The sequence below is a fragment of the Terrabacter sp. C0L_2 genome (genome assembly GCF_036352015.1).
In the GTDB taxonomy this organism is placed as follows: Bacteria; Actinomycetota; Actinomycetes; order Actinomycetales; family Dermatophilaceae; genus Terrabacter; species Terrabacter tumescens.
This window is the reverse complement of the sequence record NZ_CP143557.1, coordinates 3,361,027-3,416,291: the sequence shown is the minus strand read 5'-3', so window position 1 is coordinate 3,416,291 and position 55,265 is coordinate 3,361,027. Positions and strand designations below refer to the sequence as shown.

Here is a 55,265-nt window from a genome sequence, read left to right as displayed (position 1 = left end):
GGTTCGCTTGGGTATGAGTATACCCACCGGGGTATGCAACCTCGACACGGGGAAGATCATTCCCAGGCTCCGGCGCATACGGGCTGGGGTATGTGTGGGACAGCCCGTCGGTTCGACGGAATGCCGTGTCTCGGGTTACGGTTCTGTCTGTGCGATACCCCCCTGGGTATCAACTTTCTACCTCAGGAGTGTCACATGACCACCATTGCCACCATCGACGAGCTCGCGGCTGCAACTGCTGACGGCGCCGCCGTCGTCGACGTGCGTGAGCCCGGTGAGTACGTCGGCGGGCACGTGCCCGGCGCCGTGCTGATGCCGATGGGTCAGCTGCCGTCACGCGTTGGCGAGCTCGACCGTCACCGCCCCGTCTACGTCATCTGCGCGAGCGGCAACCGCAGCCGCGCCATGAGCGACTACCTCGCACGTTCCGGCTTCGATGCCCGGTCCGTCGACGGTGGGACGGCGGCCTGGGCCGCCGCAGGCCGCCCGGTGGTGGCCGGCGCGAAGCCCTCCGCCTGACCCGGCTTCTCACCCTGCCGCGCCGCCCCGGCCCCACAGCTGACCGTGTCCCGGTCCGTACCCGAAAGGACCCGCCCCATGGCGATCATCATCCCCATCGACACCCCGACCCTCGGTGACCGCAGCTACCTCGCCCATGACGGGCAGGTCGCGATCGTCATCGATCCCCAGCGCGACATCGACCGCGTGCTCGACCTTGCGAACGACGCCGGCGTCTCCATCACCCACGTCTTCGAGACACACATCCACAACGACTACGTCACCGGCGGCTACGCCCTGGCCCAGGCCACCGGCGCCGCGTACCACGTCAACGCTGCCGACGAGGTCTCCTACGAGCGCGTCCCGGTCGGCGACGGCGACCTCCTCGACGTCTCACCGCAGCTGCGCGTACGCGTCATCGCCACTCCCGGACACACGTACACCCATCTCTCGTACGCCCTCGACGCCTTGGACGACGAGACCGGCAAGCTCGAGCCGGTCGGCGTGTTCACCGGAGGCTCACTGCTCTTCGGGGCGACCGGTCGACCCGACCTGCTCGGGCACGAGCACACCCACGACCTCGTCCACCACCAGTACGCCTCGGCCCACCGGCTCGCCGACGAGCTGCCCGAGCACACCCACGTGCTGCCGACCCACGGCTTCGGCAGCTTCTGCTCCGCCGGCTCCACCGGCGACACGACCGCCTCCACGATCGGTCGCGAGAAGAAAGCCAACCCGGCCCTGACCCAGGACGAGGCGGGGTGGGTCGCCGACACGCTCGCCGGGCTCGACGCGTACCCCGCCTACTACGCCCACATGGGCGCGGCCAACAGCGCTGGCCCGCAGGCCGCCGACCTGTCGGCCCCGGAACGCGCCGACAAGTCCGTGCTCGCCCGGCGCATCACCGAGGGCGAGTGGGTCGTCGACCTGCGCAACAGGACCGCGTATGCCGCGGGCCACGTCACCGGCACGCTGAACTTCGGCGTCGACGGCCAGTTCGCCACCTACCTCGGCTGGCTCATCCCGTGGGGCACCCCCTTGACGCTGCTGGGCGACACCCCGGGGCAGGTCGCCGAGGCCCAGCGCGAGCTCGTCCGGATCGGCATCGACCACCTCGAGGGCGCCGCCACCGGCGCCCCCGAGGACTGGACCGACTCCCCCCTCGGCTCCTTCGAGTGCGCCACCTTCGCCGACCTCGCCCAGGTGCGACACCACCGCCGCGTCACCGTTCTCGACGTGCGCCGCGCCTCGGAGTTCACCGAGTCGCACATCGACGACGCCGTCAACATCCCCCTGCACGAGCTCCTCGAGCGCCTCGCCGAGGCTCCCAGCGGCGAGGTCTGGGTGCACTGCGCCGGCGGCTACCGCGCCTCCATCGCCGCATCCGTCCTCGCCGCCCACGGACACCACGTCGTCGCCGTCGACGACAGCTACGGGGAGCAAGCAGCCGCCGCCGGCCTTCCACTGACATCGGCCGCCTGACCCTGCCGCCCGAACGCCACAGCACTCACCACCACCACCACCACCCCCCACCGCCGACCATCGACGGCAAGACAAGGAGATCCATCATGTGTCGTCCCGCCACCTGCAAGACCTGCGGCAAGACCACCTGGGCCGGATGCGGCCAGCACGTCGACCAGGTCATGCGCAACGTCCCCACCGGCCAGCGCTGCCCCGGCCACGTCTCCGCCTCCACCGGTGGCACCGGCGGCAGCTTCCTCAGCCGCATCTTCGGCCGCTGACAACCTCGGCCGGGGCGGCGAGTGAACCTGCAGCCCGGCCCGTAGCCGCCCACCCGGTCTGTGCCCCGGGTGGGTACCGCCCGGGAGTCCGCCCCCCTCGGACCTCCCGGAACCGATCCCGAGCCCGGCGCGCCCTGTCCGCCGAGCCGTCGCCGTCTCACCTTCCCCCAGGAGAGGCCGACGCGCCCGAGACCGGGCTCGGACGGCGCCGTCGGGGGCCGGGACCATCCCCGTACCGGCCCCCGATGCAGCGCCAACACAGGACGTCCGACACCACCAGTAGCTTCGAAGGAGCTCTATCCCATGCCCCTGCTGGCCATACCGCTCGGCGTGCTGATCGGCCTCGCCCTCGGGGCTTTGGGAGGAGGCGGCTCCATCCTCACCGTCCCCGCCCTGGTCTACGTGCTCGGGCAGGACCCGCGCGACGCCACGACCAGCTCGCTCATCATCGTCGGGGTCACCTCGCTCATCGCACTCGTACCGCACGCCCGCGCCGGGCGCGTCAGGTTCGCTCAAGGGCTCCTCTTCGGCGCCCTCGGCACCGCAGGCTCGTTCGCCGGGACTGCCCTGTCACGTTCCGTCGCCCCGAACGCCCTGCTGCTTGCGTTCGCAGCCCTCATGCTTCTGGTCGCAGCGCTCATGCTGCGCCGCGTCCTCAACCCTGCTGAGCGCTCGACGTTGCTGGATCCGACGGTCGAGCCGATGATCACCCTGCACCCGTTCAGCTGCGCCTGCCCACGCGTCGCCAAGGTCGTCGTGACCGCCACCCTCGTCGGGCTGCTGACCGGGTTCTTCGGCGTCGGAGGGGGATTCGCCCTCGTGCCCGCCCTCGTCCTCGCCCTCGGCTTCCCGATGCCCACCGCGGTCGGGACATCCCTGCTCGTCATCGCCGTCAACAGCGCGACCGCGCTGACCGCGCGGATCACCCACACGAGCAGCAACCTCGACTGGGCGCTCATCGCGACCTTCGCGGCCGCCGCCGTCGTCGGCAGCCTCATCGGCGGGCGCATCGCCTCCGGTGCCAACCCGCGACACCTCACCCTCGCCTTCGCCGTCCTGCTCATCGGCGTCGCCCTGTACACCGCCGCGCGCAGCCTCTCCCTCCTCGGCTGACGCCGGTCACCTACCTCCGGCGCGGTGGCCGATCCGTCGCGCTTTCCCGCAGAACCCGCACGCCTCCCCGCGTGCGGAACCTGAAAGGAACCATGAGCACCAACCCCTCCGTCCACCTCGACCCGACCACCACCCGCGCCACGCCGCGCCGGCCCGCAGCGCTCGACCCTCTGGCCCTGCAGGAGTGGATGGCGGCCGACGACCGGCCCCGTCTGCTCGACGTGCGCACCCCCGCCGAGTTCACGACCGCCCACATCCCCGGGTCCTACAACGTGCCGCTGCCGCTGCTGCGCGAGCACCGCGACGAGCTGCGCACCCACCTCGACGACGACGTCGTCCTCGTCTGCCGCTCCGGCGCCCGGGCCACCCAGGCCGAGACGCTGCTCGGCTCGACGGGACTGGACAACCTCCACGTCCTCACCGGCGGAGTGTCCGCCTGGGAGGTCGCCGGCGGCCCGCTCAACCGCGGCGCCCAGACTTGGGAACTCGAGCGCCAGGTTCGGCTCGTGGCCGGCGGCATCGTCCTGGCCGGCGTGCTGGCCAGCACGAAGGTGCCCGCCCTCAAGTGGGTGTCGGCGGCGATCGGCGCCGGGCTGACGGGAGCCGCGATGACCAACAGTTGCGCCATGGGCAAGGCCCTGTCCATGCTGCCCTACAACCGCCGCACCGGACCCAGCCTCGATGCCGTGGTGCGTGAGCTGGGCGGGGCGGCAGCCTGAGTCGATCGGTGGACGAGGGCTCTGGACACCGCAGACGTGGTTTCCAGAGCCCTCGCCGATGAGGTGGTGTAGAGCAAGCACCTGCCCATGACTCACCCGTGCGTTCGGCCGGGCTCGGTCAGTTGGGTACGGCTACAGCCGCTGGTGGCGCAGAAGCAGGGCGCTGCTGATCTCGCTGGCCCGGTACATGGCTGCCTGCGGCTCATGCGAGGAACTGACGAATGTCCTCCAACGCGAGCGGCTCCAGGCGGAACCATGCCCAGCTCCCGCGACGCTCGCGGGTGAGGATTCCGGCGTCGACGAGGGTCTTGAGGTGGTGGCTGACGGTCGGCTGTGAGACCTGGACGGCCTCCGTCATGTCGCAGACGCACGACTCGCGATCCGGGGAGGCGCTGATGATGCTGAGCAGCTGCAGACGGACGGGATCAGCTAGCGCCTTGAGGAGCCCAGCCCGGCGCTCTGCCTCGGTGCGTTCAAGGACTGGCACCGGGGTTGAGCCGCACTCCGAGACGTGGGGAACCTGCTGCGGAGTGGCTGTCAGTGTCGTGATGCTCACTCGTTCACCTTCCGTTCGCCTTCATCGACCATGGTCAATGTTGACACATGTCGATGCGACTGCCAACGTTGGAGTATCGACCAGTGTCGATGTAGCAGTGCAGGATTTGAGACCAGCCTCGAAGGATCCCGGTGACCAACCCGCCCAGCCCCACCGCCCCCACGAAGAGCGCACCAGCACCCCATGACCCGGTGGTGGCGAAGCTCTCGACGCTCGACCGGTTCCTGCCCGTGTGGATCGGCCTGGCGATGGTGGCCGGCCTGCTCCTCGGGCGAGTGGTACCGGGACTCGGCGACGGCCTCGCGCGCGTCGAGGTCGACGGCGTCTCGCTCCCGATCGCGCTCGGTCTGCTCGTCATGATGTACCCCGTCCTGGCCAAGGTCCGATACGACCGGCTCGACTCGGTGACCGGCGACAAGCGCCTCTTGCTGAGCTCACTGTTCCTCAACTGGGTCCTCGGGCCGGCCCTGATGTTCGCCCTCGCGTGGATCTTCCTGCCGGACCTGCCGGCCTACCGCACCGGCTTGATCGTCGTCGGGCTGGCCCGCTGCATCGCCATGGTCATCATCTGGAACGACCTCGCGTGCGGTGACCGCGAGGCCGCCGCGGTGCTCGTCGCGCTCAACTCGGTCTTCCAGGTCGTCGCCTTCGCCGGGCTCGGCTGGTTCTACCTCTCCGTGCTGCCCGGGTGGCTCGGCCTCGAGCAGACTGGCATCGACGCCTCCACGTGGGACATCGCCCGATCGGTCCTCATCTTCCTCGGCATCCCGCTGCTGGCGGGCTTCCTGTCCCGCCGCATCGGCGAGAAGCGGCGCGGGCGGGACTGGTACGAGACGAAGTTCATCCCGAGGATCGGCCCGTGGGCGCTGTACGGCCTGCTGTTCACCATCGTCATCCTGTTCGCGCTCCAAGGTGAGGCCATCACGTCGCGCCCGCTCGACGTCGTGCGCATCGCACTGCCGCTGCTCGTCTACTTCGCCCTCATGTGGGGCGGCGGGTTCGGTCTCGGCGCGGGCCTCGGGCTCGGCTACGAGCGCACGACGACGCTCGCCTTCACCGCGGCGGGCAACAACTTCGAGCTCGCGATCGCCGTCGCCATCGCGACGTTCGGCGCGGCGTCGGGCCAGGCCCTCGCCGGCGTCGTCGGGCCCCTCATCGAGGTGCCGGCGCTCGTCGCCCTCGTCTACGTCAGCCTTGCCCTGCGCAAGCGCTTCACCGCCCGACCCGGCAGCCAGGGCGTGCCGCTCACGTCAGCTGGTGCGGTGTCCCGCAATGGCTGAGGTCCACGTCTACGAGCCGGCCCTCTGCTGCAACACCGGCGTGTGCGGCCCGGAGCTCGACGAGCGTCTGGTCGCGTTCACGGCGGACCTGGCCCACGTCAACGCCGCCGGCGGACACGTGCAGCGACACAACCTCGCCAATGACCCGGCAGCCTTCGTCGCCGAGGACACGGTGCGCTTCTTCATGCACCTGGCTGGTTCGGCAGGGCTGCCGCTGACCGTTGTCGACGGGGTCACCGTGCTCACCGGCGCGTACCCGAGCCGCGAGCAGCTGACGCGGTACGCCGCCCTCCCGGATGTTGCAGACTCCACCTCGGCGCGCCGTCCCGCACTGACCTTGACCCTCACCGCGACGGGCGCTGACTGCTGCCCCTCGGACAGCGCAGCCGCCCCTGCGGCCGATGCCCCGAAGGGCTGCTGCTGATGCTCACCCTGCCCTTCCTGGACGCCCTGCCGCGGTTCCTCTTCTTCACCGGCAAGGGCGGCGTCGGCAAGACCACGCTGGCCTGCGCGACCGCGGTACGCCTCGCGGGGCAGGGCAAGCGGATCCTGCTGACGAGCACCGACCCCGCCTCGAACGTCGGACAGGTCTTCGGCGTCACCGTCGGCAACACCATCACGCCGGTTCCGACCGTCCCCGGCCTCGACGCCCTCGAGATCGACCCGCAGCAGGCAGCTGACGCCTACCGCGCCACGATCATCGACCCCGTGCGGGACCTCCTCCCGGCGGCAGAGATCTCCGCGATGACCGAGCAGCTGTCCGGGGCGTGCACGACCGAGATCGCCTCCTTCAACGAGTTCACCTCGCTGCTGGCCGACGAGTCCGCGACCGCGGCCTACGACCACGTCCTGTTCGACACCGCACCCACGGGCCACACCGTGCGCCTGCTTCAGCTTCCGGGGGAGTGGACCTCCTACCTCTCCGACGGCAAGGGCGACGTGTCGTGCCTCGGACCGGTCGCGGGCCTCGACCGGCTGCGTCACGACTACGCCGGCGCCCTGGCCGCGCTGACCGACCCAACGCGCACCCGCCTCGTCCTGGTCACCCGTCCGCAGGGGTCCTCCCTCCGTGAGGCCGCGAGAACGTACGGCGAGCTGCACGAGCTGGGCATGACGAACGCCCACCTCGTCGTCAACGGCGTCATGCCGTCGTATGCCGTCACCAGCACTCCCAGGGACGAGCTGGCCCACGCGGTCCGCGCGCGCGAGGATGCCGCCCTCGACGCCGTCCCCGACGCCGTGGCCGGGCTGCCCCGCACCACCTTGCCGCTGCTCGCCGTCAACACCGTCGGCGTGCCTGCCCTCCGTGCCCTGCTCGAGCCCCAGGCCGCGTCCCCGCCCGAGGCCCCCGCTGAGATCGCCACCCTCCCGGACGGGCTCACGGATCTGCGTAGCCTCGTCGACGAGCTCGAGGCAGACGGGCACGGGCTCGTCATGTGCATGGGCAAGGGCGGGGTCGGCAAGACGACGGTCGCTGCCGCTGTCGCCCTGGAGCTCGCCTCGCGAGGTCATGAGGTGCTGCTGACGACGACCGACCCGGCGGCCCACCTGAACGAGACCCTGCAGGCAGAGACCCCGCACCTCACCGTCGAGCGGATCGACCCCCAGGTGGCGATCGAGGGGTACCGCGAGCGGGTCATGGCAGGCAAGGGGAAGGCCCTGGACGACGCCGGCCGCGCCGTTCTGGCCGAAGACCTCAAGTCGCCGTGCACCGACGAGGTTGCCGTCTTCCAGCAGTTCTCCCACGTCGTGTTCCGGGCCCGGAAGCAGTTCGTCGTGCTGGACACGGCGCCGACCGGGCACACCCTGCTCCTGCTCGACGCGACCGGCTCCTATCACCGTGAGATCACCCGACAGATGAGCGAGGGCGCACACTTCGTGACCCCGCTGATGCGGCTTCAGGACCCGGCCCAGACCAAGGTCGTCATCGTCACCCTCCCCGAGACGACCCCCGTGCTCGAGGCCCAGGAGCTGCAGAACGACCTCGCCCGGGCCAGCATCACGCCCTGGGCCTGGGTCGTCAACGGCAGCCTGACCGCAGCAGCCCCGATCTCGCCGTTCCTGCGCGCCCGCGCCCACGCCGAGGCTGAGCCGCTCACCAGCGTCCGGGGGCTGTGCCAGCGCGTGGCGGTCCTGCCGCTGCTGGCCCGCGAACCCGTCGGCGCCGCAGCGCTGTCCGAGCTCACCCGTCCCCTCACGGAAGGCACGTTGATCGATGCGCACTGACACGACCGCCGGTGGACCCGACTACGACCGGATCGTCGAGGACCTGACGTACACGTACGACGGGGTCTTCTCCAAGGAGTCGGTAGCGCAGGCCGTCGCCGACGCACGGGCCGCGCTCGAGCCGGTGTCCAGGATCCCCACCTACCTGCCGATCCTCACCGCGAGGTACGCGACCACCCAGCTGACGGCGGCCGCTCAGGCCGAGGGCCGGATCACCAAGCAGGTCCCCGAGTTGCTCTTCGTCTGCGTCCATAACGCCGGCCGGTCCCAGATCGCCGCGGCACTGGCCCAGCACCTGTCCGGCGGTCGCGTCCACGTCCGCTCGGCCGGCTCAGCCCCCGTCGGTGAGGTCAACGCCACCGCCATCGAGGTCCTCAAGGAGCGCGGGATCGACCTCACCGAGGCCTACCCGAAGCCGCTGACGGACGACGTCGTGCGCGCCGCCGACGTCGTCATCACCATGGGCTGCGGCGACGCCTGCCCGATCCTGCCCGGAAAGCGCTACGAGGACTGGGACGTCGCCGATCCCGCCGGGCAGCCACTCGAGACCGTCCGCGACATCCGGGACGACATCCAAGGCCGGATTACCCGGCTGCTGCGCGACCTCGGCATCTGATCCGCCCCAACCACCGACCCAGGAGTACCCATGACCGACAAGCCCTCCGTCCTCTTCGTCTGCATCCACAACGCCGGGCGCTCCCAGATGGCCGCCGCCTACCTCGCACACCTCTCCGGCGGCGCCGTCGAGGTCCGCTCTGCTGGATCCGCGCCCGCCGACCAGGTCAACCCCTCCGCCGTCGCCGCCATGGCCGAAGAGGGCATCGACATCACCGCCGAGACCCCCAAGATCCTCACGACCGAGGCGGTCAAGGAATCCGACGTCGTCATCACCATGGGCTGCGGCGACACGTGCCCGATCTTCCCCGGCAAGCGCTACGAGGACTGGGAGCTCGCAGACCCCGCCGGCAAGGGCGTCGAGGCCGTGCGACCCATCCGCGACGAGATCAAGCAGCGCATCCTGGGCCTGCTCGAGTCGCTCGACGTCACCCCCGTCACCGCCTGACGCTCCCCGCGACGCCCCTTCCGGGACGGCCAATGGGAGAGGGGACGCCTGGCTGCAGCAACCTCTCGCTCGTGGGGGCACCTTCACCGCGCCTGCACCGACGGCGGCGTGTCCGAACGTTCAGTCGGGGCGCGGGCCGTACATGATGATCGAAACCCCGAGCAGGCAGATGAGTGCACCGATGACGTCGTAGCGGTCCGGTTTGAAGCCGTCGGCCACCACGCCCCAGGCCAGTGAGCCGGCGACGAAGACACCCCCATAGGCGGCGAGGATGCGGCCGAAGTTGGCGTCCGGCTGCAGGGTGGCGACGAAGCCATAGATGCCGAGGGCGATGACGCCGGCGCCGATCCACGTCCATCCCCGATGCTCACGCACTCCCTGCCAGACCAGCCAGGCGCCGCCGATCTCGGCGATCGCCGCGGCGACGAAGAGCACGATGCTGCGCAGGGTGTCCATGGATGTGAAGGTAGTCGGCTACCGCGGCGGGCCGATGCTCACGTCCACGGGGCCGGCCGCGCCGCGAGGGCAGTGCTGCGCGCGTTCGGCGCGGCGGCGTGCAAGCGTGAGTGCGATCCCGGTGCCAGCGACGACGATCGCGAAGGTGAGGCCTGCGAGGGTGAAGGCGACGGCGGTGGCGGCTGCTCCTGCCAGTCCGAGCATGGCGACGAGGGGTGCGGCGCAGCAGAGGGTGCAGGCTGCGGCGCCCACGCCGTCCACGTGGCGGTCCTTCAGCGGCGTCTTCATCGGTGACTCACTTCGGGTCGGGTGGTGATCTGGACGAACGGGATCGGGCAGCACTCCGATCCGGCGCAGGTGACGAGGTCGTCGCAGCCAGCATCACGTGCCGCGACCAGGCTGTCTCGGATCACCTCGAGGTCGGCGATCTTGCGCTCGACCTCTGCGAGCTTCGCCTCGGTCTTGGACTGCAGTCCGCTGCCGTGCTGGTGCCGACCGGCCTCGAGCAGCTCGGCAACCTCGTCCAGGGTGAAGCCGAGGTTCTGCGCAGCCTTGATGACGCGCACGGTGGTGACGGTGTCTTCGGTGTACATCCGGTGGCCGCCGAGAGATCGGTCCGGTTCGGCGAGGATGCCGCGCCGCTCGTAGTAGCGCAGGGTCTCGACGCTGACGCCCACCAGGTCCGCCACCTGTCCGGACCGCAGGCCTGTCATCTCGTGGCTCCTGCAATCAGGCGCTCGGCTCGGGCGCCGAGCGCCGCGAGGACGGTTGCGTGGGTCTCTGCCGTGCTCACGACCAGGTCGACGGCGCCTGCGGAGATGGTCAGCGCGAACGTGAAGAACGAGCAGCACCCGGCCTCCCTGACGGCGAGGCTGGCCGCACGGCTGGCGGCGGCTGGATCAGCGCGGACGTCGATGCGCAGCTGATTGGGCGACACCCAGCTCAAGCTCACCGCGTCATGTGAGAAGAAACTGTCGAACTCGACGACACGCAGCGGCTGGTCTTCGGTCGGCAACGTGCAGGAGGAGGGCGCCCACGCGTTGCCGTCATCGATCAGGTTGATGCTCATGTGATGACGGTAAACCCGTACCTGAGTACGGGATGCAAGTGGCTGGTGGCGCATCCCTCTTCTCATCGGAGGAGTGCTCAGCTCCTGGCGCCTGAGGGTAGGCGGCCGAGTTCTGGGCGCCGACGATGCCTGTCCCGACCAGGGCGCGCAGCGACGCGGTTCGACCGCGTCGTCAACTCGTCAGCCACTCTCCATGGCCGCACGACCTGACGCGGCCGGATCATGCTGGCAGTCAGCTCCGAGAGATGATGGAGCCATGAGCGTGGACGTGACGGTGTTGTACTTCGACGGCTGCCCGAGCTGGCGGACGGCCCTTGAGCGCGTTGAGGTTGCCTCCGCCCGCGCCGGTGTGCCGGTCCGAGTGAGCACCGTGGACGTGACATCGGACGCGGACGCGGACCGGCTCGGGTTCACCGGATCCCCGACCATCCTGTTGGACGGGGCCGACCCGTTCGCGCAGCCCGGCGCGAGCCCGGCCTTGGCCTGCCGGCTCTATGCCACCCCAGGCGGCATGACTGGCTCACCCACGGTCGACCAGCTCGCCGCGGCGCTGACCAAGCAGGCGGACAGACCCGCTCACTGGCCTCTGGCCACCAGGGCAGCCGAAGGCGAGGATGGGTTCATGGCAGCCATTGCGCAGGAGCACGGGCAGATGCAGAGCCTGAGCTGCTGGTGTTGCGGGAACCCGTTCGACGAGAAGGACCTGACTCGACTCGGGTCGCACCCGGAGGTAGCCGTGTGCGCAGGGTGCGCCTCGTGGCTGTCCCGGCGCGCCAGATCCGCAGCAGAGGCGGGCCTCCGAACCCCGGGCGCCCAGCTGCGGCGGACGGTTGCTTCCACCAGAGATGCGGTCACGCGCGCGGGGCTACAGGACTGGCCAGTCCTTGGCCCACCGCTGCGACGGCTTGACCGTCACCTTCCCTGAAGCCCCCGAAGCCCGCGGCCATGGTCACCTCTGCACCCATCGACCGGCAACGCCTCCACGATGATCTGGAACGAGTCCGCTACGACCTTCACCAGATCGTCGCCGCTGCGGGCGCCCGGGAGCTCCGCCGGCGCAGCAACGGGACCCGCTGGACCAACGGGCAACTGTTGTGGCACATGGCCTTCGGCTTCCTCATCGTGTCTCGGCTGCTCCCGCTGGTCAGGATGTTCGGGCGGCTCCCGGACGCCTTCAGCCGCACCTTCGCAGCGGCGCTGGACGCTGGGACCCGCCCGTTCCACTACATCAACTACCTCGGGTCTGTCGGTGGCGCCCTCGTCTTCCACGGGCCACGGCTGACCCACCGACTCGACCACACCATCGCGCGGCTGCACCGCCGACTCGACGCCGAGTCAGCCGAAGCCCTGGGTAGGCGGATGCACTTCCCGCTCGGATGGGATCCCTTCTTCCGGGACACGATGACGCTGGCCGACGTGTACGCGTACGGCATGCAGCACTACGACTTCCACCGGAAGCAGCTCACGATCGAGGTGTAGCGGCAGCCCTCCATGTCCGAGCCCGACGGCGTCGTGAGCCGCCGCTGCGCGCCGGATCAGGTGCCGACCGGCGCGAGCAGCCCGGCCATGACGGCGAGCACGCCGGGATCAACCCGGTAGTACACCCAGCTGCCACGTCGTTCCGACTCGAGCAGGCCCACCTCACGCAGCTTCTTGAGGTGGTGGGAGACGGTCGGCTGGGAGACGCCGACGTCCTGGATGTCGCAGACGCAGGCCTCGCCGCCCTCGGCGGAGGCGATGTTGGAGAAGAGCCTCAGTCGCACTGGGTCACCCAGCGCCTTGAACATCGCGGCCACGCGCTCCGCATCCGTCTCGCCGATCGGGGAGCGGGTCAGCGGTGCGCAGCAGGGTGTCGCATTGACGTCGAGGAGCGGCAGCGGGTTTGACATGTGTCTATGTTGACATCTGTCTATGCCGGTTGCAAGATGGGTGATGTCGACATCGACAACCATCGAAACAGCGTGGGTTCCGCCGAGCCGGGACTCCACCGACCGAACCGGAGGCCGTCTCGTGACCAGCACGACCCACGCACTCACCGACACCACCACCGACACCGCCACGAGCGCGTCGCGACGGACCGGCGCGGCCGTTGCGGTCATCGGCGCCGGCCCGATCGGTCTGGCCGCCGCAGTGCACCTCCTCGAGCGGGGGCTCGAGCCGATCGTGCTCGAGCGCGGTGACCGCGCCGGCGTCTCCGTGGCGTCATGGGGTCACGTGCGGCTCTTCTCCCGCTGGTCCGAGCTCATCGACCCAGCCGCCCGGCGACTGCTCAGCAGCCGAGGCTGGGTCGAGCCCGAGGCGAACCACTACCCGACCGGTGCTGAATGGGCGGATGAGTACCTCCGGCCCCTGGCCGACGCCCTCGGGGACCGCGTCCACTACGAGACCACGGTGACCGGGGTCGCCCGGCAGGGCCGGGACCGCGTTGTCGACTCCGGCCGCGAGGAGCAGCCGTTCACTGTCCACGTGCGCCACGCCGACGGGCGCGCTGGGCGGGTCACCGCCGCAGCCGTCGTCGACGCCTCCGGTACGTGGACGCGCCCGAACCCGCTCGGCAGCGACGGCTATCCGGCAGACGGAGAGCGGGAGCCCGACGTCGCAGCCCACGTCTCGTACCGCGTCCCCGACGTCGGGACCGCGGACGATGTAGCCCGCTTCGGCGGCAGGCGCACGGCTGTCGTCGGGTCGGGCCATTCCGCCCTGGCGGCTCTGGTCGCCCTCGCTACGCTCGCCGAGAAGGTGGCGGGCACGAAGGCAGTCTGGGTGCTGCGCCGAGGGGTTGTCGGCAGCGCCTACGGCGGCGGCGACGCGGACCAGCTGCCGGCCCGCGGAGCCCTCGGCCTGCGCGCACGCGACGCCGTCGCGGCCGGGCACATCGAGGTCGTGACGGGGTTCCGGACGCTGGCTGTCGAGCCCGTCGCCGACGGGACCCTGGCCCTGGTCGGCGAGGACGGGCGCCGCGTCGATGGTCTCGATGAGGTCGTCGGCCTCACGGGGTTCCGCCCGGACCACTCGATCATGTCGGAGCTGCGCCTGCGCCTCGACGACCGGCTCGAGGCCCCCGTCGGGCTCGCGCCGCTCATCGACCCCAACGTCCACTCGTGCGGCACCGTCTACCCGCACGGTGCGGGCGAGCTGGCCCACGACGAGCAGGGGGTCTTCGTCGTCGGGATGAAGGCGTACGGCCGCGCGCCGACGTTCCTGGCGCTCACCGGTTACGAGCAGGTCCGCTCTGTCGCGGCCGCCCTGGCGGGCGACCACGAGGCAGCCTCCCGGGTCGAGCTCACACTCCCAGAGACCGGGGTCTGTGGCGGGGCAGGCCTGTTCGACGCCCCGGACGCCACCAAGGCGGAAGCCGTCGGGGGCTGCTGTGCACCGGCCGCCCCGCAGCTCGTCCAGATCGGCGCCCCGTCGGACAGCGTGGGAGCGTGCGGAACCACCGGGTGTTGACACCTCGCGCCCGCGACCACGGCGCGGTGGACCCGTCGACGCCGCAGCCCTGCCCCGGCGTCGACGTCGCCATGTCCTCGAGCCCTCCGCGCCGTCCCCGCCGGGCACTCCCGGCCCTCTGCGTCACCCAGATCGTCGGCTGGGGTGTCCTCTACTACGCCTTCCCCGTCATGCTGCCCGCCCTCACCCGTGACACCGGGTGGCCGGCCACCTCCACGACCGCGGCGTTCTCCGCAGCACTCGTGGTCTCGGCCCTCGTCGGGATCCCGGTCGGACGTCTCATCGACACGGCCGGGCCCCGCTGGACCATGACGGCCGGCTCGTTGCTCGGCGCCGCTGCGTTCGCCCTTGTCGCCGTCGCCCAGAACCTGCTCGTCTTCACCATCGGATGGGTGCTGACTGGTGCCGCGATGGCCGCGACCTTCTACCAGCCCGCTTTCGCCGCACTCACGCGCTGGTACGGCCGTGACCGGGTCCGGGCACTGACCACCCTCACCCTGGCCGGTGGCCTCGCCAGCACCGTGTTCGCCCCAGTCACGGCGACGCTCACCGACCACCTCGGGTGGCGTCACGCCACCCTCACGCTCGCCGGCGTCGTCCTGGTCATCGCGGCACCGCTGCACGCCGTGGGTCTCCGAGGCCCGTGGCCACGGCACTCTCCCGAGCACGCGGCGGGATCGGTCAAGGCCGCCGCGCTCAGTGCTCACGCCATCACCACGAGCAGACCCTTCCGTCAGCTGGCCGTCGCCCTCACGCTGTCCGGGTTCGCCATGTACGCCGTCGTCTTCGGGCTCATCCCACTCCTCACCGGACGCGGTGCCTCTACGTCCGAGGCTGCGTGGGCGCTCGGGCTCGGAGGCCTCGGTCAGACCCTGGGCCGCCTGCTCTACGCGCCCGTTGCCGCGCGCACCAGCCCCCGAACACGCACCGCCGTCCTCACCTTCGCCGGCGGCGCGACGACCGCGCTCCTCGCGTTCCTCGCCGGGCCGATCTGGTTGCTTACCGTCGTTGCGATGGCCGCCGGGATGGTCCGCGGCAACCTCACCCTCCTGCAGGCGACCGCCGTCACCGACCGATGGGGAACCAGCTCCTATGGGCGCCTGACCGCAGTCCTTGCCGCGCCCGTCACCATCGCGGGAGCGCTGGCACCGTGGGCTGTCGCATCCCTCAGTGGCCCGCTGGGGGGATACGCGAACGCGTTCTGGCTGCTCGCGGTCCTGTCGCTGTCGGCCGCTGCCATCGCCGCGCGCGTGCCGACTGTGTGAGCGGAGCGGTGCCGCGCGGCGACGGCGTCCGGCAGGGCCCTGATCCCGCGCGCCCAGACCGGCTCACGCCACGCCGCTGGTGCATTTCGCCCCGGCTTCGGCTGTTGTGCTGGCAGCATGAGCGCACCACCACCGGACGCACAGGGGAGTGAGCGTGGGGTTCTTCCGACGATTGCTGGGCACACGCGGTACGCAGACCCGCTCCGTCCTGGAGAGCGTGCCCGGAACGACGGCTCGAGCGCCCGGGGAGATCTGGCAGCGACCGCGGTTCGCCGTGCTGGATGTCGAGACCACCGGGCTGCGCGCTAACGAGCACCGGGTCGTCGAGATCGCAGTGGTCACGAACGACCTGCGTGGCGTCGTGCTCGACGAGTGGTCGACGCGCGTCAACCCTCAAGGGCCGGTCGGCGCAACCCACATCCACGGCATCACGCAGGCCGATGTCGCGGACGCTCCGGTGTTCGCTGAGGTCCTCCCAGAGCTGAACCGGCGCCTCGCCAAGGCTGCCGTTGCCGCACACAACGCGAGGTTCGACCTGGCCTTCGTCCGGAGGGAGTACCAACGGGCCGGCTGGGACCTACCGTTCGTCCCGGCTCTGTGCACACTGCAGGCGTCCGAGTACCACCTGCCGTCTCTGGACCGTCGGCGCCTCGCAGACTGCTGCTGGGCCGTCGGGGTACCGGTGAACGGCGCTCACTCGGCTCTGGGTGATGCGCGCGCGACCGCGTCGCTCCTCGCGGCGTTCATGCACCCCGCGACCGGATACCCACCGCTGCCGGAGCACGCGCACCTCATTGAGCAGGCGTTCTCTATCGAATGGCCGACGAGCGCGACGTCCCGGTCTACCCCGGACTCGCCCACGACACGGTGGACCTCACCAGGGACTCCAGCGACCTCACGGCCGCTCAGTGCCCGGGCGCAGCAGGTGATCGCCCGGGAGTCGGCAGCGCCGCCCGCCGCCAGCCTTCTCGACCTCATCGAGCGGTTCTCCCTCGTCGACGCCCTCGATGAGGGCGCGCCGCAAGGGACGCTGGCGTACTTGGAGAAACTGGCTGAAGCTCTCGAGGATGGCGAGATCACGGACGACGAGGCGGCAGACCTGCGCGCAGTGTCGGGCGTGATGTCGCTGATGCCCGAGGACGTCGCCGCCGCGAACCGGGCCTTCGTCTTGGCACTGGCCCACGGGGCTCTAGCCGACGGCAAGGTCTCGAGGGCGGAACGCGCGGAGTTGGGCACCGTCGCGGCCATGCTCGCCGTCGACGCGAGGATCATCCCGGCACTTCTGGATCGAGCTGAACAGGCTCGGCATGCTCGCCTCAGTGAGGGCCTGAAGCCGTTGCCTGAGACGTGGGAACACGGGGCGCCTCTGCGTGTCGGAGACAAGGTCGTTTTCACCGGCTGCGACGAAGACCTTCGGGCCCTGCTCGAGGCTGAGTCGGAGCGCCTAGGAGTGCGCGTCCTGGGAACGGTCTCGGCCAAGGTGGCGGCTCTGGTCAGCGACGGGTCCATGGACGGGGGTAAGGCGGCACGGGCCCGCGAGCTCGGCACCCGCATCGTGCACCCTCGCGTCTACCGGGTCATGCTGTCGCATCTGCAGCCGTCGCTGTCCAGGGTGGCCGGCGCCGTCCTGGAGGTTCCCCGGGCCGCTGAGCCCGGCATGGTGGCTCTCGCCGAGTCTGTCTCCCCGTTGCCCGACGTCGTGGGCCCCCGTGCCGTGGACAACCCTCCTGCGCCGAGTCCGGCGGAGGTGCGCACATGGGCCCGAGCGAACGGGCTCGAGGTCGGGGTGCGAGGAAGGCTCCCGAGGGAAGTGCTGCAGGCCTACACGAGCGCCCAGACGGGCCCGTAGCTCGCTTCACAGCCCAGCGCGTGGTGAGCTCGGACAGTCTTCCGTCCGTCGGACGAGCATCGTCTGACCGATGACATCTGGCGCGGCCCGCGGTCCCGACCAGGTCCGGGACGGTCCTGGGTGCGGTCGGGGGCGCAGCGTCGCTTTCGGCGGCCCCTGCAGCGTCACCCTCAGCATCACTCTCAGCACCACCGCCGACCGGGCCGGTCGCGCAGACCGGGTCCACGCCGGCACGCCGGCAATGCAGGAGGTGGCCGCGTCCTGCAGGTGGCTGGGGCGACCCCGCCGGTTCTCTTGCCCTCGCACCTCGGGCGCGGCCGACGGCGATGCTCCCCTCAATAGGAACCCGGACCTGGCGCACACCAGGGGGTGGGATGCGGTCTCCGCCCAAGCCAGTCGGGCGAGGACGCGACCACGCCCGCATGGCTGGCCGCGAGTGATCCCACGTCCGAGACGTGTCACGTCACGGCGCCTTGGCGGGCGCCACCGCGAACGAGGCAGAGAAGGAGAAGGGAGCAGGCGGCGTTTGCCCAGATCAGAGGCCTGTACGAGGTGCGGTCGGGACACGTCACCGTGCCGGGTTGAGCACGCTCTCCCCGCTACTCGCAGGCCAACTGTCGCGCGGGGGCGGTGATGCGGTTGTGCGCTCGCTGCTGCGGACTCCAGGTCGTCATCCGCACCTCGGGCGCAGACGGTCGGCACGTTGGTCTGGCCCGAAAGGGTCCGGGGCGACTGCCGTCGTCTGCGGTATCCGGACCGTGACCGCTCCACCACCGAACGAGGGCCGCCACTGGCGCTTTCGTCCACCTCAGGAGCGCACCATGCTGACCACCACCCCCGTCACCCCTGCATCACCGGGCACCTCGTCCGCGGCCGTCCAGATGGCCTCGACAGCGGACGGCTGCTCGCGACCCGTCGAGGGCGCGCAGCCACCCCCTCGTCGCACCACGACCGCCCGGACGTCACAGGCGGCACCGACCTCAGCCTCTGGAGCGCCTACACGTGGACGCGTCACATCGGCGCGCACCCGAGCCAAGGAGGTGGTCGAGCTCGAGACCGGCGAGGTGCGCATGGTCGAGATGGCCGAGCCGCCCCCACGTCACGGCGACCCGTTCACGATGTCGTTCAACGGCGACATGATGCTGTTCGCCTCCTCGCCCGCGGCCCGGAGTCTAACCGGCGTGCACTGGCACGTGTGGACGGCCCTGTGCAACATGATGGACTACAACAACGTCCTGCACCTGAACATCGCCCACCTCGCGCGTCAGCTCGGGCGGGACCGCCCCACCGTCAGTCGAGCGATCTCCCACCTGGAAACGACCGGTCTGGTTCGGCGAGCGGCCGACCCGCGCGACCCCTCCCGCACCGTGCTCGCCGTGAACGCGCACCTGGCGTACCGAGGCCGCGTCGGTGACCGTCGACGCACCGTTCAAGAGCAGACATGGGCCGCGTCCGGCGCGCAGCTGTCTGTGGCGACGCCGAAGCGTTCTTCCAGGCACGAAGCCGCCTAGGCTCAACGGCCGTTGACGTGAAGAGGTCTACACTTCAGGGCATGGTGAGCGCTCACCAGCCGGGTCGGGGTCGTGCCCAGCGCGCCCCAGGTCCCACTTTCGACGTACGCGTCCTGGAACAAGGACGCGCTTGGGTCGACCGCGACGGAAGACGCCGTTCGTTGGCCGGGATGACGGTGACCGAGCTCGAGGACGTCATCGCGTTCCTGCGCACGCACCGTGACGTCTTCTACCTGCTCGTCCTGCGTCGGGAGGTCGGCCTGCGCCTGCTGGCAGTCGGTGCGGGCCAGACCGAGCAGATGCCACGAACCTCGTCCGAACGTGATGACCAGGATCGCCCGACGGCCACGACGCCGGTACCCCCGACGGCGTCGAGGGTGGCTGCGTCGAGCGTGGCTGCGTCGCGGGGCGAGGTGCCGAGCAGGGCGCAGGCTGTGGAGTTCGTCCACGCCTCCGCTCTTAGGCGCGGTCCTGGCCCGCACCACGGGAACCGTCGCCGCGACCATCTGTGGTCCTCGCTCGGTCAAGGGCCAGACGTCTGGCTCCAGGCCACTGCGCTCATGCGTGCCTTGCAACGTCGCGCCAAGACGGGGGCCGGTGCGGAACCGTAGGCCAGGCCGGCCCGGCCGCAGCGTCGGAGTTGCTGGCCCCTAGCTCCCGCTGGGGCTGTCTGCATGGACGCGCAGAGCGCTGTCGAGGACGTCCCGATCGCAATGAGCCTCGACATGTAGAGGTCTACACTTCACGGTGTGGGCCACGAGACGCGTAGGACGCGGCGGAGCAGGGGCGGCGCTGGGGGCGGTGCTATGTCCGTCGAGTCCGTCGAGTCCGTCGAGTCCGTCGAGTCCGTCGAGTCCGTCGAGTCCGTCGAGTCCGTCGGGGATGTCGGGGACGTCGGGGACGTCGGGGACGTCGAGGAGCGCGGTGGGCTGTACCTTGCCCGGAGCCGGGGTTCTCTGCATCTTTTCGACCTGGACGCTGGGGCGTACCTGCGTCTGCCGGGTGAGCGCTCCAACGCGTTTCCTCACGACGTGTCCGTGCTCCGGCTGACGAGCGTGGAGCGTTGGCCACGCGTCGGTGACACGTTCTTCATCTGGGTCGACTCGCCAGCTGAGTACGCGGTCTGGGACTACTGGCGTCAGTCGTCATCCATCGCGGCGCTGTACCGCGTCAGGCGTGCCGGTCGGCACGTGGGGCGAGCTGGCGTGGACCACGGGCGGGTCAGGGGCCGCGCGGGCGCTGCAGGTTGTGCCGCCGACGCGGCGTTCGGGCCGGGCTCCTCGGGCTCTCCGGGCTCCCCGGGGCCCCCACCCGCCCCGGGGTCCCCACCCGCCGCGGGGTCGGGGGAGCCGCAGACGCCTACAAGCGACACGTGGGGCGGAGCCCCGGCTCGGCCCGGACTGGCCGAGGTCCTCCCGGGCCTGGAGGTTGCCGTCGACGGTGTCTGGCAGGTGGTCACCTCTGCGGAGACTCCGCTCGAGGTTCGCGGGTCGCGTCTGCGGCCCAGGCCCGTGCTCGAGTGGCCGCTGACGAGCGACGAGGAGTGGGTGACCCTACTCGTCCTCTACCAGCTCGAGGAGGGGGAACTGATGCAGGCGCACCTTGAGGTCCGGCCCGCTGGTGGCTCGTCGAAACTGCGGTCGACGAGCCCGCTCACCGGGATGCGGTTGGTCGTTCCCGAGCAGCCGGCGTGGCCAACGCATTGACTAGATCCCTGGCCCAGGGCCTGAGCGGGGCCCGAAGCGTTGGCTGACTCACGACCGAGATGAGCTTCGCTGGGCCGTCTGCCGGGGGCGGGCTTGGCGAGTCTCTGAAGGCGCGCAGGTGGTGACGTTCGAACAGGGCGGGGAGGCGCCGGGGCGGTGTGCTCAGGCGCCGGCGGCGGCGGTGCGCTGCTGCGTCATCATCCCGACGGCGCGGGCCGCCATGTCCTTCATCTGCTCGAAGTAGCGTGCATGCGTGGTGCGCAGCGCCTCCTTCGACCGCGCGCCGAGTACGACGATCTCAATCTCGGGATGTCCCCGGTGAAGCGACTCAGCTCGGAACCGGGCCTTCATGGCCTCACGGGATGACGCGCACTCCTCGAGGGAGAGCAGCCGGGACTCGGAGCGGTCGAACACGATGAGGTAGTGGTTCACGTTGCTCACCCTCCTTCGAGCTTTCTCACCAGGCGCATGATGTCTTCCATCGTCCTGCGCAGAGTATCTTCTGTCTCGTCCAACGGAGGCGTTACGCCTGTTTGTTCCGTCACCCTGATGACGATCTCGTCCTGCTCCTGGTATCGCCGCATCTGCATCTGTTCGACGCGGTCGATCTCCTCGGACGTAGCCAGCAGCATATCCACGAAGTTCTCACGGGTGAAAACCGGTGCGGTCATCCCTAGCACGACGGGCTGGTTCGGCGGGACGAGCGGTTCCCCGTAGCGCAACTCCCGCCCCCAGAGGTCACCGAGTCGTTCGGTGATCTGGGCCCACAGGTCTTGGAGGGGAGTGCGGACCTGCACCTCGAGCGGCAGCCCTTGGTGGATGAGTATGAGATGGACGGCGCGGTACCCGTGGTTGGGGGAGGCGCGACGGTCCAGGATCTTGACGGTGGTGCCGACCGCGGTGAAGGCCTTCGCGATCCGCGCGACCGCACGGTCTTGGTCGACGCGGCCACCGTTGACGACGACGCGTGCGCCGGCGACGTCCTGGACGGACTTGAACGACGTGCCGCGGGACAGCTTCTCGACCAGCGTGCCGGTGGACTTCACCCGGGTGGTCGGTTCGAACCCGGCCGCCTCGAGGATGCCTTGGGCGTCATCGAGGGTCGCTTGGTACGCGTCCAGGACGGTCTCGAAGGTGCCCCAGTCGGCCGTCGAGACGGTCTCGGCGGCCAACCGTTTGCCGAGGCGGTCCAGCGCGCTGCGCGAGAGGGGAAGGGGCATGCGGGCAGGGTACCCGCGGGCCCAAGCGTGCGGGCTGCCGTTGACGCGGCGCCGGGCGGCGCCACGTCAACGACAACGAGCGGGTGTGAGGGGCAGATCGGTGTCACCGCCCGCCTGCGCCGTCGTCCTTAGTGGGCTCGGGTGTCAGTACACCGTCCCGGCCGGGACGGTGTTTTCGACCCGGACCACCTCGCGCGCGCTGGAGAGCGTGACCGTTTGGTCGGGTGCGGCGGGGACACCGCCGACCGTGGCCACCTCCCGCAGCGTGTACGTGCCGAGGGCGACGTCATCGGACAGGGCGTGGCCGAGGCCGTCCGTGGTGAAGGAGGCCCCGACCGGCGCGCTCGTGGTCGGGTCGAGCAGCGCGAACGTGAACCCGGACAGCTCGCCGCGGTGAGCCCCGCCGGTCGCAGCGTCACGCAGCGTCTTGCGGATGGCGACCTTGCCCGTCTTGGGCTTGCGTGTCGCGGGCTCGGGCATGAACATCACCGCGCCGAGCGGGTGGTCGGTCACCTCCGGTGGGATGAAGAAGAACCCGTGCCGGCGCACCGTGACCACGCTCAGGAGCCGGTCCGGACCGGTCGGCACGCCCGGGGGGAAGCTCGGGTTGGTCATCCACCGGTTGAAGACGACGTCGAACGCGTCGAGGCTCGCTTGGAACGACGCGAACTGCAGTCCCTGGGCCAGTCGCCCGTCAGCCCCGACCTCAAAGTAGGGCAGGCCGCGGCGGAAGATGCGCACCGTGTCCTGCGCCGCGCCGCGTGGGCCGGTCTTTCGCACGTGCGAGTCCACGGGAGGGACGAGCGGATCCGTGAACGCTCCTTCGGCGCGGACGGTGGGCTCTGACCCCGCTGCGTGGTCCAGACGGCGACCGTGCCGGTCGCGGCCGATGACGGCGTCCTGTTCGGCGGCGGGCTTGGCCGCCATCGCGGTCACGTCCTGCTCGACCTTGAGGTAGGCCAGGTAGGTGCCGTCGTGGGCCCACCACGGCTCTTCCGGCAGTGTGTCCCGGTCGATGAACACGACCTCGCGCCGGTCCTTCTTCTCCTCGATGTTGCGCACCCCGTCGCGGTAGCCGAACGGCTCGTCCCGGTCGAGGCGCTGGTAGCCGCGCTCGAGGTCGACCGCCGCGACGGCGGGGTGCGTGCTGATGCTTGCGATGAACCGGGCGGCGCACCCTTCCGACGTCGACACGACGTAGACGACCAGGTCGGCCGGGACGCTCTCGGAGGCGGCGACGACGGGCGGCATCCTCAGGCCGGCGGGGACCTGCCCGATCCCATCGAACCGCGCGGTGCCGTCGGTGCGGGTGAAGAACGTGCCGGAGAACCCGGTGGCCACGGTCGCGACCCGGTCCGGGCCGCTCTTCTGCTCCCGTAGCTGCTGGGTGGCCTGCTCGACGGACGTCAGGAAGTCTCGCACCCCGGTGACGTCGAGGTCCGGGCGCAGGGTCACGAACAGGAACTGGCCGGTCGCGTTCGGGTTGGGCAGGACCGGGTCCTTGGTTCGGTAGGGCAGCACGCCCCGGGCCTGCTTGAGATGGTCACGGTTCACGAGCTGGTCCGTCATGAGTTCCCCTTCGTCGGTTGCCGTCGCGTGCATCCGGCACGTGACCCCTCGGCTGCTCGCAGGCTACGGCCCGGCGCCGACAGTGGCGGGTTCGTCGAGCTCGCTGCGGGTACCGACCCTTCGGCGCCGCCGTCATCGGCCTGTGGGTCGTGACTGGCCGCGGCGGCGGTGACCCCGTCTGTGGGGCAGGTCCGGGGGATTAGGTGGATGTGCGGCCAGCGGCGCGGACCGAGGCCGGTTGGCGGTCGTCCTTGACCAGCTGGGCCACTCGGCCCTTCGACAGCCCGGTCGCGGCGGCGATGCGGTCGTAGGACCAGCCGCCGCGTCGCAGCTCGCGCACCGCTTTCAGGCGCACCTTGGCGACCCTGTCGAGCTCACGGTCGATGGCCGCGAAGAGGTCACCGACCGCCTTCGTCGTGAGCACCGGGTCCGGCATGGCCGCGAGCCGCTCCGCCTCGGCCCGGATCGCCGACTGCAGCTCCGGGGAGATGGACCCACGCCGAGCCCCTGCACGGCGCGGGCGAGGAGGCATGCCCCCATGCCACAGCGTGTAGAGGTCTATACTCACGGAGGTGGGCTGGTACGGCGCGCCCGCGGTCCCGCTGACGTGTACGCCGGACAGGTCGGATACCGAATCCGTCCTTCGGTTCGAGACCGAGCCCCGGGAGGGGTGGCACATGGATGACGCGGAATCCCGCACAGGTGGGCCAGGGGGGCCTGTTCACGCTCACCCCGGCGAGGTGTCCGGCGAGGTGTCCGGCGGCGGTCCCGAGGCTGAAGGCATGTGGTGGCAGGTGACGACCGAGGGCTCCGAGTACACGCTCGATCTGACGGGCGGCAGGGTGCGACGCACCCCGGTGGCTGCGCCTGGGCTCCGCGGGGATGGGGCGTGGGTGCCGCTGCGTAGCGTGGTCGACCTGCGAGTCGGGCACCCGATGGTGCTCATCCTCCTCCTCCGGGACGACGGTATCTCGACGATCCGCTACAGCTCGCGAGTCCTGCGGGTACGACGGCTCACATCACCGCCTGAGACACCATGAGTGTCCGCAAGGTCGGAGACTGCTCGCGAGGTTCAGGGTCACCTCCGGGGCTGGGCTGGTCGCGGGTGGATGCCCGCTTCGCCGTGACGGCATCGGCGTTCGGCGCTGCCTGGGCGCTCGGCGTCAGCCGTCGCGTCCGTCGAAGGCTGCGCCATGTCGCCAAGGTGGTCGGCGGGAGGCGGGAGCTGCGGGCCTGGAACGGGTCGCTGGACCGTGACGGTGCCGGCCGAGATGGGCGGCAAACGTTCACGGCGACCCCGGTCGAGGACCAGCCTGTCGGCGATCCGGTCCGCAGCCCGGTGCCTTCGGACGCCGACCTGTGGCCTGGAGAGCTGCCCTTCACGGCCTGGAGGCAGCACGAAGCGGGGATCCTCGACCTTCGAGTCTTCGACCAGGATCAGTGGTGGGTGGACCGGAATCAGACCCCGCACATGCTGACCGACATGAGCGCCCTGTACGTGGAGCGCGTCATCGACATGCTCGAGTCTCTTGCCGAGTACTACTACCTGATGACGGTGCGCCGCGACCTTCTGCAGCGTATCGGCGACGAGATGCTTGGTCGTCTCTCTACAGACAACGTGGCCGAGTCTGCGGGGGCGACGCCGTTGCGAGATCTAACGCCTCAGGCCTGGCTTGAAGGGTCACCGCTCATGCGTGCGCTGCGCCGCCGGCTGTCCGGCCCGGGGGGCTAGGCTCCCGGGCCGTGCGCGGCGCGCCGACATCGTCGCAGAGACGGTGGTGTGCGGGTACGCACGCGTGGCACGCCCCTTCACGCGCCCGGGAAGCCTACGCGTACTCGGATCAGACCTGCTCGTCGGGAGCGCCAATCGCCTCTGCGAGACGCCACGGCGAGGTCCTCGGCGCCCCGTCAGGAACTGGTGGGCCGGCTGGGGCGTGGTGAACGGGGGAGTGTGGGCGGCTGGCTGGGCCACAAGGTGACGCTGAGTGCCTGTTCGAGCTTGGCGAGCGTCACCATGTCCGGCCATGTGTTGCCGGCCAGGATGTCGTAGAGCGTGCTGCGCTCAATGCCGGCCGACTGTGCAACGTGTGAGCGCACCTGGCCCTCGAGCGCCTCATCGAGGGCCCGGGCGATCTGGACGGCGTATGCGACCACCTCGGGGGCGTCCGCTTTGAAGTCGCCGTCGGGCCATTCCCCATCCGCCAGCCAGTCGCTGGGTGACCCCGGTGGGCCCGATCGGCGCGGCATGGTGGTGATCGTACGCGCACGGCCGCTCGTGTCTGCTGATCGCTCGGTCGGTTGGCGGTTCGGCCCGGACGCCTCCTTGCGCGACTCGACATGTCGCGCACCGTGCGCCTCGGTGGATGAGGAGGTGAGCGTTGCTCATCACATGCACACACCCGAGTGAGTAGGAAAGAGCACCTTGCTAAGTGTAGGTAAAAACCTACACTTGGGAGATGCAGGACTCGCCTCGAGCAACAGTGCGCCCCGTCAGCACAAGCCGATCCTTCGGCCAGCTGGTCGCCCGGTCCTGGGCCCTCCTCGCTTCACCGTCGACCCATCAGAAGCCGGCCGCCCGGCCGGCACGACCGAGGAAGAACCATGACAACGACAACCGCTAACCGCGCACACCAGGCCGCGTTCGCTAGCCCGGTCAGCCCCCTCGCATTCCGAGCAACGGCCCTCGTCGTCGTCCGCGAGTCCGACGAGCACCAAGTCGTCTTCTTCGACGGAATGCGCGAGCAGACATACCAGATGATCCACATCCCCGAGATCGACGCGGTCCGCGCTCTCGGCCTCAGCCCGATGTACGCCAAGGACACCATCGACGTCACGACACACGAGCCGGACGGACGCGCCCGAGTCGTCACCATCAAAATCGAGCGCATCCAAGAGGGGGCCACCAAGGCCCTGCTGTTCGAGTTCGGCGGCTACTGGCACCTGTGGTCCATGGCGTCCGCCACCCGCCTGAGCGACTCCCGCGAGAACGAGTTCACGACGATCCTGACGGACACCATCCGACGTCTGTGCCCCCACACGATCTACGTCGCAAACATCGGCCGCCTCGTCCGCTCGACCAGCCAGCAGGCCAAGATCCAGGACGCCCTCATCGACCGTGTCGACCGGATCGTCACCAAGCAGGTCGAGTTCAAGTTCGACGGCGCCAACCGCCCCTTCGGCCTCATGATGTTCATGATGATGGCGATCTCAGCCTCCATGGAACGAGACTGGATCGTGCAGCGCACCGCAGCCGGACGCGTCGCCCAGTGGCGGCGAGACGCATGGCCCTTCGGCGCGGAGGCCGTCCCCTACGGGTACCGCTTCGGCAAGGGGCGCCGGGTCGTCATCGACCCGGAACAGCGCGAGCTCATCCGCAACATGCTGAACATCCTCGCCATGGAGCTGCCGCCCGCCGAGCGCGTCCGCCGCCTCGGCGAAGCCGGGCTGATGAGCAAGAAGGTCATCAAGCGCTTCGGCCAGCGCGTCTCCGTGGACGGGCTCTCCCGACCCGAAGTGCTCGTCGGGCGCCTCTACGCACTGACCCCGGTCTGGACCCGGGGCGAGTTCCTCCACCGGACCACGAACCCGTTCCATGACGCCCAAGAAGTCGCCGGCGTTCCCGTCATGCGCGCCTCTGCCGATGACCCGGGCGAGCTGCAGTTGCTCTACCGGCTCGACCTGCCCGACGGGGGCTGGGCCGACGAGGAGGTCCTGCGCATGGTGGAGGAGCAGGCCGTGCTCAACCATGCCAGTGTCGCGGCCGGGCGCTCAGCGCGCCGCCCGCTGTCCGTCCACGTCCGTACCGCCAGCGGGGCGCCGCACCTGCACGAGGACCTGTTCGGCAACTCGCACCTGCACGGCAAGGACGTCGCGACGAAGCGGCGCCGGGCCGGCGCCTACGCCAAGCGTCTCGTCGCCGCCCTGGGCGGACGCAGCTGGGGCGATGACGCCTACCGCTACGAGATGCGCGTCCACGGCGATCACTACAACGTGCTCCGTTGGCCGACGGGCACCCTGCCCCAAGGCAGCACGCACATCGGGTCGGCCGTGCCGCTGTCCCTGCGCAGCCAGTCCCGCGCCGAGGAGCGATGATGACCGCCAGCCGGCTGGCCGCACCGACCGCCCTTGAGCCCGTGCTCCTCCCGGCGTCATCCGTCCGGAGCCGAAGAGTGCACGCGGGCGGCGGCGCAGAAGGTGGATCAGGCGGGGAGAATGAAGATGCCCCGCTGCCCACGGTCCACTCCGGCACCAAGGTCGCCTCGTTCACGAAGAAGTCGCTCATGACGGGCATGCTGCAGGCGCTCATCAGCGCGTGCCGCTCGGGCGTGCCCCTCAGCATCCTGCAGGGCACCGTCGAGGCCAACCCGGCTGGGACGAGCCTCTACTCCACACCGGCCCACCATCGGGCCGAGCTGCTCCGGCTCCAGCTCGCCGACGCCGAACGCCGCATCAAGGTGGCCGTCCACATGGTCATGTCCGCCATGAATGAGGGGCAGCTGGCCGAGTACCGGGATCAGGAGAACCAGGCGCGTGAGGACGCCGAGCACGTGCAGCAGCAGCTCGCGTCGCTCGAAGCGCACGCCGAGGCGCCGAGCGAGGTTCCCGCGCAGGTCCCGACCCTGCTGCGCACCCTCGAGCTCGCGTTCCAACAGCTGAACAGCAGCGAGCTCGTGACCCAGGAGCAGTTCCAGGCGCTCAGGACGGTCATGCCCCACTTCATCCTGCGTGAGAGCCCAGGTGGCGGATGGGAGGCGGAGGCCAGCCTGCGCCTGCCCACCCCCGAGGGAGCCGTCGTCGAGATCGGTCCCGTCCGGTGGCCGGTCGGGGGTCGAGCCCGCAGCACGAGCACGCGCGTGTCGGACCGCTCGCGCAACGCCGTTCCGGTCGAGCTGATCCAGGAGGCCGGGCTCCTCGGCGGGGCCGCGCTGTACTCGCTGCGCGGCAGCCTGCTCGCCGAGACCCCGTGGGTCGTGCTGAACGGGCTGACTGGCCACCCGTTTCCCGAGTGGGTCGGCCCGCAGTGGCGCGAGAAGCCCCTCGTCGATTGGCTCACCCGCACGTACCGTTCGCCGGACCTGATCGACCGGCGCTACATCAGGTACAGCGTGAAACGCCAGTTCCTGCTGCACGCATGCCCCGACGAGGGCGACCTCTGCCTGACCGAGCTCCGACGGCTCGCACCGGTGCGCGACCCGGCCTCATGGACGACGCTGGCGCAGACCATCCCACCGGGGCGAGGGGACCGCCGCACGGAGAAGGCGCCGAGCCTGACCGTGTCGCACCTCCCATGTCCAGACGCGCTCGGTGAACGCGCCCGGCTCGTGCCGCACTTCAGACCTCTTCAGTGCCAGTGCGGCCGGCAGATCCGCTCCGTGGTCCTCGTCCCCGAGGTGCCCCGCGGCCTCGTGTGCGCATGCGGACGGATGCCCGACGCGAACCAGTACGGCATGCCGGACGACGTCCGGCTCCCAGCGGAGTACGTGCAGGTCCTGACGATGTCCCGGCAGGCGTGCGAGATGGAACTGCGCTACGAGCTCGACCGGCACCCGTACACGCCCACGCCGCAGGCTCGGGAGATCATGGACCTGCCCATCTGGCGGCCCGGGGCGGAGCTCACCCTGGCCGATGTGAAGACCGCCTGCCGGCCGCACATGCTGCTGCACATCCTCCACCGGATGCAGGCCTACGGCCTCATCGAACGTCGGCCGGACACCAGAGACGCCTGGGTGGTGCGTGACGAGCCCGAGCCCTTGCGAACCCCGTGACTCTGCGAGACGGCACGTCGCGCCACCACGGCCTCGTCACCCGGGCCGCGAACTGACCCTCGGCCGCCGGCAGGGGCAGGGGACCCCCTGCGTCCCTGCCGGCGGCCGCGACGGTGCCGCTCGATGGTGCGGGTCCCGCTGCGAGACAACGACACTGCGACGTCGCCGCTAGGGCGTCCAGCCGTCCAGCGGGTTCTCCCGGAGTCGGCCGAAGGGATGTCGCTGACCGGACACCGAGGACGGGGCAGAGGCCCCAGCGGCTGAACCCTCATGACAGGTCGTCGCCGGTCTGCACGGTCTCCTGCATGACCACACCGCAGAGCACACCCACACGGCAGGGACGAACACGAGAGAACCACGAGCAGGACGTGACCCGCGAGCTCACACCGCAGGCGAGAGACGACGTGCACGTGTACCGCTGCCCCGAGCTGGCAGATCGGCTTGCCGAATGGTCGAACCGCACGTCGCCCGCCACGCCCGACCCCGCCGTCGACCTCACCGTGACGTGGGTGCGGATCGCCCCCAGGCACTGACGTCGCCAGAGCCGCGGAGACCCCACCCCGGGGCGGCCGGGTCCAGGCGGCCAACGCACAGCTTGCCGGACATCGGCGCTGACACACCACAGCGCCGGCAGGGGCGGAAGATCTCACCTGAGACGCCGCAGGTCTGACCAACCGCGTCGCGGCGTCCGGGGGCGGCGCCAACGTGCGAAGAACGGCTGACTCTTGGGCCGACGCACAGCGCCGTCACCCGGCACCGGCATTCGTGCCTGCCGACAGCGCACGAGCCGTAGGCCCCCACTGCGGTTACGGGTTCCCGGGTGACGCGGACGACCCGGGTGACCCGGGCGGACGCGGGCGGACCAGGTCCGGGCCGCACGGGAGGGCAGCCCCGGCGTCTCTCACGAGCTGAGCCACTCGCGCCTTGGACAGGCCGCTGGCCCGGGCAATCCGGTCGTACGACCAGCCTTCGTCGCGCAGGGTGCTCAGGGCCCGGAGGCGAACGTCGGCGACCCGCTCGAGCTCGCCGAGCAGAACGGCGAAGAAGTCACCCACCTGTCGTGTCACGGTCAGGGGGTCGCCGCTCGACGCGAGGTGCGCAGCCTCCATCTGGACGAACTCACGGAGTCGCTCACGGTGGGTCGCGAGAACCGCTGGCCGGTGACGCGGCTCGCCGGCGGGCGCGTCTGCCGCACGAGCCTCGCGGGAGTCAGCATGCGCGGGACGATCGCATCCGCGGGCACTGCCGCGCCTCCCGCCACCCGACAGCTCACCCATAGTGTCACTGTGACACCAAGGTGCCGTTGTTGCGCCGCCGATGGCCGTGATCGCTTCAGTGCCGGCTCCAACTGCCCGTCGGCCATCAGCCGTCGGCAGCGCCTCACCGCGACGCCGTGAGCCGGGCGACCTTGGCGGCGCACGAGAGCATCCGGCGCGCCGAGGGGCGCGCCGGATGCGTGGTCCAGCGGGTGGCGACCCTCGGCGGCGGACCCGTCCGGAGGTGTCGCTCGCGGCGTCACAGGGCAGCGATGACCGACTCGAGGTGCTCGCGCCCGCTGCGGTAGTAGCGCTCGTTGACGACGTTCGTGTCCTCCCAGCCGCCCACCGCCGTGAGCTGGCCCGGCTGCAGGTTATGCACGTCGACGCAGGTCCGGGCGAAACGATGCCTCATGGAGTGCCACACGAGGTCGAACTGCACGCACTCCCGCGAGACCCTCTCGTAGCGGCGGGTGTCGCTGTTCCACTCGTCGCACGTCTCGACCCACGTCTGCGTGGGCCACCCGGCTGCGAGCGCCGCCGGCGTGAAGTACTGCTCATGGAACGGGCTGTGGTGGAACATCCCGCCCCGCGGCGCCGGGAAGAGCAGAGCCTCCGGGTTGGTCCCGGCGGCCTGTTCGACCCGGGCTTGCTCGCATCGCGCGCGAAGCTCCTTCAGGAGCTTGTAGCCGGTGATGGAGCGCTTGTGCGCGACGGTGCGGCGGGTCTTCTCACCCTTGGGGAGCTTGCGCCGGTTGTCGCCCTCGCGGACGCTGGCGGAGGCGTCGATCTGCCAGTTGATCGCGATCACTGCTCCTCGCTTGACGAAGGTGACGTCGTCGGCGGTCAGCTGGAAGAGCTCGCCCCATCGGGGCCCGGCGTCGCACGCCAGCTCGACCGCGAGACGTCCCCACGCCGGGAAGATCTTGTCGAACTCCGTCGCCAGCGCCACGACGCGGGCGATGCTCGGAGCGTCCTCGTCCCGGATGAAGTTCGGGTTCTCGCTGACATCGCGGGCGCGGCTGGCGCGCTTGGGAGCGGCGGTACCTTTCAGGGCGGGAACGACACGGACTGCTCCGGGGGGCAGCATCTCGGCCTGCTCTGCAGTGAAGTACTTGTGACGGTGACCCCAGATCAGCAGGCCTCGTAGCGCGGACGTGTTGTGGTCGACGCTGTTTCGGGTGCCGCCCTGGGAGCGCAGGATGTCAGCAAGGTCGCGGTCCAGCTGCATCGCCTGCACGTGTTCGCGGCCCCGGATCATCCGGTTGAGACGTCGTTGCACCTGGGTGAGGTGGTTGCCGCTCCACGGGGCGCCTTCTTCGCGCTGGTTCTGGTCGTCGGCGTTGATGTACTCCGTGACGAGGTCTCGCAGGGGCGTGAGCCCGCGCGGACCCATGGCGCGGGCAAGGCTCGCGTCGATCGGAGCAGCTTTGCTCATCGCGCCGTCAAGCGTCCGGCCGCCGCTCGTGCCACCGCGCCTGCCGTCCGGCTTGCGCCAGGTGAGTCGGTAGTAGGGGTCGGAGCCTGCGGGCGCGAGGACGCTCACGCGTCCGACGTATGCGACCGGGTCGTTCCTGACCAAGGTGGTCGTGGTCCGGGCGGTCATCGCGACACGCTCCTTCCGGCGCGGGGCGAGTAGTCCTTGATGGGGCGGGGCAGCGGCATGCTCTCGACATCGGCCGAAGGCGTCGCCGGCACGGCCGTCGTGCCGGTCCCGGTGCCGGTGCCGGTGCCGGTGCCGGTCACGGTGTCGCCTTCGGTGTGATGGCCGTTGGCTGGCGTCGAAGACGCCTCGCCCTGCTGGGTGCGGGTCCGACGAGGCAGGCTGCGGACCCAGTCGAGGATTTCCTGACGGTCCCAGAGGTGGCGTGCCCCGAGGATGAACGGTGCCGGGAAGGCATCCTGGTAGGTGTACTCGCGGGCGCGGTCGACGCTCACGTGCAGGAGTCGGGCGACATGCTCGATCGTGTAGATCGGGTCGGCGATGTCGGGCTGGACGGTGTCATGGGTTGATGTCATGACTACGTCCGTCCGGACCGGCGGGATGAGCGCAGTCAGGTGCCGAGGCACATCCGTGTGACGTGGGTCACACTCGCCGGCAACGCCAATCTCATGCGGTGGCTGTCGCGGGTGCGCGCCTAGCGGGGCCCTTGCCGGGGCTTCGAGCGTGTGCGGCGATCGGTTCGCGCATCCTCAAAGTGTAGTGCTCTACACACCAGGTGTGAAGGTTTGAAACGACGCGCCGGGTGGCCGGTGATCGGCTCGGAGCCCCGGGCCTCCGCCGGCGGAAGGTCGTCGGTCGTCCCTGCCGAGATCGCCACCGACAGGGGCTGCGTCCGGGGGGGGGGGGGCGTCGATGAGCTGGCCAGAGAACTCGGGGCAGACGTCACACCGACTGGCCGGCCCGGATGGCCCGGTCGGGGCGGCATCGACAGTGTCGTTCAGCCGCCCGGCGCCGAATCCTGGTGGGAAGCCGTTCAGCCGTTACGATTGTCACCAGAGGCGAACTGGAAGGAGGTGCCGCGTGACCAAGCGAGTCGTTTCCAAGGAGGCCGTGAAGCGCGCAGCATCACGGTCCACCAAGTCGTCGGCAGCGCTCGAGCGGCGTTCTGTTCCCGCGGGCTTCCAGCGTTCCGAACGCGTCTCCCAGTTCCTGGCAGCTCGGTCACCACGCGGCTGATGTCGCTTCCTCCCGGGTACGGCGAGACACCGGTTCCCGGAGACGAGCTTCAGTGGTTGCTTCCTGAGGTGCGTGAGGTGCTCGGCGAACCGGTGCTCAAGGCTGCCGTCTACGACCTCGAACAGGCGGAGCAGGAGGCCGCCGCCGTCGAGCTGCTCACCGTGATCCTCGTGGGCGTCGACGCCGTGACGGAGTCAGGAAACTACCGCCTCGACGACACGTATACCGTCCGAGGGGCTCTCGAGGTGGCCGAGCTGCTCACCGACCACTTCCTCCGTGCTTTGCACCACCGGCTCTTCGAGCGCATCTGGGCGTGGGCGGGGACCTACCGCGCCGTCGAGCTGAACATCGGCGTGCCGCCCCCCATGGTCGCCGTCGACATCCGTGCGTCACTCGAGTCGCTGCGCTACCGCTGGGAGCACACCTCGGACTGGACCGGACGCCAGCTCGGGATCGCCGCGCATGCAGAGCTGGTGCGTATCCACCCGTTCACCGACGGCAACGGCCGCACCACCCGGCTGCTGCTGACCTGGTGTTCGCTGCCGCCCAGCAGGCCCACCTCGCGCTGACGGAGGAGCCGGTGTGGGAGTACGACTGGGACCTGGACAAGGCTGACTACATCCGTCTGCTGCGCGAGTACGACCGACATCGCAACCCGAGCGATCTCGCAGCCTTCGTCCCGGTCGTCCGGCTGGGGGAGTAGGCCGACGACCCTGACGGCGCGCCAGGTGGCCGCGCAGTGGCCCGCGGACGGCGCGAGGAGGCCGGCTACCTGCTGCCCGCAGCGTTGAGGACCGAGCCGCCGCCCCGGGCGCCCCCGACGAGGAGCCGCGGGTGGCGCGGGCCGAATCCCCTGGAGTCTGGCAACGGGTCGCGTCCAGGCCCGCCAGCCACGTCGTCGTCCGTCCGGGGCAGCCAGGCCACCCCCGACCCCGACCCCGACCCGGGCGACGAGTTCGCGCGCACGATCCTCGAGCCGGCGTACGCCGTCGCACGGGAGGGCCCACCTGGACGCGTCCCTGCAGCGCCGGAACCTCTGGCGCCGGACCAGCTGGGCAGGAGCCGCGCGGCAGGACGCTCCGTCCGCTCGCGCTCCTCGCGCTCCTCGCGCGGGTCGAGCGGCCGGCGAGACCGTCGAGATCGTCGTCACCCCTCGAGGACCGTGCAGGACAGGCCGCCCGGCCCACCCAGGACCGACCTGCGTGCGAAAGTGGTGCGAAAACCGGATACTGGCCACTCCGGACCGGAGTATCTGTGCAGGTCAGAGCCGGTCTCGGCCATGACCCGCACCGTGAAGATCAGATGTCGCGGAAGACCTCGATCGTGGCGCCCAGGGCGTTGAGGCGCTCGGCGAGGTCCTCGTAGCCGCGGTTGATGACGTAGACGTTGCGCAGCACCGAGGTGCCGGGAGCGGCGAGCATGGCGAGCAGCACGACGACGCCGGGGCGCAGGGCCGGCGGGCACACGACCTCGGCCGCCCGCCAGCGGGTCGGGCCCTCGACGATGACGCGGTGCGGGTCGAGCAGCTGCACCTTGGCACCTACCTTGGTCAGCTCGGTGAGGTAGATCGCCCGGTTCTCGTAGACCCAGTCGTGGATCATCGTGCTGCCCTCGGCGACCGCCCCGATGAGCGCGAAGAAGGGCAGGTTGTCGATGTTGAGGCCCGGGAACGGCATCGGGTGGATCTTGTCGGTCGGGGCCTGCAGCGGGCCCGGGATCGTCGTCAGGTCCACGAGGCGCGTCTTGCCGTTGGCCGAGGTGTACTCCGGCGACAGGTCGTACTTCATGCCCATGCCGTCGAGGGTCGCGAGCTCGATCTCGATGAACTCGATGGGCACCCGGCGGATCGTGATCGAGCTGTCGGTGACGACGGCGGCCGCGATGAGGCTCATGGCCTCGATCGGGTCCTCGCTGGGGGAGTACTCGACGTCGACGTCGATGTCGGCGATGCCGTGGACGGTCAGGGTCGTCGTGCCGATGCCCTCGATACGGACGCCGAGCTTCTCGAGGAAGAAGCACAGGTCCTGGACCATGTAGTTGGGGCTCGCGTTGCGGATCACGGTCGTGCCCGGGTGGCGGGCGGCTGCCATGAGGACGTTCTCGGTGACCGTGTCGCCGCGCTCGGTGAGCACGATGGCACGCTCGGGCGAGACGGACCGGTCGGAGCGCGCCTCGTAGAAGCCGTGCGTGGCCGTCACCTCGAGCCCGAAGGAGCGCAGGGCTGCCAAGTGGGGCTCGACGGTGCGGGTGCCGAGGTCGCAGCCCCCGGCATACGGCAGCTGGAAGGCCTCGTGCTCGTGCAGCAGCGGGCCGAGGAACATGATGACCGTGCGCGTGCGGCGGGCCGCCGCGACGTCGATGTCGTCGAGGTTGAGCTCGGCCGGCGGGATGATCTCGAGGTCGTTGCTGTCGGGGAGCCAGCGCGTGCGGACCCCGATCGAGGCGAGCACCTCGAGGATGCGGTTGACCTCCTCGATGCGGGCGAGGCTGCGCAGGGTCGTGCGGCCGCGGTTGAGCAGGGCGGCGCACAGGAGCGCGACGGCGGCGTTCTTCGAGGTCTTGACGTCGATCGAGCCGGTGAGCTTCTGGCCGCCGACGATGCGCAGGTGCTGCGGGCCGGAGTGGCCGAGCGAGACGAACTCCGAGTCGAGCGCGTCACCGATCTTGGCGAGCATGTCGAGGCTGAGGTTCTGCTTGCCCTGCTCGATGCGGGTCACGGCGCCCTGGGAGGTGCCGAGCAGCTCCGCGAGGTCCGACTGGGTCATCCCCTTGTGGCGTCGCGCGTCGCGGATGAGTCCGCCGATCCGGGTGAGGTAGGTCTGAGACACGACCTCGAGGCTAACTCATATATGAGTTACGGCAAATCCGCGGGGGTCGTGACGCGCCACGAGCCGGGACGTGGTGTCCCGGCTCGTGGCGTTTCGTCCCGATGTCGCTCAGGCAGGCGCGTTCGCGACACCCTGCGGCAGGAAGCGGGATCCCGTGACCGCCTCGGCCACGCCGGTGCGGTCGAGCAGCGGCGTGATGCCGCCGTTCCAGAACTGGAAGCCGGCACCGGTGATCATCGCGAGGTCGATGTCCATCGGGGCCTGGGCCACGCCCTCGTCGAGCATCCGGCGCGCCTCGTCGGCGAGGACCGTGAGCACGCGCTCGCGCACCTGGGCCAGGTCGAGCACGACCGGGTCGGCGGGCTTCTCGATGAGCTCGGCGACCTCGGGGTCGAGGATCGGGCGCCCGGAGCTCATGTCGTAGAAGCCGCGCTTGCCGGCCGCGACGATCCGCTGGAGCGTCGGAGAGGCGTAGAAGCGGTCCGGGAACGCCTTCACGAGCGTCTCGCCGTTGTGCAGCGCGATGGCCGGGCCGACGAGCCCGATGAGGACGAACGGCGGCATCGGCGCCAGGCCCGCGAAGGCGCGGTCGACGACCTCGATCGGGGTGCCCTCGTCCAAGATCTTCGCGGCCTCGCCCATGAAGCGGCCGAGCAGGCGGTTGACGATGAACGACGGGCGGTCCGCGGCGCGGATGCACGTCTTCTTCAGCGCCTTGCCGACGGCGAAGGCCGTTGCGAGAGTGGCGTCGTCGGTGCGCTCGCCCGGGATGACCTCGAGCAGCGGCATGACGGCGACCGGGTTGAAGAAGTGGAAGCCGACGACCCGCTCCGGGTGCTCGAGCTTCGAGGCCATCTCGGCGATCGACAGGCTCGAGGTGTTCGTCGCCAGGACGCACTCGGGCGAGACGACGGCCTCGACCTCGGCGAAGACCTGCTGCTTGACCGACATCTCCTCGAAGACGGCCTCGATGACGAAGTCGGCGTCGGAGAAGCCGTCCTTGCTCGTCGAACCGGTCACGAGGGCCTTGTAGCGGTTGAGCTTGTCCGGGTTCAGCCGCCCCTTGGCCGCCAGCTTGTCGAGCTCGGCATGGACGTAGCCGACGCCCTTGGCGACCCGCTCGTCATCGATGTCGGTGAGCATGACCGGCACCTGCAGGCGCTGGATGAAGAGCAGCGCGAGCTGGCTCGCCATGAGACCGGCACCGACGATGCCGATTTTGGTGACGTTCCGGGCGAGGCTCTTGTCGGGCGCCCCGGCCGGGCGCTTGGCACGCTTCTGGACGAGGTCGAAGGCATAGAGCCCGGCCCGCAGCTCGTCGCTCATGAGAAGGTCGGCGAGCACCTCGTCCTCGGCGGCGAAGCCCTGCTCGCGGGTCGCGGTGCGCGCGGCCGAGAGCAGGTCGAGCGCGGCATACGGGCTCCTGGCCTGACGGCCGGTCTTGACGTCGGCGAGCTTCCTGGCCTTGGCGATCGCGGCGTCCCACGCCGTCTCGTCGCGGTCGACGTCGGGACGCTCGACCGTGACCTCGCCGGACAGCACGCGCGCGGTCCAGGCGATCGACTCCTCGAGGAAGTCGGCCGGCTCGAGCAGCACGTCGGCCATGCCTAGCTTGTACGCGTCGATCCCCTTGAGCATGCGGTTCTGGCTCAGCGGGTTGTCGATGACGACGGTGAGTGCCTTCTCGATGCCGACGAGGTTGGGCAGCATCCAGCAGCCACCCCAGCCGGGCACGAGGCCGAGGAAGACCTCGGGCAGCGCGACGGCGGGCACGCCCGCGCTCATCGTGCGGTAGGTCGCCGACAGCGCCAGCTCGACGCCGCCGCCCATGGCTGCGCCGTTGACGAACGCGAACGTCGGGACGGGCAGGTCGGAGAAGGCGGCGTATGCCGCGTGGCCGGCCCGCGCGATCTCGATCGCCTGGTCGCGTGACCCGATGAACGGCACCCCGGTGAGGTCCGCGCCCACGGCGAAGATGAACGGCTTGCCGGTGACGGCGACGGCGACGATCTCGCCGGCCTCGGCGCGCTCGCGCAGGCGGGCGACCGTGGCGGTGAGGCCGGCGATCGACTGCGGGCCGAAGGTGTTGGGCTTGGTGTGGTCGAAGCCGTTGTCGAGCGTGACGAGGGCGAGCGTGCCCGCACCACCCGGGAGCGCGACGTCCTGCACGGGGGTGTGCGTCACGACCTCGGTCGCGAAATCGGCTGCGGTCGTTGCCTTCTCAGTCGTCGTGGTGCTCACTTGGCGACCTCCTCGTCGGTCGTGCTCGTCGAGGACTCGTAGGCCTCGTGGTGGGGGTTCTCCCAGATGACGGCGCCGCCCATGCCGATGCCGATGCACATGGCGGTCAGGCCGTAGCGCACCTCGGGGTGCTCCTCGAACTGGCGGGCGAGCTGGGTCATGAGGCGCACGCCCGAGCTGGCGAGCGGGTGGCCGGTGGCGATGGCGCCGCCGTACTCGTTGACGCGCGAGTCGTCGTCGGCGATGCCGAAGTGGTCGAGGAAGGCGAGCACCTGCACGGCGAACGCCTCGTTGAGCTCGAACAGGCCGATGTCCTCGATCGTAAGGCCAGCCTTGGCCAGGGCCTTCTCGGTGGCCGGCACCGGGCCGACACCCATGACCTCGGGCTCGACGCCGACGAAGGAATAGGAGACCAGGCGCATGCGCACCGGCAGGCCGAGCTCCGTCGCTGCCTGCTCGGAGGCGAGCAGGCAGGCCGTGGCGCCGTCGTTGAGACCGGCGGCGTTGCCGGCGGTGACGTTGCCGTGCGCGCGGAACGGCGTCTTGAGCTCGCCGAGGTCCTCGACGGTCGTGCCCGGACGCGGGGGCTCGTCGGTGGTGGCCAGGCCCCAGCCCTTCTCGGCGTGCCGAGTGGCGACGCTGACGAGGTCGCGCTGGATCTTGCCGTCGGCATACGCCTTGGCGAGCTTGTCCTGGCTGCCGACGGCGAACGCGTCGGAGCGCTCCTTCGTCAGCTGCGGGAAGCGGTCGTGGAGGTTCTCGGCGGTCTTGCCCATGACGAGCGCGTCGGGGTCGACGATCTTCTCGGCGACGATGCGCGGGTTGGGGTCGACACCCTCACCCATGGGGTGGCGACCCATGTGCTCGACGCCGCCGGCGATGGCGATGTCGTAGGCACCGAACGCGATCGAGCTCGCGGTGTTGGTCACGGCGGTCATCGCGCCGGCGCACATCCGGTCGATCGAGTAGCCGGGGGTCGTGTTCGGCAGGCCCGAGAGGAGGGCGGCGGTGCGGCCGAGCGTCAGGCCCTGGTCACCGATCTGGGTGGTCGCCGCGATGGCGACCTCCTCGACCTTGTCCTTGGGCAGGTTGGGGTTGCGGTGCAGCAGCTCGCGGATGCACCGGATGACGAGGTCGTCGGCGCGGGTCTGGGCGTACATGCCCTTGTCGCCGGCCTTGCCGAAGGGCGTCCGGACGCCGTCGACGAAGACGACCTCATTGAGTGCGCGGGGCACAGTGCCTCCCAGTGGATCGAGGGTGATCGCGGTGGATCAGGGTCGATGGGCCGGCGTCGGGCGCCGGCATCGGGCCGCGGCGGAGCGCGGCCTCCTCGATACTACTTCCCGGTAACTTCGCGCGGGATGGGCGCTCGGGTGACCATCCTCACGAACGCGAGCATCGACGCCGGCGCGGTCCAGGGACCGCTGCGACACCGCGGCTCGACGACCGGTCGGCCGGCTCAGGCCGGGGGATTCTCGGTGCAGGCGAGCGAGATCAACGGCGCGGTGATCGTCGTCTGCCAGCGGCGGGCACCGAGGGCCATCAGGGCGTCGGCGACCTCGGCGGTCGTCGGGGCTGCCGGCCCCTCCCAGAGGAAGCGGCGGAGCAGGTCGGGCGTCAGGAGGTTCTCGACCGGGACGGCCAGCTCCTCGGAGACGGCACCGAGCAGCTCGCGGGCCCGGGCGAGGCGTGCGGCGGCCACGGGGTCGCGGTCGGCCCACGCCTTGGGCGGCGGCGGGCCGCTCGGCGGCAGCGACAGGACGGGCAGGTCGTCCTCGGGCAGGGCGAGGGCCTGCCCCACGACCTCGATGATCGCCTCCTGGTGGCGCCGGATCGACCGCGCGAGCCGAGGCTCGGCGGAGCCCACGGTGCGCGGCGCCTTGGTGGCCCGTTGGTTGGCGATGGCGATCTCGCTGATCGCCGCGTCGGGAAGGACCCGCCCCGGCGAGGTGTCGCGCTGCTGCGCCACGGCGTCGCGCCAGAGCCACAGCTCGCGCACGATGGCGAGGCCACGGCGGCCTCGCACCTTGTGCATTCCGGACGTGCGCCGCCACGGGTCGACGCGGGGCTCGGGGCCGGTGAAGTCGAGCAGGTGCTCGAACTCCTCGGTCGCCCAGGCGATCTTGCCCTGCGACGCCAGCTCGGCGGCCACCGCGTCACGCAGGTCGACGAGCACCTCGACGTCGAGCGCGGCATACCGAAGCCACGGCTCGGGCAGGGGACGCACCGACCAGTCGACGGCGGAGTGCTCCTTGGCGAGCTGCAGCCCGAGGTAGTGCTCGACCATGGCGCCGAGCCCGACGCGGGGCAGCCCGGCCAGGCGCCCGCCGAGCTCGGTGTCGAAGAGCGACTGGGGCCGCAGGCCCACCTCGGCGAGGCAGGGGAGGTCCTGGGTCGCCGCGTGCAGGATCCACTCGGCGTCGCCGATGGCCTCGCCGACGGGGGAGAGGTCGGGACAGGCGATGGGGTCGATGAGCCAGGACCCGGAGCCCTCCCGGCGGATCTGGACGAGGTAGGCGCGCTGGCCGTAGCGGTAGCCGGACGCGCGCTCGGCGTCGATGCCGACGGGGCCGGTGCCCGCGCCGATGGCCTCGGCGGCGCGCATGAGCGTGCGCTCGTCGACGACGACGTCGGGCACGCCGTCGCGCGGGTGCGTCAGCGGGACGAGATCTGGGACGAGGTCTGGTGCGAGGTCGGCGTCGGCGGCGTCGTCGTCGGTGGGCTCGTTCGGCTCTGCCGTCACCGTCGCTGCCCCGGTAGGGGGACGACGCCGTCGGGCAGGGGCGGGATGCCGGCGATGGTGCACAGCATGTCGGCCCAGGCGCGGAGGTGGTCGGCGGCGTCGCCGCCCACCGGCGTCCACGAGGCGCGGATCTCCATCTCGACGCTCGCCTCGCGGTCGGCGAGCCCGGCGAAGCTCTCGCTGACGACCCGGGTGACGGTGCCGGCCTCGGCCGTCCAGCCGAGGCCCCGGTTGGTCAGGGAGTCGGTGAGCCAGGACCAGCCGACGGCGCCCAGCATCGGGTCGCCCGCCAGCTCCGGCTCGAGCTCGGCCCGGGCGAACGTGACGATGCGCCACTGGCCGTCCCACGTGTCGGGGGCGGCGGGGTCGTGCAGCACGACGAACCGGCCGGTGGCCAGGTCGTCGTCGGGGTCCGCGATGTCGATGACGTCGGCGGTCAGGGCTGCGGCGTACGGGGCGATGCGCGTGGGCGCAGGCACCTCCGTCAGGCGCACCTCCGAGCGCAGACGGACGTCTCGCAGGGCGCTGAGCGTCCTGGCGAAGACCGCGCCGTGGTTGCCCGGCAACGTTCGCGTGTGCACCAGATGAGGGTATGCCGGAGTCGGGCGATCTGTCCTCAGGGCGCGCCGGACGCGCGTGGCGCGGCCCCACCCGGCCGCCGTGGCAGGATTGTCCGGTGCCGACCACAGCCCCGCCAGCCACCCGCCAGAGCGACCTCGTCCGCGCTGCGCGCCGCGAGTCGGTCACCCGGACGCCCGTGTGGTTCATGCGGCAGGCGGGCCGTTCCCTGCCGGAGTACCGCGCCGTACGCGAGGGCATCCCGATGCTCGAGTCGTGCATGCGCCCCGAGCTCGTCACCGAGATCACGCTGCAGCCCGTGCGGCGCCACGGCGTCGACGCGGCCATCTTCTTCAGCGACATCGTCGTGCCGCTCAAGGCGATCGGTGTCGACCTCGACATCGTCCCGGGGGTGGGCCCGGTCGTGGCCCGCCCGATCCGCACGGCCGCCGACCTCGACCAGCTCGTCCCCCTGACGCCCGAGCACGTGCCCTTCGTCACCGAGGCCGTGCAGCAGCTCGTGCGCGAGCTCGGCGACATCCCGCTCATCGGTTTCGCGGGTGCGCCGTTCACGCTGGCCTCCTATCTCGTCGAGGGTGGTCCCTCGAAGAACCACGAGAAGACCAAGGCCCTCATGCACGGCGACCCGGAGCTGTGGGACGCCCTGTGCGCCAGGCTCGCCCAGATCTCCGGCGAGTTCCTGCGCGTGCAGGCACAGGCCGGTGCGAGCGCCGTCCAGCTCTTCGACTCGTGGGCCGGTGCCCTGTCCCGGGCCGACTACGCCGCGCGCGCCATGCCGCACTCCGCGGTCGCGCTCGCCGCCGTCGCGGACCTCGACGTCCCGCGCATCCACTTCGGCGTCGGCACGGGCGAGCTCCTCTCGCTCATGGGCGAGGCCGGCGCCGAGGTCGTGGGGGTCGACTACCGCGTGTCGCTGACCGACGCCGTGGCGAGACTCGGGCCGTCGTATGCCGTGCAGGGCAACCTCGACCCCGCCCTGCTGTTCGCGCCGTGGGACGCCCTCGAGCGCCGCGTGCGCGAGATCGTCGAGGAGGGCCGGCACGCGCCGGGCCACATCTTCAACCTCGGCCACGGCGTGCTGCCCAACGTGGACCCGGACGTGCTCACGCGCGTGACCGCGCTCGTCCACGAGTGCTCGAGCCGCCGATGACCACAGCGGCTCCGTCAGTCGCTCGCTCCAGCCTCACCATGCTCGGTGGGTCTGTGGCCTCGCGCATCCTCGGTGTGGTGCGCAACGGGCTCATCACCGCCATCATCGGTGCGCAGCTGGCCGGCGACGCCTTCTCCCTGGCCAACACCCTCCCCAACGTCCTCTACGTCCTCGCGGCGGGCGGCATCCTCAACGCGGTGCTCATCCCGTCGCTCGCGCGCGCCATGAAGCTCGAGGACGGTGGGCAGGAGTTCACCGACCGCGTCATCACCGTGGCCCTCGCCGGCATGGCGCTCATCACCGTCGTCGTCATGGCGGGCGCCGGAGGCTTCGTGTGGCTGCTGGCCGGCAAGTCCTCGCCGGACTTCAAGGACCTCGCGCTCGCCTTCTCGCTCATCTGCCTGCCCCAGATCTTCTTCTACGGCCTCTTCGCTCTGCTCGGCCAGATCCTCAACGCGCGTGGCCGCTTCGGCGCGTTCGCGTGGGCGCCCTTCATCGCCAACGTCGTCGCCGTGGCGGGCCTCGTGCTCTTCCTCGTCATCTTCGGACGGGGCGACCAGGACGGGCACGGGGGCCACCGCGGTCCCCGTGCGCCCTCGGAGTGGACCGGCCCGATGATCTGGCTCTTCGCCGGCTCGGCCACCCTGTCCGTCGTCGTGCAGGCGCTATCGCTCGTGCCCGCCCTGCGCCGCACCGGCTTCCACTACCGGCCTCGGTGGGGCCTGCGCGGTGTGGGCCTCGGCGGCGTCAGCAGGCTGGCCCTCTGGGCCTTCGGCGGCCTCGCGGTGTCACAGGTGGGCTTCTTCATCAGCCAGGGCGTGCTCAACAACGCCACGGCCCAGGCCAACGAGCTCGGGCTGGAGGGCGCGGCTCGCGGGCCGATGGCCTACAGCATCGCCTTCACGCTGTTCATGCTGCCGCACGCCTTCATCACCGTGTCGATCATCACGGCGCTCTTCCCACGCTTCTCGGCGGCTGCTGCATCCGGCGACAAGGACAGCCTGCGCCGCGACTTCCGGACCGGTCTCGTCATGCCGCTCGTGGCCAACGTGCCGATCATGGTGGCGGTCATCGTGCTCGCCAACCCCATCGTCGCGCTGCTCAACCCGGGCATCGACCCGAGGTCGGTCGAGGTCTCGGCGAGCGTGCTCATCATCATGATCCTCGGCCTCGTGCCGTTCGGTCTCGACCTGCTCTGCTACCGCATGTTCTTCGCGCTCGAGGACGGCAAGCCGACCGTCGTCATGCAGGTCCTGCTCACGGGCATCAGCGCTCTCGCCGGTGTCGTCACCCTCTTCATCAACCCGGTCTGGGCCATCGGCATCATGGCTATGGGCCAGACGGTGGGCAACGTCGTCAGCTCAGGCGTCGGGCTCTTCCTGCTGCGCCGCCGCACCGGGCCGCTGGGGCTGTCGGGCGGTCTCATCACCCTGTCGCGCGTCGGCATCGCGTCCCTCGTCGCCGGGCTCGTCGCTTGGGGCGTCACGCTCGTGCTGCACCCCATCACCGGCGCGGCCATCGACAGCTCGGCGTCGGCACTCAAGCGGATGTTCGCCAGCGCGCTGGAGATCGGCCTCGTCGGTCTCGTCTTCGGCGTCATCTACGTCGGCATCGCGCACGCGCTCCACGTGCGCGAGGTCCGTCAGGTCGCCGACCTGCTGCGCCAGCGGCTCGGTCGCTGACCGAGCCGCCGACCACGTCGCCTAGGCGTCCCTGACCTTCAGTCGCCTGACGACGCTCCGGTCCCGGAGGGTGCAGCGGTCGCCGCGGCCGGGGCAGGGTCCGTCGCCCCGGCCGGCCCGGCAGCCGGGCCAGCGGCCGTCGGGAACGAGGCGGACGGCATACGCACGCTGTGGCGACGCCACATCCGCAGGGCCAGCAGGCCCAGCGGGACGAGGAGGACGAGCCAGGGCAGCAGCGCGGCGAGCCCGGTGAGGATGACCGTCACCGACCCGAGCAGGCTGTCCCACGCCGTGCGCAGCCCGCCGGAGATGCCGTCGTCGACGGGCACCGGGGACGTCGCGTCGGTCCAGAGGGTCACGGTGACATCGCTCATCGTCGTCATCGCGTCGAGCTTGGCCAGGCGCTGCTCGAGCGAGTCCAGGTCGGCCTGGCGGCGGCTCAGCTCGCTCTCGAGCGTGATGACCTGCTGGAGGTCGGTCGTCTTGGCCAGCAGAGCCCGCACCCGCTCGATCCCGTCGCGCATGGGCTGGATCCGGGACTTCGTGTCGATGTAGGTGTCGGTGACGTCCTGCGACTGCGACGAGCGGTAGCTGACGGTCCCGATCGCGGACAGCCGGGTGAGCACGTCGTCGAGCGCCTTGGCCGGGACGCTGAGCACGAGGCGGGCCTCGTCGACCCCGATGCTCGGCACGGACGCTCCCGACTCGAACCGGGGGTCCACGCCGTTCGAGCCCACCGGGCCACCTGTCGGGTCGGCGGACGTGACGACGTTCTCCGAGGTCACCTGGCCGCCGGCGTCGGTGGCGATGACGCGCACGCGCCCGGCCGACCCCGCCAGGTCGGCGACCTTGATGCCGAGCCACGCGGAGCGCGCGATCTTGGACTCGATCACCGCGACCGAGCCCCCGAGCCCGGTGCCCGGTGCGGCGCCGCTGTCGGCGGCGGGGGCCTTCGCGCCGGCGTTGGCATCGGTCTGCGGGCCGACGCCCGATCCCACCACGCCGTTGCCGGTGGCGCCGTTGCGCGCGGCCTCGCCGGACGCCGCACCTGCTGAGGACGTCGAGGCCGCGGACGACTCGGACGATGAGCTGTGGACGGCCCTGAGGCCGAGGGGGATCGACAGCCCGACCACCGCGACGACGAGGGCGAGGACGATGAGGAGCCGGCGCCGCGCCGGGGGGCGGGACGCGAGGCGCGGCAGCTGTGGCAGGTGGGACGCAGCAGTCATGGCAGACCTTCCGACGGGTCGCCTCCCGCGCCGGACCGGCTGGTGCTGCTGGCGCGCGGTGTGCGTGGCGACGTGCTTGTCTCCAGAGACACGCGGGCCGACCGGAACGTTGCGACGGCCCCGGCGGGTTCAGTGCCGTTCGCGCGCCGCGTGCTCGCCGGTCGCCTGCTCGCTGCCCGCCCGCCCGCGACGGAGGCGCCGCACCACGAGCCAGCCGAGCAGGCCCACCACGGCGACCCGGACGACCCAGTCCAGGACCGACGAGTACTGGTCGACGAGCTCGTACCGCGACCCGAGCACCCAGCCGAGCCCGATGAGCAGCCCGTTCCACAGGGCGCTCCCGGCGACCGTGAAGACGGAGAACCGCACGAGCGGCATGCGGACGGCGCCGGCGGGCAGCGAGACGAGGCTGCGCACGCCCGGCACGAGCCGGCCGAAGAAGATCGAGCGCCGCCCGTGGTCGGTGAACCACTCCGTCGCACGCTCGAAGTCGCGCCGGTCGACGAGGGGGAGCCGCGCGCACACGTCGATGGCCCGCTCCTGCCCGAGCCGGGCCGCCAGCAGGTAGAGCGTGAGGGCCCCGACGTAGGAGCCGATCGTGCTCGTCACGAGCAGCAGCGTCAGGCCCAGGCCGCCCTGGCGGGCGATGAAGCCCGCGAGCGGGAGCACGACCTCGCTGGGGATGGGCGGCACTACCGTCTCCAGGAAGGTCAGCGCGCCGACGCCCCACTCGCCGAGGGACTGGATGACGCGGTACGCGATGCCGACGAGCCCGGAGAGCTCCGCGGGAGGCTGGGTCTCGAGGAGCGCGGGGGTGCCCATGTGACCCAGCCTCTCCCATGGGCAGGGGCTCGACCAAACCGCTCGGGCCGGGGTGGGAGAGTGGCGCCATGGTCAGGACGGTCGCAGTCATCGGCGGGGGCATCAGCGGGCTCTCGGCCGCCTGGGAGCTCATCAGCCACGACGCGGACGTGTCGGTGACGGTCCTCGAGGGCTCGGACCGGCTCGGGGGCAAGCTGCGGCTCGAGGACGTCGGCGGCCACCGCATCGACGTCGGCGCCGAGTCGGTCCTGGCCCGCAGGCCGGAGGCGCTGACCCTCTTCGAGCAGCTCGGCGTCGCAGGACTCGTGACCCACCCCGGGCCCGCCGGCGCGGGGATCGTCTCGAGGGGCAGGCGGTGGCCGATGCCGCGCGGCACCCTCATGGGGGTGCCCTCGGACCCCGAGTCGGTGCGAGGGCTGCTCACCGACGAGGAGGTGGAGCGGCTCGCCCACGAGGTCGTGGCCGGCCCCGTGCCCGGCGACGTCTCAGTAGGGGACCTCGTCGACTCCCGGCTCGGCGCCGCCGTGACCGACCGTCTGGTCGAGCCGCTGCTGGCCGGAGTCTACGCGGGACATGCCCGTGAGATCTCCGCGGAGCAGGCCGTGCCGGCGCTCGCCGCCGCCGCGCACGAGGGACGTCCTCTGCTCGAGGTGGCGCGGTCCGCGGCCGAGGCTGCCGCGAGCGGGCCGCTCGCGGGCCGGCCCGTCTTCGCCACGCTCGAGGGCGGCCTCGGGACGCTGCCCGAGGTGCTCGAGCGTGAGCTCCTCGCGGCCGGCGTCCGGATCCGGAAGGGCGCCATGGCACGCGGGCTACGCCGCGACGGGGAGGGCTGGGTCGTCTCGACCGGACCGACGACCGAGGTGGTCGACGAACGTTTCGACGCGGTCGTCGTGGCCGTGCCGGCCGCACCCGCCTCCCGCCTGCTCCGCGACGTCGCACCAGCCGCCGCCGCGGCGCTCGCGGGCGTCGAGTACGCGTCCATGGCCATCGTGACGTTCGCCCTCGAGGGACCGTCCCCGGCGGTCCTCGACGGGAGCGGCTTCCTCGTGCCTCCCACCGAGGCGCTGACGATCAAGGCGTCCACCTTCAGCTCGGTCAAGTGGCCCTGGCTGGTCGCCGCCCACCCCGACCGCACGTTCCTGCGGGCCTCGGTGGGGCGCCACCGTGAGGAGTCGACCCTCCAGCGATCCGACGACGAGCTCGTCACCGTGGCACTCGACGACCTGCGCACCGTGCTCGGTCATGGCATGCCCGATCCCGTGGCCACGCACGTGCAGCGCTGGGGCGGAGGACTGCCGCAGTATGCCGTGGGGCACCGTGCCCGACTGGCGCCGACCCGCGCTCTGCCACCGGCGCTCGCGCTGTGCGGGGCGGCCTACGACGGGGTCGGGATCCCGGCGTGCATCGCTTCCGGACGCGCGGCCTCCCGGGCCGTCCTGGGCGGCGACTGACCCGCTGCTCGGCGCCCTCGGCCCGCGAGGGATGATGGGGGCATGAGCGAGCGCCTGACCCCGACCCAGATGCGAGAGATCAACGACACCATCCGCTACTGCATGTGGTCGGTGTTCAGCAGCGTCACCCCCCTCGGCGACGACCGGGCCAAGGTGCTGGCCGAGCTCGAGACCTTCCTGGCCGACCTCGCCGAGGAGGGCGTCGTGGTGCGCGGCCTCTACGACGTCGCCGGCCTGCGCGGCGACGCCGACTTCATGGTCTGGTGGCACGCCGAGACCATCGAGCAGCTGCAGTCCGCCTACCACCGCCTCCTGCGCACCGAGCTCGGCCAGCACCTCGAACCGGTCTGGAGCAACGCTGCCCTGCACCGTCCGGCGGAGTTCAACAAGAGCCACATCCCGGCGTTCATGGCCGACGAGGTCGCGCGCAAGTACATCTGCGTCTACCCCTTCGTCCGCTCCTACGAGTGGTACCTCCTCGAGGACGGCGAGCGCCGCGACATGCTGCGCGAGCACGGCCAGATGGCCCGGGACTTCCCGGACGTGCGGGCCAACACCATCGCCTCGTTCGCGCTGGGCGACTACGAGTGGCTGCTGGCCTTCGAGGCCGATGAGCTGCACCGCATCGTGGACCTCATGCGCGAGCTGCGTGCGTCGCGGGCCCGTCGGCACGTGCGTGAGGAGATCCCGTTCTTCACCGGGCCGAAGGTCGAGCCGGCCGAGCTCGTCGCCAACCTGCGCTGACCCCCGGGGACGCCCGGGGCGCCGGCGACGTCGGCGCACCCGTCAGTCGTCGAGGTTCTTGGCGATCACGGCCAGTGCCGGGATGAGCAGGAACCACCACCAGCGCCCGGTCCAGAGGAAGAGCGCGACGGCGATGAAGGGCGACAGCCCGACGAGCGCCCGGGCGGTCCTGCCCCGCGCAGACACCGGGGGAGCGGACTGCACGACGCCCGCGGACGGGCCGGACAGCGCGGCCTTGTCAGGGTGCGGCCGCGGCTCGGGCAGGTCGACGAAGAGCTCGGTGAGGTCGCGGCGGACGACGGCATCGGTGGCACGGCCGCGACGGTCCTCGTAGTCGTTCGCGTCGAGCCGTCCGGCCGCGTGGTGCTCCGCCAGCGCGGCGAGCGCCTGCTCGCGCTCGGCGCTGCCGACCCTGATGTCCCCGTCGTCCATGTCCCAAAGTTAGCCCGAGGGCGGCGTGACGAGTCACGCCGCCCTCGGGCTCAGGTGGGCTGTCCGCCCTGGCGCTCAGGCCTGCTGTCCCGAGTCGTCCGGCTCGAGACGGAGCGAGATCGAGTTGATGCAGTAGCGCTGGTCGGTCGGGGTGTCGTAGCCCTCGCCCTCGAAGACGTGACCGAGGTGCGACCCGCAGTTGGCGCAGCGCACCTCGACGCGCTTCATCCCGAAGGTGCGGTCCTCGATGTACTCGACCGTGTCGCCGGCGAGGGGCGAGTAGAAGGACGGCCAACCGCAGTGCGACTCGAACTTCGTGTCGCTGCGGAACAGCTCGGTGCCGCAGGCGCGACAGGAGTAGACGCCCTTGGTCTTCGTGTCGGTGTACTCGCCGCGGAACGCCGGCTCGGTCCCGGCCTGTCGGAGCACCTTGTACTCCGCGGGCGTCAGGACGGCGCGCCACTCCTCGTCGGTGCGCTGGACGGCATACGGCTTGTCGGAGGTGTCGTGGTGGCTCATGTCCTGACCAACGCCACGTCGCCCGTGTTTGTGCCCGGCAGGGGTGCGCTGCGGTCTTACGTCGCCACGTGGGTGCTCCTGCATGCGACGGACACGTCGTGCACGGCCACGAGGGGCCCCGGAGACCCGGGACCCCTCGTGCCGGTCAGGCTCGCGTTGAGCCTTCCGGGGTGACTCTCGCGTGCGTCACTTCTTGTTGGGCGGGACCGTGCACGTCGCCGTCGCGGCGTTGCCTGCGGCGTCCGTGGCGGTCACGAGCAGGTCACCGCGCACCGTGACGTGCCAGTCGACCATGCCCGAGAACGGCACGGATGACGGCGTCGCACCGGGTGCCTGCGTCAGCTTGATGTAGGTGCCCGGGGCATAGGGGCCGAAGCTCGCGCCCGTCGCGGTGTCCGACACCGTCACCATCGTGCCCGGCAGGTTGTCCGCAGCCACGAGCTGGTAGAAGCCGGCCTTCTTGTAGCCGGGAGGCGTCACGCCGTCGGGGTTGACCCCCGGACCGCACGAGACGGTCGGCGGCGTCACGTCGTTGACCTTGATGGTGACGGTCTGGACGAACTCCGGGCCGGCCTCTGCGCCGTTGACGAGGAACGTCGTCGTGCACGTCAGGGTCGCGCCCTGGGTCGCGCCCGGAGCGACGGTGATCGCCTCGTCGAGCACGACGGCCTCGCCGCTCGTCACCGTCTGGGGGAGCGCGGGCGAGAACGCGATCGACAGACCCGCGTCGCACGAGACGTCGGCCGTGACCTCGGCGGGCAGGTTGCTGAGCCCGGCGAGGATCGCGTCGGCGACGCCGGCCTCGGCGACGCTCGGGAAGAACTGGCCTCCCGTGGCGCCGGTGATGGCCGTCGCCTGGCCGCCGTTGTCCAGTCCGTTGCCGGCGCCCGAGTCGACGTTGATGGCGATGACCTTGGCCGAGACGCCCTGGAGCGAGGCGATCGCGTCGGCGAGGGTGTGGCCCTCGCTGGGGTCGTGGCCGTTGGAGTCACCGAACCAGGCGACGGCCCGCGTGGACCCCGACCGGAACGCGACCTGGTCGCCCCCCGACCCGATCTGCCACAGCGCGTTGAGCTGGGCCTCGGGGGTGTCGCCACCGTTGCAGAGCACGATGCTGTTGACGGCGTTCACGGCGTCGGTCTTGCTCGAGGTCAGCTGCTGCACGAGGCTGAAGGGCGTCTCGCCCGTGTCGCAGTAGGCGACGACGGCGAACTCGGCGTCGGGCTGGGCGGCCTGGACCGCGTCGATGACGCCGCCCATCTTGGCCTTGACGTCGTCGATGGCCCCGCCCATGCTGCCGGTCCGGTCGACGACGAGGACGATGTCGGGCTTGGGCGGGATCTCAGGGGTCGTGACGGTCTTGGTGACGTGGACGGTGGCGCCCGGGTCGGCCGAGGAGTCGTAGGTGGCCGGGCTGACGCCGGCCCCCAGGGCGATGCCCGGTGTGGCGACGAGCGCCCCGGCTGCCGCGATGCTGAGCACGCTGCGGCGCATGGCGTTGAACACGGTGGTCCCCTTTCGTGGGAACGAGACGGTGAGAAGCGGTGCGCGGATGCCCCTCGCACCCCGAGACAGCCCGTGGCCGTGACCCCCGAAACGGGCCCACCGGGCTGTGACCGGCCCGTCGACCGCCCGGACCGGGGAACGGTCGAGGGTTCGGCTGCCGCCGCTCGTGATGCCCCCGAGGCTCCCGAAGGACGGAGCGTCGTGCTGTCCGATTTGATACACATGCCGCCCGCCGTCTTCGTGGTCGTCTTCGTGGCGGTCTTCGTGGTCCGTGCCCCGGCGCGCCCGGCCCCTTGCGGCGGCGGCGGCGGGTCCTTTGCGACGATGAGCCCGTGCAGGTGCGCCGTCTCGTCTCGCGTCCGGTGCTCGTGGCGGCGGCTGCGGGCACCGGGTCCGTGCTGGGCGCCGCCGGGGGCTCGGTCGCCGCGGCGGCGTACTTCGCCCGCAAGGTGATCACGCCCGACGAGCTCCAGCCCGACGACGTCGAGATCCTGCGACACGACGGCGAGAGCGTCACCTTCGCCGTGACGCCCGACACGGTCGTGCCCGGCCGCTACGGCGTGTGGCTCGACGGGGGAGCGGGCCACGCCCGGGTGGGCGCCATCGTCTCCTCCGACACCACGTCGGTGACCCGTCGGCTCCTGTCCGTCGACCGGGGGCTCCTCGAGGTGGGGCCGGCCCGCTGGAACCAGTACTACTTCTGGGACCGGCCGTCGGTCAGCCTCGGCCTGCCCGACGAGGATGTCAGCATCCTGTCCGACGTGGGGCCCCTGCCGGGATGGCTCGTGCGTCCCGAGGGCGGCCGCACCGGCGCCGACTGGGCCGTCCTCGTGCACGGCCGCGGCGCGCGCAAGGAGGAGACGCTGCGTGCCGTCCCCGTCCTGCGCGAGGCCGGGTGGACGAGCCTCGTCGCGGCCTACCGCAACGACCGCGACGCACCCCGGGGGCCGGACGGCCGCTACAACCTCGGGCTGTCGGAGTGGCGCGACGTCGAGGCGGCCATGGGGTATGCCGTGTCGCACGGCGCGCGGCGCATCCTGCTTGTCGGGTGGTCCATGGGTGGGGCGATCGTGCTCCAGGCGCTCGACCACTCGCCGCTCTCGAGCCACGTCGTCGGAGTGGCACTCGACTCGCCCGTCGTCGACTGGGGTGTCGTGCTGCGCCACCACGGCCGCCTGCACGGGATGCCCGGTCCGCTCGTGCGGATGGCCACCGGCCTGCTGGGATCGCGTCGTAGCCGCCGCCTCGTCGGCGTGCGTGAGCCCATCGACGTGGCGCGCACCGACTGGGTCGCACGCGCCGACGAGCTGAGCCATCCCGTGCTCGTCATCGCCTCGGACGGGGACGACTTCGTGCCGATCGGCCCGGCGGTCGGCCTCGCCGGCCGGCGCCCGGACCTCGTGCGCCTCGAGCGCTGGGACACCGCCCGCCACTGCCGCGAGTGGAACTACGACCCCGAGCGGTGGGAGCGCGTGCTGCGCGAGTTCGTCGAGAACCGCCCGGCTGGCTTCAGCCCACCTGGCGGCGGACGAACCAGCGGCCCATGAGGGTGCCGTCGTGCTCGACGAGCAGCCGCAGGTCGAGGTCGGTGGGCGTGGCGTCCGCTCCGACCGGACGGGGGTGCTCGCCCCCGACGACCTGGGGTGTGACAGTGAAGCACAGCTCGTCGAGCAGTCCGGCCGCGAGGAACGAGCCGAGCAGGCTCGGGCCGCCCTCGGTGAGGACGTGGCTCCAGCCCCGATCGTGAAGTGCCCCAACGAGGCTCGGCACGTCCAGCTCCTCGTCGCCGCAGACGAGGACGTGGTCCTCGCCCAGGTCGCGTCGGGCCCGTGCGAGACCCGGGGCAGCGGCCGGGACCGCCAGCAGGACCCGACCGTCGTGGCACCCGCTCAGGGTCGGCGGCACCTCGCCCCGGTTGCTGACCGCCACGAGGGGGAGCTGGTCCGGCAGGCCGCGCTGCCGCCGGTGCTCGACGAGTGGGCCATCCACGGACAGAGGCGAATAGCCCTCGGCGCGAATGGTGCCCGCACCGACCACGACGACGTGGCTGAGCGCGCGCAGCACCTCGAACACCACGTGGTCCGCGTCGTTGTTGATCGACCCCGAGCGTCCGTCGGCGCCGGTCGCCGCGCCGTCGAGCGAGCTGACCATGTTGCAGCGCACCCACGGACCCGACGGGACGGCATACGCCGTCAGGAGCTCCGCGGTGTCGAGGTCGGTCAGGGCGGGAAGGCCGGAACGGCCCGGGACGAGCAGACGCATGCGCCCCAGTATCGGCGACGCCCGGCCATGGGCCGGGACGCCGGCGCGATCGGTGGCCCCGCATCCCGTCGCGCCGCCCCGCTGTCGGGCAGGATGACGCCATGGGCAAGGGCGCGAAGGGCAAGGGCAGGAAGTCCGGCAAGAAGTCCGAGAAGAAGTCGGGCAAGAAGGCCGGCGCGATCGCGAGCGCAGTCTCCGCCGAAGAGGTGAAGGAGCAGGCGACCGAGGACGAGCAGATCGCCGAGCACGAGGCCGAGGCGGTCGAGGAGATCAAGGACGTCGTCAACGCGCTGCGGGTCGGCAAGGGCTTCGTGCTCGCGGACGTCGACACGAGGGGGACGCCGGGCTTCACCGGCGACAAGCTCGCGGGCAAGGCCGCCCTCAAGGCGTGCGAGACCGAGCTGTCGGACCTCCTCGAGCGGCTCTTCGCCGAGTCCACGGCCGGAGGCCGCCGCTCGGTCCTGCTCGTGGTGCAGGGCATGGACACCTCGGGCAAGGGCGGCATCATGCGCCACGTCATCTCCGTCAACCCGCAGGGCGTCAAGGCGACGGCGTTCAAGGCACCGACCAAGGAGGAGCTCGCGCACGACTTCCTCTGGCGCATCGAGAAGGCGCTGCCCGACGCCGGTGAGCTCGGCGTCTTCGACCGGTCGCACTACGAGGACGTGCTCGTCGTGCGGGTGCACGACCTCGTGCCCGAGGCGGTGTGGTCCAAGCGCTACGCCCAGATCAACGCCTTCGAGCGTCGGGCCATCGCGGCCGGCACGACGGTAGTCAAGGTGATGATGCACATCTCCAAGGACGAGCAGGGAGAGCGGCTCATGGAGCGGCTCGACCGCCCGGACAAGTACTACAAGTACAACCCCGGCGACGTCGACGAGCGGAGCCACTGGGGCGCGTACATGGAGGCCTACCAGGCGGTCCTCGACAAGACCTCGACCGTGGGCGCGCCGTGGCACGTCGTGCCCGCCGACCGCAAGTGGTACGCCCGACTGGCCGTCCAGCAGCTCCTGCTGGAGACCCTGCGCGGCCTCAACCTGCAGTGGCCGCAGGCCGACTTCGACGTCGCGGCGGAGAAGAAGCGGCTCGCCGCGAGCTGACCCGAGGGCTGTTGCGCCACACCGGCGCCCGCGTGGCCGGTCTGGTCAGCCGGCTCGCTCGATGACGGCCGCGGTGGCACCGGCGAGGTCGACGTCGAGCGAGCCGAAGGTGTGGCCGCGACGCCCCGCGATCCGGCTCGCGACGAACGCGTCGGCGACGGGACCGGGGGAGTGCTGCACCAGCAGGCTCGCCTGCAGGGCCAGGGCCAGCTGCTCGACGACGGCACGCGCACCGAACGCTGCCGCGGCCGACGTCGGGTCGAGCGAACGGGCCTGCGCCAGAGCGGAGTCCACGTGCGCGTCGAGCTCCGCGCTGCGTCCGCGGACCTCGTGCAGCTCCTTGGTCAGGGCCTCGAGCGTGGACGGCTCACGGCTCACGGCCCGGAGGACGTCCAGGGCGTTGACGTTGCCGGAGCCCTCCCAGATCGAGTTGAGCGGCGCCTCGCGGTAGAGGCGCGCGAGGCCGTTCTCCTCGACGTAGCCGTTGCCACCGAGGCACTCGAGCGCCTCGGCCACCATCGGCGCCGTGCGCTTGCACACCCAGAACTTCCCGAGCGCGACACCGAGGCGGGCGAGCTCGGTCTCACCGGAGTCGACGGCATGCGCGAGGCGAAGCCCGAGGACGGTCGCAGCCTCGGCCTCGAGCGCCAGGTCGGCCAGCACGTTGCGCATGAGCGGCTGGTCGACGAGCAGCGCCCCGAAGGCCGTGCGATGCCGCGCGTGGTGCAGCGCCCGCGACACGGCGTCGCGCATCGTCGCCGTCGAGCCCAGCACGCAGTCGAGGCGGGTCGCCCCCACCATGTCGATGATCGTGCGCACGCCGCGGCCCTCGTCGCCCAGCCGGCTGCCCCACGTCCCGTCGAGCTCGACCTCGCTCGAGGCGTTGGAGTGGTTGCCGAGCTTGTCCTTGAGGCGCTGGAGGGCGAAGGCGTTGCGCGTGCCGTCGTCGAGCGCGCGCGGCACGACGAAGCAGGTGAGGCCCCC

General features: G+C 71.0%; 55 protein-coding genes (1 of these 55 running past the window's edge). 30 read left to right on the top strand and 25 right to left on the bottom strand.

The annotated features are described in order from the left end of the window. The first annotated feature begins 195 nt into the window (after window positions 1-195). From U5C87_RS15650 to U5C87_RS15630, 5 genes are all read left to right on the top strand, one after another. Window positions 196-519: a rhodanese-like domain-containing protein gene (locus U5C87_RS15650; protein ID WP_330473444.1), complete on the top strand. Its 324-nt coding sequence runs from the start codon at window positions 196-198 to the stop codon at window positions 517-519. A gap of 78 nt (window positions 520-597) precedes the next feature. Next, the gene (locus U5C87_RS15645) at window positions 598-1,980 is read left to right on the top strand and encodes an MBL fold metallo-hydrolase (protein WP_330473443.1); all 1,383 of its coding nucleotides are present in this window, start codon (window positions 598-600) and stop codon (window positions 1,978-1,980) included. An 86-nt stretch (window positions 1,981-2,066) separates the two neighbouring features. Beyond that, window positions 2,067-2,240, top strand: a complete 174-nt coding sequence (locus U5C87_RS15640; RefSeq protein WP_330473442.1) for a hypothetical protein — start codon at window positions 2,067-2,069, stop codon at window positions 2,238-2,240. Between the two features lie 303 nt (window positions 2,241-2,543). Next, complete coding sequence (locus U5C87_RS15635) at window positions 2,544-3,353, top strand: sulfite exporter TauE/SafE family protein (protein WP_330473441.1); 810 nt, start codon at window positions 2,544-2,546, stop codon at window positions 3,351-3,353. A gap of 92 nt (window positions 3,354-3,445) precedes the next feature. Then, window positions 3,446-4,072 (top strand): rhodanese-like domain-containing protein, encoded by a 627-nt coding sequence (locus U5C87_RS15630; protein ID WP_330473440.1) that lies wholly within the window; start codon window positions 3,446-3,448, stop codon window positions 4,070-4,072. 202 nt (window positions 4,073-4,274) lie between these two features. On the opposite strand, the gene U5C87_RS15625 is transcribed toward U5C87_RS15630, so the two are convergent. Beyond that, window positions 4,275-4,628 carry an ArsR/SmtB family transcription factor gene (locus U5C87_RS15625; protein WP_330473439.1) on the bottom strand — a complete coding sequence of 118 codons (354 nt, stop codon included), beginning with the start codon at window positions 4,626-4,628 and terminating at the stop codon, window positions 4,275-4,277. Between the two features lie 248 nt (window positions 4,629-4,876). On the opposite strand from U5C87_RS15625, the gene arsB reads away from it, so the two are divergent. From arsB to U5C87_RS15600, 5 genes are read left to right on the top strand one after another with little or no spacing between them, the layout of a single operon-like run. Continuing rightward, a complete protein-coding gene (gene arsB / locus U5C87_RS15620) occupies window positions 4,877-5,908 on the top strand; it encodes an ACR3 family arsenite efflux transporter (protein WP_443082136.1) in 1,032 nt (343 codons plus the stop codon). Next, window positions 5,901-6,332: an arsenite efflux transporter metallochaperone ArsD gene (arsD, locus tag U5C87_RS15615; protein WP_330473438.1), complete on the top strand. Its 432-nt coding sequence runs from the start codon at window positions 5,901-5,903 to the stop codon at window positions 6,330-6,332. Before arsB ends, arsD begins: the two co-directional genes overlap by 8 nt. After that, window positions 6,332-8,134 (top strand): arsenical pump-driving ATPase, encoded by a 1,803-nt coding sequence (gene arsA / locus U5C87_RS15610; RefSeq protein ID WP_330473437.1) that lies wholly within the window; start codon window positions 6,332-6,334, stop codon window positions 8,132-8,134. The genes arsD and arsA overlap by 1 nt, the downstream gene beginning before the upstream one ends. Further along, the gene (locus tag U5C87_RS15605; RefSeq protein WP_330473436.1) at window positions 8,124-8,750 is read left to right on the top strand and encodes an arsenate reductase ArsC; all 627 of its coding nucleotides are present in this window, start codon (window positions 8,124-8,126) and stop codon (window positions 8,748-8,750) included. Before arsA ends, U5C87_RS15605 begins: the two co-directional genes overlap by 11 nt. Before the next feature lie 30 nt (window positions 8,751-8,780). Further along, window positions 8,781-9,197 (top strand): arsenate reductase ArsC, encoded by a 417-nt coding sequence (locus U5C87_RS15600; RefSeq protein WP_330473435.1) that lies wholly within the window; start codon window positions 8,781-8,783, stop codon window positions 9,195-9,197. Between the two features lie 120 nt (window positions 9,198-9,317). Here U5C87_RS15600 and U5C87_RS15595 read toward each other — a convergent pair whose 3' ends face one another. Genes U5C87_RS15595 through U5C87_RS15580 form a run of 4 tightly spaced genes read right to left on the bottom strand, consistent with a single transcriptional unit; the run spans window position 9,318 to window position 10,722 of the window. After that, entirely contained in the window at window positions 9,318-9,653 is a 336-nt protein-coding gene (locus U5C87_RS15595; protein ID WP_330473434.1) for a YnfA family protein, read from the bottom strand. 18 nt (window positions 9,654-9,671) lie between these two features. After that, on the bottom strand, window positions 9,672-9,941 hold the full coding sequence (locus U5C87_RS15590) for a hypothetical protein (protein ID WP_330473433.1): 270 nt from the start codon (window positions 9,939-9,941) through the stop codon (window positions 9,672-9,674). Further along, complete coding sequence (locus U5C87_RS15585; protein WP_330473432.1) at window positions 9,938-10,366, bottom strand: MerR family transcriptional regulator; 429 nt, start codon at window positions 10,364-10,366, stop codon at window positions 9,938-9,940. Before U5C87_RS15585 ends, U5C87_RS15590 begins: the two co-directional genes overlap by 4 nt. Continuing rightward, complete coding sequence (locus U5C87_RS15580) at window positions 10,363-10,722, bottom strand: hypothetical protein (protein ID WP_330473431.1); 360 nt, start codon at window positions 10,720-10,722, stop codon at window positions 10,363-10,365. Before U5C87_RS15580 ends, U5C87_RS15585 begins: the two co-directional genes overlap by 4 nt. Before the next feature lie 256 nt (window positions 10,723-10,978). Here U5C87_RS15580 and U5C87_RS15575 point away from each other — a divergent pair, with 256 nt between their 5' ends. Further along, window positions 10,979-11,647 carry a DF family (seleno)protein gene (locus U5C87_RS15575; RefSeq protein ID WP_330473430.1) on the top strand — a complete coding sequence of 223 codons (669 nt, stop codon included), beginning with the start codon at window positions 10,979-10,981 and terminating at the stop codon, window positions 11,645-11,647. Between the two features lie 20 nt (window positions 11,648-11,667). Continuing rightward, a complete protein-coding gene (locus U5C87_RS15570; protein WP_330473429.1) occupies window positions 11,668-12,201 on the top strand; it encodes a DinB family protein in 534 nt (177 codons plus the stop codon). Window positions 12,202-12,257: 56 nt separating this feature from the next. Here U5C87_RS15570 and U5C87_RS15565 read toward each other — a convergent pair whose 3' ends face one another. Beyond that, complete coding sequence (locus tag U5C87_RS15565) at window positions 12,258-12,611, bottom strand: ArsR/SmtB family transcription factor (protein WP_330473428.1); 354 nt, start codon at window positions 12,609-12,611, stop codon at window positions 12,258-12,260. Window positions 12,612-12,819: 208 nt separating this feature from the next. On the opposite strand from U5C87_RS15565, the gene U5C87_RS15560 reads away from it, so the two are divergent. The 6 genes from U5C87_RS15560 to U5C87_RS15535 all read left to right on the top strand — a co-directional run bounded on the left by U5C87_RS15560 (window position 12,820) and on the right by U5C87_RS15535 (window position 20,503). After that, window positions 12,820-14,172 (top strand): NAD(P)-binding domain-containing protein, encoded by a 1,353-nt coding sequence (locus U5C87_RS15560; protein ID WP_443082135.1) that lies wholly within the window; start codon window positions 12,820-12,822, stop codon window positions 14,170-14,172. Further along, entirely contained in the window at window positions 14,166-15,437 is a 1,272-nt protein-coding gene (locus tag U5C87_RS15555; protein ID WP_330473426.1) for an MFS transporter, read from the top strand. Before U5C87_RS15560 ends, U5C87_RS15555 begins: the two co-directional genes overlap by 7 nt. Window positions 15,438-15,591: 154 nt before the next feature. Beyond that, a complete protein-coding gene (locus U5C87_RS15550) occupies window positions 15,592-17,286 on the top strand; it encodes an exonuclease domain-containing protein (RefSeq protein WP_330473425.1) in 1,695 nt (564 codons plus the stop codon). Window positions 17,287-18,326: 1,040 nt separating this feature from the next. Next, complete coding sequence (locus U5C87_RS15545) at window positions 18,327-18,797, top strand: MarR family transcriptional regulator (RefSeq protein ID WP_330473424.1); 471 nt, start codon at window positions 18,327-18,329, stop codon at window positions 18,795-18,797. A gap of 170 nt (window positions 18,798-18,967) precedes the next feature. Continuing rightward, window positions 18,968-19,408 carry a hypothetical protein gene (locus tag U5C87_RS15540; RefSeq protein ID WP_330473423.1) on the top strand — a complete coding sequence of 147 codons (441 nt, stop codon included), beginning with the start codon at window positions 18,968-18,970 and terminating at the stop codon, window positions 19,406-19,408. Between the two features lie 195 nt (window positions 19,409-19,603). Further along, on the top strand, window positions 19,604-20,503 hold the full coding sequence (locus U5C87_RS15535; RefSeq protein WP_330473422.1) for a hypothetical protein: 900 nt from the start codon (window positions 19,604-19,606) through the stop codon (window positions 20,501-20,503). A gap of 162 nt (window positions 20,504-20,665) precedes the next feature. Here the strand turns inward: U5C87_RS15535 and U5C87_RS15530 are convergent, their stop codons facing one another. The 4 genes from U5C87_RS15530 to U5C87_RS15515 all read right to left on the bottom strand — a co-directional run bounded on the left by U5C87_RS15530 (window position 20,666) and on the right by U5C87_RS15515 (window position 23,824). Next, window positions 20,666-20,935, bottom strand: coding sequence for a hypothetical protein (locus U5C87_RS15530; protein WP_330473421.1), 270 nt, complete (start codon window positions 20,933-20,935; stop codon window positions 20,666-20,668). A 5-nt stretch (window positions 20,936-20,940) separates the two neighbouring features. Continuing rightward, a complete protein-coding gene (locus U5C87_RS15525) occupies window positions 20,941-21,723 on the bottom strand; it encodes a RelA/SpoT domain-containing protein (protein ID WP_330473420.1) in 783 nt (260 codons plus the stop codon). Window positions 21,724-21,867: 144 nt separating this feature from the next. Next, entirely contained in the window at window positions 21,868-23,292 is a 1,425-nt protein-coding gene (locus U5C87_RS15520; protein WP_330473419.1) for a Dyp-type peroxidase, read from the bottom strand. 199 nt (window positions 23,293-23,491) lie between these two features. Beyond that, complete coding sequence (locus tag U5C87_RS15515) at window positions 23,492-23,824, bottom strand: hypothetical protein (protein WP_330473418.1); 333 nt, start codon at window positions 23,822-23,824, stop codon at window positions 23,492-23,494. A 573-nt stretch (window positions 23,825-24,397) separates the two neighbouring features. Here U5C87_RS15515 and U5C87_RS15510 point away from each other — a divergent pair. Beyond that, window positions 24,398-25,024 carry a hypothetical protein gene (locus U5C87_RS15510; protein WP_330473417.1) on the top strand — a complete coding sequence of 209 codons (627 nt, stop codon included), beginning with the start codon at window positions 24,398-24,400 and terminating at the stop codon, window positions 25,022-25,024. Window positions 25,025-25,200: 176 nt separating this feature from the next. Here the strand turns inward: U5C87_RS15510 and U5C87_RS15505 are convergent, their stop codons facing one another. Further along, window positions 25,201-25,539, bottom strand: a complete 339-nt coding sequence (locus U5C87_RS15505; protein WP_330473416.1) for a helix-turn-helix domain-containing protein — start codon at window positions 25,537-25,539, stop codon at window positions 25,201-25,203. 486 nt (window positions 25,540-26,025) lie between these two features. On the opposite strand from U5C87_RS15505, the gene U5C87_RS15500 reads away from it, so the two are divergent. The 3 genes from U5C87_RS15500 to U5C87_RS15490 all read left to right on the top strand — a co-directional run bounded on the left by U5C87_RS15500 (window position 26,026) and on the right by U5C87_RS15490 (window position 29,590). Further along, the gene (locus U5C87_RS15500; RefSeq protein ID WP_330473415.1) at window positions 26,026-27,384 is read left to right on the top strand and encodes a recombinase family protein; all 1,359 of its coding nucleotides are present in this window, start codon (window positions 26,026-26,028) and stop codon (window positions 27,382-27,384) included. A gap of 188 nt (window positions 27,385-27,572) precedes the next feature. Further along, window positions 27,573-29,057, top strand: a complete 1,485-nt coding sequence (locus U5C87_RS15495; protein WP_330473414.1) for a hypothetical protein — start codon at window positions 27,573-27,575, stop codon at window positions 29,055-29,057. Between the two features lie 368 nt (window positions 29,058-29,425). Continuing rightward, a complete protein-coding gene (locus U5C87_RS15490) occupies window positions 29,426-29,590 on the top strand; it encodes a hypothetical protein (protein WP_330473413.1) in 165 nt (54 codons plus the stop codon). Window positions 29,591-30,572: 982 nt separating this feature from the next. On the opposite strand, the gene U5C87_RS15485 is transcribed toward U5C87_RS15490, so the two are convergent. Together U5C87_RS15485 and U5C87_RS15480 are read right to left on the bottom strand one after the other, a co-directional pair. Continuing rightward, entirely contained in the window at window positions 30,573-31,859 is a 1,287-nt protein-coding gene (locus tag U5C87_RS15485) for a hypothetical protein (RefSeq protein WP_330473412.1), read from the bottom strand. A 56-nt stretch (window positions 31,860-31,915) separates the two neighbouring features. Continuing rightward, complete coding sequence (locus tag U5C87_RS15480) at window positions 31,916-32,332, bottom strand: helix-turn-helix transcriptional regulator (RefSeq protein ID WP_330473411.1); 417 nt, start codon at window positions 32,330-32,332, stop codon at window positions 31,916-31,918. Between the two features lie 738 nt (window positions 32,333-33,070). Here U5C87_RS15480 and U5C87_RS15475 point away from each other — a divergent pair. Both U5C87_RS15475 and U5C87_RS15470 read left to right on the top strand, forming a co-directional pair. After that, on the top strand, window positions 33,071-33,562 hold the full coding sequence (locus U5C87_RS15475) for a Fic family protein (protein ID WP_330473410.1): 492 nt from the start codon (window positions 33,071-33,073) through the stop codon (window positions 33,560-33,562). Next, window positions 33,526-33,696, top strand: coding sequence for a hypothetical protein (locus U5C87_RS15470; protein WP_330473409.1), 171 nt, complete (start codon window positions 33,526-33,528; stop codon window positions 33,694-33,696). The genes U5C87_RS15475 and U5C87_RS15470 overlap by 37 nt, the downstream gene beginning before the upstream one ends. 595 nt (window positions 33,697-34,291) lie before the next feature. Here the strand turns inward: U5C87_RS15470 and U5C87_RS15465 are convergent. The 5 genes from U5C87_RS15465 to U5C87_RS15445 all read right to left on the bottom strand — a co-directional run bounded on the left by U5C87_RS15465 (window position 34,292) and on the right by U5C87_RS15445 (window position 41,386). Continuing rightward, entirely contained in the window at window positions 34,292-35,821 is a 1,530-nt protein-coding gene (locus tag U5C87_RS15465) for a helix-turn-helix domain-containing protein (protein ID WP_330473408.1), read from the bottom strand. Window positions 35,822-35,929: 108 nt separating this feature from the next. Next, the gene (locus U5C87_RS15460; protein WP_330473407.1) at window positions 35,930-38,062 is read right to left on the bottom strand and encodes a 3-hydroxyacyl-CoA dehydrogenase NAD-binding domain-containing protein; all 2,133 of its coding nucleotides are present in this window, start codon (window positions 38,060-38,062) and stop codon (window positions 35,930-35,932) included. After that, on the bottom strand, window positions 38,059-39,297 hold the full coding sequence (locus U5C87_RS15455; protein ID WP_330473406.1) for a thiolase family protein: 1,239 nt from the start codon (window positions 39,295-39,297) through the stop codon (window positions 38,059-38,061). Before U5C87_RS15455 ends, U5C87_RS15460 begins: the two co-directional genes overlap by 4 nt. Before the next feature lie 224 nt (window positions 39,298-39,521). After that, window positions 39,522-40,805: an HRDC domain-containing protein gene (locus U5C87_RS15450; protein ID WP_330473405.1), complete on the bottom strand. Its 1,284-nt coding sequence runs from the start codon at window positions 40,803-40,805 to the stop codon at window positions 39,522-39,524. Then, the gene (locus tag U5C87_RS15445; protein WP_030146214.1) at window positions 40,802-41,386 is read right to left on the bottom strand and encodes a DUF3000 domain-containing protein; all 585 of its coding nucleotides are present in this window, start codon (window positions 41,384-41,386) and stop codon (window positions 40,802-40,804) included. Before U5C87_RS15445 ends, U5C87_RS15450 begins: the two co-directional genes overlap by 4 nt. A 95-nt stretch (window positions 41,387-41,481) precedes the next feature. Here U5C87_RS15445 and hemE point away from each other — a divergent pair, with 95 nt between their 5' ends. Next, on the top strand, window positions 41,482-42,534 hold the full coding sequence (hemE, locus tag U5C87_RS15440; RefSeq protein ID WP_330473404.1) for a uroporphyrinogen decarboxylase: 1,053 nt from the start codon (window positions 41,482-41,484) through the stop codon (window positions 42,532-42,534). A 53-nt stretch (window positions 42,535-42,587) separates the two neighbouring features. After that, on the top strand, window positions 42,588-44,216 hold the full coding sequence (gene murJ, locus U5C87_RS15435; RefSeq protein WP_330473403.1) for a murein biosynthesis integral membrane protein MurJ: 1,629 nt from the start codon (window positions 42,588-42,590) through the stop codon (window positions 44,214-44,216). Window positions 44,217-44,254: 38 nt separating this feature from the next. On the opposite strand, the gene U5C87_RS15430 is transcribed toward murJ, so the two are convergent. Next, window positions 44,255-45,445, bottom strand: a complete 1,191-nt coding sequence (locus U5C87_RS15430; protein WP_330473402.1) for a DUF4349 domain-containing protein — start codon at window positions 45,443-45,445, stop codon at window positions 44,255-44,257. A 129-nt stretch (window positions 45,446-45,574) separates the two neighbouring features. After that, window positions 45,575-46,267 carry a DedA family protein gene (locus U5C87_RS15425; protein ID WP_330473401.1) on the bottom strand — a complete coding sequence of 231 codons (693 nt, stop codon included), beginning with the start codon at window positions 46,265-46,267 and terminating at the stop codon, window positions 45,575-45,577. Between the two features lie 68 nt (window positions 46,268-46,335). Here U5C87_RS15425 and hemG point away from each other — a divergent pair, with 68 nt between their 5' ends. Continuing rightward, entirely contained in the window at window positions 46,336-47,718 is a 1,383-nt protein-coding gene (hemG, locus tag U5C87_RS15420; RefSeq protein ID WP_330473400.1) for a protoporphyrinogen oxidase, read from the top strand. 42 nt (window positions 47,719-47,760) lie between these two features. Beyond that, window positions 47,761-48,462 carry a hydrogen peroxide-dependent heme synthase gene (gene hemQ / locus U5C87_RS15415; protein WP_030146208.1) on the top strand — a complete coding sequence of 234 codons (702 nt, stop codon included), beginning with the start codon at window positions 47,761-47,763 and terminating at the stop codon, window positions 48,460-48,462. A 42-nt stretch (window positions 48,463-48,504) separates the two neighbouring features. Here hemQ and U5C87_RS15410 read toward each other — a convergent pair whose 3' ends face one another. The 3 genes from U5C87_RS15410 to U5C87_RS15400 form a co-directional block, all read right to left on the bottom strand. Further along, window positions 48,505-48,894: a DUF1707 domain-containing protein gene (locus tag U5C87_RS15410; RefSeq protein ID WP_330473399.1), complete on the bottom strand. Its 390-nt coding sequence runs from the start codon at window positions 48,892-48,894 to the stop codon at window positions 48,505-48,507. A 75-nt stretch (window positions 48,895-48,969) separates the two neighbouring features. Next, window positions 48,970-49,413, bottom strand: a complete 444-nt coding sequence (gene msrB / locus U5C87_RS15405; protein WP_330473398.1) for a peptide-methionine (R)-S-oxide reductase MsrB — start codon at window positions 49,411-49,413, stop codon at window positions 48,970-48,972. Between the two features lie 186 nt (window positions 49,414-49,599). Further along, window positions 49,600-50,919, bottom strand: coding sequence for a VWA domain-containing protein (locus U5C87_RS15400; RefSeq protein WP_330473397.1), 1,320 nt, complete (start codon window positions 50,917-50,919; stop codon window positions 49,600-49,602). Window positions 50,920-51,251: 332 nt separating this feature from the next. On the opposite strand from U5C87_RS15400, the gene U5C87_RS15395 reads away from it, so the two are divergent. Beyond that, window positions 51,252-52,466 carry an alpha/beta hydrolase family protein gene (locus U5C87_RS15395; RefSeq protein ID WP_330473396.1) on the top strand — a complete coding sequence of 405 codons (1,215 nt, stop codon included), beginning with the start codon at window positions 51,252-51,254 and terminating at the stop codon, window positions 52,464-52,466. Here U5C87_RS15395 and U5C87_RS15390 read toward each other — a convergent pair. After that, a complete protein-coding gene (locus U5C87_RS15390; protein ID WP_330473395.1) occupies window positions 52,429-53,181 on the bottom strand; it encodes a dihydrofolate reductase family protein in 753 nt (250 codons plus the stop codon). The two genes, U5C87_RS15395 and U5C87_RS15390, sit on opposite strands and share 38 nt — an antisense overlap. 101 nt (window positions 53,182-53,282) lie before the next feature. Between U5C87_RS15390 and U5C87_RS15385 the strand changes: the two genes are divergently transcribed. Beyond that, complete coding sequence (locus U5C87_RS15385) at window positions 53,283-54,281, top strand: polyphosphate kinase 2 family protein (protein WP_330473394.1); 999 nt, start codon at window positions 53,283-53,285, stop codon at window positions 54,279-54,281. Between the two features lie 45 nt (window positions 54,282-54,326). Here the strand turns inward: U5C87_RS15385 and U5C87_RS15380 are convergent, their stop codons facing one another. Beyond that, window positions 54,327-55,265 carry the 3' portion of an acyl-CoA dehydrogenase family protein gene (locus U5C87_RS15380; protein WP_330473393.1) on the bottom strand. Its footprint extends 702 nt past the window's final position, so the window shows 939 of its 1,641 coding nt (coding positions 703-1,641); its start codon lies off the right edge, out of view; it ends in the stop codon at window positions 54,327-54,329.

What these genes read in the sequence shown, in the direction of transcription:
- U5C87_RS15650 (WP_330473444.1), top strand. Translation starts at nt 196, where the DNA reads ATGACCACCATTGCCACCATCGACGAGCTCGCGGCTGCAACTGCTGAC.
- U5C87_RS15645 (WP_330473443.1), top strand. Translation starts at nt 598, where the DNA reads ATGGCGATCATCATCCCCATCGACACCCCGACCCTCGGTGACCGCAGC.
- U5C87_RS15640 (WP_330473442.1), top strand. Translation starts at nt 2,067, where the DNA reads ATGTGTCGTCCCGCCACCTGCAAGACCTGCGGCAAGACCACCTGGGCC.
- U5C87_RS15635 (WP_330473441.1), top strand. Translation starts at nt 2,544, where the DNA reads ATGCCCCTGCTGGCCATACCGCTCGGCGTGCTGATCGGCCTCGCCCTC.
- U5C87_RS15630 (WP_330473440.1), top strand. Translation starts at nt 3,446, where the DNA reads ATGAGCACCAACCCCTCCGTCCACCTCGACCCGACCACCACCCGCGCC.
- arsB (WP_443082136.1), top strand. Translation starts at nt 4,877, where the DNA reads ATGGTGGCCGGCCTGCTCCTCGGGCGAGTGGTACCGGGACTCGGCGAC.
- arsD (WP_330473438.1), top strand. Translation starts at nt 5,901, where the DNA reads ATGGCTGAGGTCCACGTCTACGAGCCGGCCCTCTGCTGCAACACCGGC.
- arsA (WP_330473437.1), top strand. Translation starts at nt 6,332, where the DNA reads ATGCTCACCCTGCCCTTCCTGGACGCCCTGCCGCGGTTCCTCTTCTTC.
- U5C87_RS15605 (WP_330473436.1), top strand. Translation starts at nt 8,124, where the DNA reads ATGCGCACTGACACGACCGCCGGTGGACCCGACTACGACCGGATCGTC.
- U5C87_RS15600 (WP_330473435.1), top strand. Translation starts at nt 8,781, where the DNA reads ATGACCGACAAGCCCTCCGTCCTCTTCGTCTGCATCCACAACGCCGGG.
- U5C87_RS15595 (WP_330473434.1), bottom strand. Translation starts at nt 9,653, where the DNA reads ATGGACACCCTGCGCAGCATCGTGCTCTTCGTCGCCGCGGCGATCGCC.
- U5C87_RS15590 (WP_330473433.1), bottom strand. Translation starts at nt 9,941, where the DNA reads ATGAAGACGCCGCTGAAGGACCGCCACGTGGACGGCGTGGGCGCCGCA.
- U5C87_RS15585 (WP_330473432.1), bottom strand. Translation starts at nt 10,366, where the DNA reads ATGACAGGCCTGCGGTCCGGACAGGTGGCGGACCTGGTGGGCGTCAGC.
- U5C87_RS15580 (WP_330473431.1), bottom strand. Translation starts at nt 10,722, where the DNA reads ATGAGCATCAACCTGATCGATGACGGCAACGCGTGGGCGCCCTCCTCC.
- U5C87_RS15575 (WP_330473430.1), top strand. Translation starts at nt 10,979, where the DNA reads ATGAGCGTGGACGTGACGGTGTTGTACTTCGACGGCTGCCCGAGCTGG.
- U5C87_RS15570 (WP_330473429.1), top strand. Translation starts at nt 11,668, where the DNA reads ATGGTCACCTCTGCACCCATCGACCGGCAACGCCTCCACGATGATCTG.
- U5C87_RS15565 (WP_330473428.1), bottom strand. Translation starts at nt 12,611, where the DNA reads ATGTCAAACCCGCTGCCGCTCCTCGACGTCAATGCGACACCCTGCTGC.
- U5C87_RS15540 (WP_330473423.1), top strand. Translation starts at nt 18,968, where the DNA reads ATGACGGTGACCGAGCTCGAGGACGTCATCGCGTTCCTGCGCACGCAC.
- U5C87_RS15535 (WP_330473422.1), top strand. Translation starts at nt 19,604, where the DNA reads ATGTCCGTCGAGTCCGTCGAGTCCGTCGAGTCCGTCGAGTCCGTCGAG.
- U5C87_RS15525 (WP_330473420.1), bottom strand. Translation starts at nt 21,723, where the DNA reads ATGCCCCTTCCCCTCTCGCGCAGCGCGCTGGACCGCCTCGGCAAACGG.
- U5C87_RS15520 (WP_330473419.1), bottom strand. Translation starts at nt 23,292, where the DNA reads ATGACGGACCAGCTCGTGAACCGTGACCATCTCAAGCAGGCCCGGGGC.
- U5C87_RS15515 (WP_330473418.1), bottom strand. Translation starts at nt 23,824, where the DNA reads ATGCCTCCTCGCCCGCGCCGTGCAGGGGCTCGGCGTGGGTCCATCTCC.
- U5C87_RS15505 (WP_330473416.1), bottom strand. Translation starts at nt 25,539, where the DNA reads ATGCCGCGCCGATCGGGCCCACCGGGGTCACCCAGCGACTGGCTGGCG.
- U5C87_RS15500 (WP_330473415.1), top strand. Translation starts at nt 26,026, where the DNA reads ATGCGCGAGCAGACATACCAGATGATCCACATCCCCGAGATCGACGCG.
- U5C87_RS15495 (WP_330473414.1), top strand. Translation starts at nt 27,573, where the DNA reads ATGACGGGCATGCTGCAGGCGCTCATCAGCGCGTGCCGCTCGGGCGTG.
- U5C87_RS15480 (WP_330473411.1), bottom strand. Translation starts at nt 32,332, where the DNA reads ATGACATCAACCCATGACACCGTCCAGCCCGACATCGCCGACCCGATC.
- U5C87_RS15430 (WP_330473402.1), bottom strand. Translation starts at nt 45,445, where the DNA reads ATGACTGCTGCGTCCCACCTGCCACAGCTGCCGCGCCTCGCGTCCCGC.
- U5C87_RS15425 (WP_330473401.1), bottom strand. Translation starts at nt 46,267, where the DNA reads ATGGGCACCCCCGCGCTCCTCGAGACCCAGCCTCCCGCGGAGCTCTCC.
- hemG (WP_330473400.1), top strand. Translation starts at nt 46,336, where the DNA reads ATGGTCAGGACGGTCGCAGTCATCGGCGGGGGCATCAGCGGGCTCTCG.
- hemQ (WP_030146208.1), top strand. Translation starts at nt 47,761, where the DNA reads ATGAGCGAGCGCCTGACCCCGACCCAGATGCGAGAGATCAACGACACC.
- U5C87_RS15410 (WP_330473399.1), bottom strand. Translation starts at nt 48,894, where the DNA reads ATGGACGACGGGGACATCAGGGTCGGCAGCGCCGAGCGCGAGCAGGCG.
- msrB (WP_330473398.1), bottom strand. Translation starts at nt 49,413, where the DNA reads ATGAGCCACCACGACACCTCCGACAAGCCGTATGCCGTCCAGCGCACC.
- U5C87_RS15390 (WP_330473395.1), bottom strand. Translation starts at nt 53,181, where the DNA reads ATGCGTCTGCTCGTCCCGGGCCGTTCCGGCCTTCCCGCCCTGACCGAC.
- U5C87_RS15385 (WP_330473394.1), top strand. Translation starts at nt 53,283, where the DNA reads ATGGGCAAGGGCGCGAAGGGCAAGGGCAGGAAGTCCGGCAAGAAGTCC.